Origin of the sequence: Corynebacterium tuberculostearicum, assembly GCF_016894265.1 — a bacterium.
Classification (GTDB): domain Bacteria; phylum Actinomycetota; class Actinomycetes; order Mycobacteriales; family Mycobacteriaceae; genus Corynebacterium; species Corynebacterium tuberculostearicum_D.
The window spans coordinates 111,759-165,412 of record NZ_CP069791.1 but is presented as its reverse complement, the minus strand read 5'-3'; the positions used below and the strand labels follow the sequence as shown (position 1 = coordinate 165,412).

Genomic DNA, 53,654 nt, shown 5'->3' with positions numbered 1-53,654 from the left:
GACGCCCGCGGCGAGCAGTAGGAGCCCAAGGATTACGGCCCAAGTACGCGCCGCCGGAGACGCCTTCGGCTGCAGCCCGAAGTGTTCAGGCATGTGCTGATCAGCCATTATTGCCTCCTTGTGGGCGATACGGGTTAATGGAAATGGCGCGCAAGGGCTCGGGTCGTGGCGCATCGACGTGCGACGGCCGAGGATTTGCTGGCGTGACCTCAATGCTCTTGAGCGGTTGTGGCCGCGGGGCCTTTACCGTGCGCGCAGGGGCAGACTTGGGGGCCTCGACCCGGCGCGGAGTCCACTCGTGCCGAATTTCAATCTCGCGCAGCGGCTGCGGCCGAGGGACTGCTACCTGAACTTTCCGTGCCAGTGGACGAACCTGCCCACTCGGGATCAACCTGGCTGGGCGAGGTGCAGCCACGCTGTGCACGCGAACCGGCTTGGGTTCCCTAATCGGCCGTACCGTGTGGTCGCTTGGGGACGAAATCTCACGCAGCTGGTGGTCTGGGAGGTCAGTGGAAATGTTGCGTACCTCGGTCTCGCGCGGGGTGTCCACGGACTGCACTGCGACGCCATTAGCCGGCGCGGCGATGGTGCGCACCGGTGCCTCCTGCGGTGTGGCAATGCTGCGTACATTCACCGACTTTGCAGTGACCGGCTGCCATACCGGCGAGGGCGTGATGCGTGGCGCGACGGCAGCAGCGACCTGGCGCTGCTCCACCTCTGCGGAAGTTACTCGATTGCCCGGAACGGAACCGCCGACGGTGACATTGACGCGAGTTGTGGAATAACCGGTGTGTGCCGCGATGGCCTCCGAGATGGCGGCACGAGTATGTTCCGCCACCGTGGTGACCGGCGAAGGCCACACTACGCCAATGGTGGCGTTGACGGCCGCTACCTCGCGCTCCGAGTCCATTTGGACCGAGACCCGTGGAAAACCGCGGCCGCCGATGCCCGCTAGCTTGGCCTCTATAGCCTTGGTGCCGGGCACGCTAGCAATCGCGGCGGTAACGATGCGTTCCATGGTCCGCAGCGAGATACGCGTGTGGCCCTGAGTGGAACTATCTGTCATTAACCTTGGCCTTTCTCCTTACCAATGAGGCCATTCCACACAGAAGTGAGATCGATACGGCCATCAAAGTGTGCTCCCACAATGCCGCCGATTGCGGCAAGGAGTACGGCGAGCAAAGTAGGACCCCAGCCTAGGTGCAAGAAGAAGGCAAGAATAAGGCCGGAAATGATGCCCAAAGTGGTGTAATTCTTCATATCTATTCCTTCGATGGAGCAGCGGATAAGCCATCTACGGCGTCAGAAAACTCAACGTCAATGCGCTGCAGTTCGGGACAAGCCCCACGGGCGGCGGACCGAATATCTTCTGCCAAGGCATAAAGGTCCGGCGCGGCGCTTATATCAACGCGAATGTTGATCTGCAGGTGGCGATCATCGCGCGGGTCGGGCCGACGCATGCCGACGATGCGTTCGCCCGGTAGGTACAAACTCACCGAACCGAACGAACCGCCGTCGAGCGCGGCGACGCCGCGTACCTTCTGGACTGCCTCTGCAATAGCGCGGGCGTGGCTTACCTCGAGCTCAAAACGTGCTCGGGGCTCAGGCATTGGGCTTAAGCCTGACCCTGGTTCAAAGCAGCCTGGTCTTCCGCCTCGGACTCATCCTTCGGCAGCTTTACGTCGTGAACAACAACGTTGACGCGCTCGACGCTCAGGCCGGTCATGCGCTCTACCGCATTCATGATGTTGCGGCGGATGGCCTCGGCAAGCTCGTGGATAGCTACGCCGTACTCTGCGGTGATGGCAATCTCGATGCGAGCGGTGCCGTCTTCAACCTCAACGTCGACGCCCTGGCGGACGTCCTCAGAAGCGCCGAAGGACTCGCGGATATTGCCGATCATGCGGGCTCCGCCGCCACCCAGGGAATCCACGCCGGAGACCTCGCGGGCAGCGATACCGGCAATCTTGGACACCACGACATCATCGATGGTGGTGGTGCCGTACTGGGTCTCCAGGTTGTTATTGACCTCGCGCTCCTCGGAAGCAGGAACCTGGTTGTCGGTGTTGTGTGCAGGAGTCTTGTTTTCAGACATGGGCGATTGCGCCTTTCTTTGTAGGGTGATGCATGAACGCGATATTTAGATATCTAGGCAGGACAAAAAGTCCTTAGCCAGTGCCTCCGAGCTTAGATACTTCTCAAGCGAGTGTGGGGTGTGGGCCAACAAAATTTTCCAAAACGTGATTTTTGGCACGGTTTAATGCGCGGCTTGAAAAACCGCAGCCCAACATGCTTAAATACAAAGGTTGCTTTAACAGGGCAGCGAGAACCGAGATTCGGTGATGGCGGCGGACGTCGCCAAGCGTGAGTCTCGGGGAGACGCTGAGCTGGTAAAGCGAACATGACACCTTCGTTGTCGCCATGGTTCAGGGAAACCTGAAGCATTGACTGGAAGGTCATCCAATCGGGCTAGGTCCGCGTTAGAGCAGTGACACCCCGAGAAGATGGACCGGAGAAGGGGCATGGCAAATAAACAGCGGCAGTAGACGAATTGGACACTCTCCACGTGTAATGCGTGAAAACCGTCCTCTTCACAATACTTTGATTACGGGTCTTGTACCCCGTCGAGAGCACTGCGTTCTGGCCCTTGCCATGTACCGCAACTCTTGGTCGTCATGACAGTCAGACCACTGGCGTTGTGTCAGGCCCCAAGCCCGGACAACGTTATAGAGAAATCGAGAAGCAATTTCCCACCGCTTCACGCCCCGGAAACGCCGGGAATGTGAAAGTGGGGAAGCGAGGAAGAGGATAAGCGTGGCGGGACAAAAAATCCGCATTCGGCTGAAGGCCTATGACCACGAGGCTATCGACGCTTCTGCAAAGAAGATCGTCGAGACCGTTACCCGTACCGGTGCTCGTGTAGTTGGCCCAGTGCCGCTCCCAACCGAGAAGAACGTATACGCAGTTATTCGTTCTCCGCACAAGTACAAGGACTCTCGCGAGCACTTCGAGATGCGCACTCACAAGCGCCTGATCGACATTCTCGACCCAACCCCGAAGACCGTTGATGCTCTTATGCGCATCGATCTTCCGGCAAGCGTCGACGTGAACATCCAGTAAGCGACTTTGGTGGAGAACAAATAATGAGTGAAAACGAGATCAAGGGCATTCTGGGCAAGAAGCTCGGCATGACCCAGGTCTTCGACGAGGACAACCGCGTTGTGCCGGTTACCGTCGTCGAGGCAGGGCCATGCGTTGTCACCCAGATTCGCACCCCCGAAACCGATGGCTACAGCGCCATCCAGATCGCCTTTGGCGAAATCGACCCACGCAAGGCAAACAAGCCGGTTGGTGGTCACTTCAAGAAGGCTGGCGTAACCCCGCGCCGTCACGTTGCGGAAATCCGCATGGACGACACCTCTGCCTACGAGGTTGGCCAAGAGGTCAAGGTTGACATCTTCGAGGGTATCTCCTTCGTTGACGTCACCGGCAAGACCAAGGGCCACGGTTACGCTGGTGGCATGAAGCGCCACGGCTTTGCAGGCCAGGGCGCAGCTCACGGTAACCAGGCCGCTCACCGCCGCGTTGGCGGCATCGGCGGAGCTGCTACCCCGGGCCGCGTCTTCAAGGGCAAGCGCATGGCTGGCCGTATGGGCCACGACCGCGTGACCACCCAGAACCTGAAGATTCAGAAAATCGATGCCGAGTCCAACCTGCTGCTCATCAAGGGTGCTATCCCCGGTGCGCGCGGCGGCCTCGTCACCGTTAAGACCGCAGTGAAGGGCGGTGCACACGCATGAGCAACCTCAAGCTAGACGTCCACACTTCCGAGGGTAAGACCAACGGCTCTGTAGACCTGCCAGCTGAAATCTTTGACACCGAGGCATCCATTGCTTTGATGCACCAGGTTGTTAACGCTCAGCTTGCTGCTGCACGCCAGGGCACCCACGCAACCAAGACCCGCGGCGACGTCCGCGGTGGTGGTCGCAAGCCTTTCCGTCAGAAGGGCACCGGCCGTGCACGCCAGGGCTCTATCCGCGCACCGCACTACACCGGTGGCGGCACCGTCCATGGCCCACAGCCACGCGACTACGCACAGCGCACCCCTAAGAAGATGATCAAGGCTGCTCTCTTCGGTGCACTGTCTGACCGTGCTCGCAACGAGCGCATCCACGTCATCGAAGAGCTCGTACCGGGCCAGAAGCCGTCCACCAAGTCGGCCAAGGCCTTCCTCGAGTCCCTGACCGAGCGCAAGAATGTGCTGCTGGTCATCGGCCGCGAGGACATCAATGCTCGTCGTAGCGCTAATAACCTGCCTAACGTCCAGATCCTGGACGCTGGCCAGCTCAACACCTACGACGTTCTCTACTCCGATGACGTTGTGTTCTCCGTTGAGGCGCTACACACCTTCATCAACCGCGCAACCGGCGCGGATAAGGAGGAGAACTAATGGCTAAGATTTCTAACCCACGCGATGTCATCATCGCCCCGGTTGTATCCGAGAAGTCCTACGGTCTGATGGAGCAGAACGTATATACGTTCTACGTCTCCACGGACTCCAACAAGTCCCAGATTAAAGATGCCGTAGAGCAGATCTTTGACGTAAAGGTCGACTCCGTGAACACCGTGAACCGTGCAGGTAAGCGTAAGCGCACCCGCACCGGTTACGGCCAGCGTAAGTCCACCAAGCGTGCATACGTGACGCTCCGTGAAGGCAGCGACTCCATCGACGTCTTCGGCGGCGGCGCTTAAGCGCCACCGGAGAGCCGAAAGGAAAAGGAAGAATTATGGCTATTCGTAAATACAAGCCGACAACTCCGGGTCGCCGCGCATCCTCCGTTTCTGAGTTTGACGAGATCACTCGTTCTACTCCGGAGAAGTCCCTGCTGCGCCCGCTGAGCAAGACTGGTGGCCGTAACAACTACGGCCGCATCACCACCCGCCACATCGGCGGTGGCCACAAGCGCCGTTACCGTCTGATCGACTTCCGTCGTAACGACAAGGACGGCATTCCGGCAAAGGTCGCTCACATCGAGTACGACCCGAACCGCACCGCAAACATTGCACTGCTTCACTACGTTGATGGCGAGAAGCGCTATATCATCGCCCCGAAGGGCCTGAAGCAGGGCACTATCGTAGAGTCCGGCCCGAATGCAGATATCAAGGTTGGCAACAACCTGCCTCTGCGTAACATCCCGACCGGTTCCATCATCCACGCTGTTGAGCTTAAGCCGGGCGCTGGCGCTAAGCTGGCTCGCTCCGCTGGTGCTTCCATTCAGCTGCTGGGTAAGGAAGGCAAGTACGCAGTCCTGCGTATGCCGTCTTCCGAAATCCGCCGCGTGGATATCCGCTGCCGCGCCACCGTAGGTGAGGTTGGCAATGCCGAGCAGATGAACATCCGCTGGGGCAAGGCCGGCCGTATGCGCTGGAAGGGCGTACGCCCGACCGTCCGCGGTGTCGTTATGAACCCGGTTGACCACCCACACGGTGGTGGTGAGGGTAAGACCTCGGGTGGTCGCCACCCTGTGTCCCCATGGGGCCACAAGGAGGGTCGTACCCGCAACCCGAACCGTTACTCCAACAACATGATCGTGCGCCGTCGTCGCCCGAACAAGAAGCGCTAAGAGGAGGTAAACAATGCCACGCAGCCTTAAGAAGGGCCCGTTCGTCGATGAGCACCTCCTCAACAAGGTGGATGCTCAGAACGATGCAGGCACCAAGCAGGTCATCAAGACCTGGTCTCGCCGCTCGACCATTCTCCCCGATTTCATCGGTCACACCTTCGCCGTCCATGACGGCCGCAAGCACGTGCCGGTTTTCATCGAGGATTCCATGGTCGGCCACAAGCTGGGCGAGTTTGCACCAACCAAGACCTTTAAGGGTCACGTCAAGGATGACAAGAAGGGACGTCGATAAGCGATGAGTGAGACCATCACCTCCGCATCCGCCACGGCCCGCTACGTCCGCGTCACCCCGATGAAGGCACGTCGCGTGCTCGATCTGGTCCGCGGCAAGTCCGTAAGCGAAGCCCTGGCTATCCTGAAGTACGCACCGCAGGGTGCCTCCAAGCCAGTTGCTAAGGTCGTTGCTTCTGCAGCCGCTAACGCTGAGAACAACTTCGGCCTCGACCCACGCACCCTGGTCATCTCCGAGGCTTATGCCAACGAGGGTCCGACCATGCGTCGTTTCCAGCCGCGTGCACAGGGTCGTGCATTCATGATTCGTAAGCGCACCAGCCACATCACCGTGGTGGTCGAAAGCCAGCAGGAAGGGGCCAAGTAATGGGCCAGAAGATCCATCCTCACGGCCTACGTTTGGGCATCACTTCCGACTGGAAGACCCACTGGTTCGCCGATAAGGACTACGCGAACTACGTAGCCGAAGACATCAAGATTCGTAACTACCTCAACAAGGGCCTCGAGCGCGCCGGCATTGCCGACGTCGTCATCGAGCGCACCCGCGACCGCGTCCGCGTCGACATTCACACCGCCCGCCCGGGCATCGTGATTGGCCGCCGCGGTACTGAGGCTGACCGCATCCGTCGCGAGCTGGAAAAGCTCACCGGCAAGATGGTTGCCCTCAACATCCTCGAGGTTAAGCAGGTAGACGCAAACGCAACCCTGGTTGCTCACTCCATCGCGGAGCAGCTGGTTAACCGTGTCGCATTCCGTCGTGCAATGCGCAAGGCTATCCAGTCCGCTATGCGCCAGCCACAGGTTAAGGGCATCAAGATCCTGCTGTCCGGCCGCCTGGGCGGTGCAGAAATGTCCCGCGTTGAGCGCTACCACGAGGGTCGCGTTCCGCTGCACACTCTTCGCGCCGAAATCGATTACGGCACCGCAGAGGCCCACACCACCTTCGGCCGCATTGGCATCAAGGTGTGGATCTACAAGGGTGACGTCGTCGGTGGCGTACGCGAGTCCGAACTGAACGCTCCGGCACAGGGCCGTGGCCGTGACCGCAATGGTCGCTCCCGCCGCGGTGGCCAGCGCCGCCAGCGTGCACAGCAGAAGCAGGAGGGCTAATCCATGCTGATTCCTAAGCGTGTTAAGTACCGCCGTCAGCACCGCCCGAACCGTCGCGGCGTGTCCAAGGGCGGTAACCGCATCAACTTCGGCGATTACGCAATCCAGGCTCTCGAGCCGGCGTACATCACCAACCGTCAGATTGAGGCCGCACGTATTGCCATCAACCGCCACGTCAAGCGTGGTGGCAAGGTGTGGATCAACATCTTCCCGGACCGTCCGTTGACCCAGAAGCCGCTCGGCGTTCGTATGGGTTCAGGTAAGGGCCCGGTTGAGAAGTGGGTGGCTAACGTTAAGCCAGGCCGCGTACTTTTCGAGATGAGCTACCCAACCGAGGCCGTTGCTATTGAGGCTCTGCGCCGTGCAGGCCAGAAGCTTCCTTGCAAGGTCCGCATCATCAAGAAGGAGGACCAGTTCTAATGGCAACCGGTACCCCCGCCCACGAGTTCCGTGAGCTCGACAACGCTGAGCTGCAGTCCCGCCTGAAGGATGCGAAGGAAGAGCTGTTCAACCTCCGCTTCCAGAAGGCCACTGGCCAGCTGACCAACAACCGCCGCATCGGCACGGTTAAGCGCGACATTGCCCGCATCTACACCGTTCTGCGCGAGCGCGAGCTGGGCCTGTCCGTTGCTCCGGGAGCTGAGGCTTAATCATGAGTGAGGCTAACGTGACTGATTCCAAGAAGGCACCTACTCCGAAGAAGGAGAAGGTCAAGGGCGCTCCTAAGGTTCGCACCGGCTACGTAGTATCCGACAAGATGACCAAGACCATCGTTGTCGAGCTGGAAGACCGCAAGCAGCACGCCCTGTACGGCAAGATCATGCGCTCTAACAAGAAGGTTAAGGCGCACGACGAGGAAGAAACCGCAGGCATCGGCGATCTCGTACGCATCGCTGAGACCCGCCCGCTGTCCAAGGACAAGCACTTCCGTCTCGTTGAGATCATCGAGAAGGCTAAGTAAAAATTAGCCAGCGCAGCCCCTGCTCCGAATCTTATGGTTCGGGGCGGGGCCTTTGCCGTTTTAGGACTTCTTTACGGCCGGGCCCTTCCATAAAACCAGTAGGGTACCCACGTGACGTCGGTGGTATCTAGGCCCCATTCATTCACCGCGAGGCCTCGCACGCTTTTTGCTAGCCTCCCCTCGCCGGAAGCCCATACGTACCCTGGCCCCAGCGCACCGGCATAGTCCGCTCTCAGGGCGGCAACGACAGCCTCCGCCTCCTCGTGCGCTTGGGTATGAATAATTCGCAGGCTGCGTACGCTCGCCTCCCATCTAGCTGCGAGGCCTGGTTCTACCTCGTCGTTGCTGGTAACCACGGCTATAACGTCGGTGGCCCGAAGCATTTCCGGGTTATGGTCTTCTTGGTAGGCCAAAATGTGCCGCAGCGCGGGCAAGGAGGATGCGTCGGCGACTAGAAGTTGTGGCTTCTCGGTTGGCCGCCACAGGGCGTTGCAGGTGAAGAATCCCGCTGTATCTCCGGCTTGTGCGCGGCGAATCCACCGCGAGCCAGGTCCTGAATCACCGTGTGTCACCACGTCGACATCGACTGTGGCCTCCTCCGAGTGGAGCGCGCGGATGGTGTACCAGCGCAGGTCCGGCCGCCTCTCCTCGTCGATCGCGCTCACAGCCGAGCGGAGGTTTATGCCGTCGACGGGGAAGGGTGTAAATTCCTGTTCATCTCGGGGCATGACGAGTCCAAAGAATTCATCGGGACCGGAGAGGGTGTATGTCCGGAAAGCCTCGGCGTAGAACGTGAGCCGGTGCAAGCGCGGACGTATCCGTTTATTGGCGGTCAAAGTAACGGGGATGAGTTCGTGCGCAGACATTGGGGCCGATCGTAAGGAAGGGTTCATGTGTCTAAAAAATTACTAGTTTAGTTTAGCCTTGCCTAATCGGGGCTATGCGTTATAGGGTAAGCAAGGTTATTTTCCTCCTTTATTGAAAGGCTTAACCTCATGAAGATTTTCGGCCGTCGCACCATGGGCGCAGTCGCAATGCTTTCCGCCGGAGCCGTAGCTTTAGGCGGTTGCTCGCGTGGTGAGGGAGATGAAACAACTCAGGCGACCGACGCTGCCAGCAAGCAGCGCGTGGCTAGCCTGGGTCTAGGTGATGCGGACACGCTGCTTGCCCTGGGGATCGCTCCCGTAACGGTGGCGCCGTGGGGTGCTAAGGGCGATGGCGACCCTTCTGGCGTCGGCCCCTGGGCAGAGGAACTTTTGGGTGAGGCAAAGCCTGAGGTGATTTATAATACCGCAACCGGATTTACCGCGGATACCTTTGAGCAGGTCACCGCGGCCGACCCCACCCAGATCATTGCGGTGAACCAGGCGGTGGATTCACGCACGAAGGGATCCCTGGAAGAAATCGCGCCTACCACCGTCAAGCCGAACGGCTATGAAGACTGGCAGGTACCCTGGGAAAAGCAGGTAGAGACCATCGCGGATGCGGTGGACAAAGAAGACGAAGGCGATAAGCTTATCGATGACACCGAAAAGGCCTTCGAGGAGTTCCGCCACGAGCACGCGGAATTGAAGGATAAGTCTGCGGCCATCGTCATGCCTTATGACGGCAAAATTGGCCTATACACCGAGGAGGATGGGCGTGGACAATTTATCGAGGACCTTGGCATGGAGATCCCCGATGCATTGCAGGGCGATGGCGGCAGCTTCTTCGTCGACATTGCCCCAGAAAACTACGCGAAGCTTAACCAGGTTGATTACCTCTTTGTCCTGGACTACAACGGCTCCTCCGATGCCTTGAAGAAGGATAAGACCTTCCAAGGCCTCGACATTGTCAAGGAGGGTCGCGTGCGCTACTTGGATACCGATACCGGCAATGCCATGAGTATGCCCAATCCGGTGACCATCCCCTGGGCAGTAGATAAATTTGAAGAGAAGCTGTAATTGTCAGCAACCACGATGGACGGCCAACAAATCCAGGCGGATTCCGCAGCAGATAGTCCTACGACCACCGGCACCCCCGCAACGGTAGTGGCGCGGGCACAGAGTCATAAAGTGCTCCTTGTCGCCTTCATTCTCGCCAGCCTGGTGTTGGCGGTGGCGTCTTTGGCGGTGGGATCCCGCTCGATTCCGCCCGGGGAGGTTATCGCTGCCCTGCACGGGGCAGGGGAGCAGGATATCCGCGATATCGTGTGGAACCTGCGCATGCCGCGCACCTTCTTGGCTTATTTCGCCGGCGCGGCCCTTGCTGTGGCAGGTGTGCTGGCGCAATCGTGGACCAGAAACCCGTTAGCGGATCCAGGATTTATTGGTGTTACCGCGGGCGCGTCCTTCTTCGTTGCCTTAGGCACGGCCATTGGTATTGCTACCTCCACCAGTATGCGGACTACCCTCGCGCTCGTTGGCGCGGGTATTACTACGCTGCTGGTCTTAGCCGTATCGCGGCGGTTTGAGGATCCCCTGACGCTCATTCTGGTGGGCGCCGGCGTCTCCGCAGCTTTGGGATCGGGCGCGACGATCATCGGTCTATATTCCACGGACGTCCTCGATAGCATGCGGCGGTGGACTATCGGCTCGACCTTTGGCCGCGGCCCAGAAGATGTCGCGATCGCGGGCATAGGGCTAGTTATTGGCGTAGCGTGCGCGGCGATGGTGGCTAGACCCCTCGACCTTCTGGCAATGGGGGAGGAGTCCTCCCTCACCTTGGGTGGGTCCCCCACTACCGCGCGGGTGGGCGCGGCGCTCAGCGTCGTGGTGTTGGCTGGCAGCGCAACGGCAGCAACGGGTCCTATTGCCTTCGTCGGTTTTGCCATTCCCCACATCGTGCGGCGGGTGGTGGGCCCTAGCGTTGCCACCTTGCTTTTGCCCTCCGCGCTCTTGGGCGGTTGTGCCGTGCTTGCCGCTGATATCACCGGCCGCCTCATTGCGGGTAACTCGGAGCTGGAGATGTCGATCGTCCTCGCGATAGTGGGCGCACCTTTCCTCATTTGGGGTGCTCACCGCGGCGTGGGCAGAGCATGGGGGCAATAAAGCATGACCGCAATCAGCAATATTTTAAAAGCTCAACAACGCCGCCGGCACGTGCGCGTGCTCGCTTCCACGCTGGCTTTCATCCTCATCGCCCTTAGCGCGTACCTAGTGCTACTGGGGCAAGGTCCCATGGCATTGAGTCCGCGGCAGGTTATCGATGTCCTCACCGGAGGCGGCAGCAAGAACCACATCAGGGTGGTGTGGGACTTGCGCCTGCCGGTTGCCATCGCCACCGTTATCGTGGGGGCAGCCCTCGGCCTGGCCGGTTCTTGGACGCAAACCATGGCTCGCAACCCGCTGGCCTCCCCGGATATTTTAGGCGTTACCGGCGGGGCGTCGGTGCTGGTGGTCTTGGGCACCGTGCATTCGCGCCCCAGTTTCGCCGAGGGTATCCCGGAGTTTTGGTGGCGGGCATGCCTGGCGATGATCGGCGCCCTCCTCGTTGTCATCCTCCTCGCTGTTCTGGGTGGCATCGGTACGAGCAACCGCATCGTCATCATCGGTATTGCGTTATCGCTGATGTTTAACGCCCTCGTCGCGTATTTTATGCGCAGCGCCCAGATCCTGCGCGCTGCGGAGGCGCAGACTTGGCTCGCGGGATCGACTGGATTTGTGCACATGGAGGTCATCCTCCCCCTCCTGGTGGCATTAGCGCCGTTTCTCGCCATCGGCATCTGGTGCGCGCGGGAGCTGCCGCTGCTTGCCCATGATGATTCCTCCGCAACCACCCTGGGCGTGAACATCGCCCGCCAGCGCGCACTCCTGCTTATTGCGGCAACAGGCATCAGCGCCGTGGTGGTCTCGGTGGTGGGGCCCATTGGGTTTATCGCGCTGTTGGCGCCGCACCTGGCGCGGATGGTGGCGCGCACCCCCACGCCATCGCCGCTGGCATCGGCAGCCGCGGGTGCCGCATTGCTGACCGTGTGTGCTGTGATCGCTGGTGCTATCCCGGTAAATGCACCGGTGGGTGCGGTTTCCTCGGTCATTGGTGGCTGCGCCTTGGTGATATTGGTGTGGAATGCGGCCGGGCGCAGCTAAACGTTGTGCCGCGGCACAGCAGGGGAACGGATAAGCACGGCGCCAGATGGTGCTAGACAGTCAGACGTGGATGAAGGAAAAGAAATGAAGGATAATCGGCCTAATCAGCCAAAACAGACCACGAGCCCGAAGCCTCGGTGCAGCCTCCACGCCACCGGCATTCATGCGGGATATAAGGATGGCGAGGATATCCTTGCCGGCGTTGATCTGCACGCCCGCGCCGGCGAAGTTACCACGCTCATTGGGCCGAATGGCTGCGGCAAGTCCACGCTGCTGAAAACTCTCTCGAAAATCCTGGCCCCGCGGCAGGGCAGCGTCATGGTTGGGGAAGTTGACCTACACGCCATGTCCGCGAAGGCTGCCGCGCAGCAGGTGGCGCTACTGCCACAGCACCCCGTGGCCCCCGATGGGCTGCGGGTGGGGGAGTTGGTCGCGCGCGGGCGTCATCCCTATCAGGGGAGGATGCGCGGCCTTTCCGCGACGGACCGGGAGATTATTGCGCAGGCTTGCGAGGCTACCGAAATTGTAGACTTCCTCGATCGTGATATTGCTTCGCTATCGGGCGGGCAGCGCCAGCGCGTTTGGCTGGCATTGGCCCTGGCACAAGACACGCCCGTGCTGCTTCTCGATGAACCCACGACCTTCCTCGACCCTGCCCATGCCATGCGCATGCTGGAGTTGGCCCGCGCACAGGCGCAGGCGGGAAAGACAGTGGTTGTAGTCCTACACGATCTCATGCTGGCGGGCCACTATTCTGATTCCATGGTGGTGATGAAATCCGGCGATATCATCGCTCGTGGGGCACCGAAACAAGCGCTGTCGCCGAAGGTATTGGCGCAGGCCTATGGCATCGAGGCTGAGGCCTGGGAGGATCCGCTTGGCGATGCCCCCATCATCGTTCCCCGCCGCGTCGTAGCGGCGCATTAGTGGAGAGCTGCCAATAGTGGCTGTGTGCTAGACGCTTTACTTGACCTTTCGTTGTACATCTAGAAAAGAAATTGCCACTACAAAAAGATTGAGCACGCTTCCCGCGCCGAGCAAAAAGGTGCCGATTCGATAGGAGCCTGTGCCTACGGCGGCCATATTGCCGTAGATATAGACCCAGATTCCCCAGCCAATAAGGAGTACGAGCCCGGCGAGACCGGAGAGCAGTCGCAGGCTGCGTGGGGAGGAGGGGGCGAAGAACTTATAGGCGGCGTCGACAAGCGCGCAGGCAGCAATGCCCAAGCTCAAACCGCCAGTGAGCCAAACAGGCAGCAGTGCGGCGGTGCCAAAGACTACAGGCAGAATGAATGCGAGAAATGCGAGGACAAAGAGCGCGGCGTGGAGCCACAGCGTGCGCTTGGTATAGGTCATAGCGAAGACTCTACTTCCTCGCGGCGCGGGGGATTGGCACCCTTGCGGGAAACGGTGATGCCAGCGGCAGTTACGGCGAAGGACAAGATGTCCTTCCACTGCGCCGGGTCTAGGGTGGCAAGGGCAGCGGCGTCGAGCCCGCGTTCATCAATCTGGGTCAGCAGGGCGGCCATGACGGTGTCGCCGGCACCGATGGTATCGGAGACGGTTACTTGCGCGGCCGGCACCGTAAGAGTGGTATCGCCCGCGCGAACGCTAAGGCCCTCCCCGCCGCGGGTGACCACTACGATGGGCACCTGCGAAATGAGGTCATCGCCCAGGAACTCGATCTCTTCGTCGGAAAGCTTCAACAAAGTCACATAGGGGAGTAGTTCCGCCAAGAATTCGCGGTGCTCCGCCGTAGCGTAGAAGGGGCGGATATTCGGGTCGAGGGCGACCAGGGTTCCCTGCGCGGCAAAATCCTTAAGCAGTTGCGCATAGCGAGAGGCTCCTGGTTCGAGAGCGAGGGAGACCGTGCCGAAGCATGCGATATCGGCCGGCACCAGCTGTGGCTCAACCAGGCGATCGGCCGTGCCCTCGATATAGAAGTTATAGGAGGCCGAGCCGTCCTCATGGATAGTGGTAACAGCCAAGGTTGTGGGCTCGTCACCGCGCTGGAGGTGAGTGGTGGTTACCCCCTCTGCCTCAAGGCGACCAACGAGTTCCTGCCCGAAACCATCGGTAGAAAGGCGCGACTGGAACTCTACGTCTGCTCCCAGTCTGGCGGCCGCGATGGCCACGTTAAACGGCCCGCCGCCCAGCGCCGGCGTGTGGTCGTTCAAGCTGCCAGGGGCCACCGGAACGAGGTCCACGAGGCCTTCACCGCACACATGAATAGTCATGTTTCCATAGTATCGGTGATATGAACTACCGTCCCAATTTTCACCTCGCCCCGCCGCAAGGCCGCCTCAATGATCCCAATGGCGTCTTTGTGGATGGCGATACCCTGCACGTGTACTACCAGCACGACCCGGCCTTTCCCCGCAAGCCCAAGCGCACGGGCTGGGGGCATGCGACGGCGAGCGTATCGGCCCCCACGCCGTGGCAGCACCACCCCGATGCCTTGTATCCGGACCTGCCCTATGACAAGGATGGTTGCTACTCGGGCGGTGCGGTGGTCGATGGCACCGACGTCTGGCTGTTCTACACAGGCAACCTGAAAGAGGATGGCCGCCGCATCCCGTCCCAGAATCGCGTGCGCGCCATAGACCCTTCGGGCCCGGAGGGTGGCATCTACCTCCGCGACGAGAATAATCCCCTCATTCCGGACTCCCCGGAGGGCTATACGGGGCACTTCCGGGATCCACAGATCACCCGCGATGGCGATGGCTGGCGGATGGTCATCGGCGCCCAGACCGAAGACGAGCGCGGCACCATTGTGCTGTACCGCTCGCGGGACCTGGCCCAATGGGAATTCCAGGGCGAGATTTCCTTCGACGATCCTTCGCAACTGCCTGGGGGCTACATGTGGGAGTGCCCCAACCTGCTTACCTTGGGCGATAAGCAGGTCCTCATCTTCTGCCCCCAGGCAGAAACGGACCGGTGCGGATATATCGTGGGCACGCTCGATGGCCTGAATTTCCATATTGAGCGCGGTTTTACCCTCCTTGACCATGGCACCCAGTTCTATGCGCCCCAGGCCACCGAGGACGGCATCCTACTGGGGTGGATGGGCATGCCCGCCCAGGATGACACCCCAACGGAAGGCTGGGTCCATACCTTGACGCTGCCGCGCCGCATCTGGCTGGAGGATAACTACCTGCATCAAGAGCCGCTGTGGTCCGCCCTGCCGGAGACCCAAGGGCGCGAAGGCTTTGGCTCCACCATCGATATCAAGGGCGAAGGCTCCTTTGCTCTTATCGACGCCGCCGGGGACGAAGCCTTCCGCGTCACCCAACGTGACGGCACCATCGCCTTTAACGGCGGCGATCCCATCGACTGCCCGGATGGCGAGATGCGCTTGATTGCTGATGGCTGCGCCGTCGAGGTATACGCCGGTGGCGGTCGCATCGCCGCGTCCTTCGCTGTGTTTGGCGAGTCCCCCTGGCAGGGCTGGGAGCCGCGCGGGTAGGTGTACCCGAAACCGGTGAAGTTGCCAACACTCCGCCCGAATGTGTGGACTTAGGCCCGAATTCCGGCTGTAATGGAAATAAGCAGTCACGTCCGGTATTCGGATGTGAGCCATTACACTGAAGGGCTCTTCTATGGACCACAAGGAAGTAGCCGCCCGCACGCTAAAAGCACTGGGCGGCGAAGACAACATCATCGCACTCGCGCACTGCGCCACGCGCCTGCGCATGGTGCTGCAAGATTCTGACAAGGTAGACACCGCCGCACTGGATAATGACCCCGACCTCAAGGGCACCTTTGAGGCCGGCGGCATGTTCCAGGTCATCGTCGGCCCCGGCGACGTCAATATCGTCTTCCAGGAAATGACCAGCGTCATTTCCAAGGACGTGGCAGTATCCACCGACCGCTTGAAAGACATCGCCGCTGAATCCGGCAATTGGTTCAGCCGTGCCGTCAAAGTTCTGGCTGATATCTTCGTCCCTCTCATCCCCATCCTGTTGGGTGGAGGTTTGCTCATGGCGCTCAATAACGTCTTGACGGCCGAGGGTCTGTTTGGCGATAAATCCGTCATCGAGATGTTCCCAGCGTGGGAAGGCTTTGCCGGGCTAGTTAATTTGCTAGCCGCCGCGCCATTCGCCTTCCTGCCCATCCTCGTCGGCTTTACGGCAACGAAGCGCTTCGGCGGCAACGAGTTCCTCGGTGCCGGTATGGCCATGGCGATGGTCATGCCCGATTTGGTCAGCGGCTACAGCGTGGCCGAGGCGATCGAAAACGGTGAGATGTCCTACTGGAACATCTTCGGCTTCGACGTCGCCCAGGCCGGCTACCAGGGCTCCATCCTGCCCATCCTGGTGATTTCGTGGATTCTCGCCACCTTAGAGAAATTCCTGCACAAGCACCTCAAGGGCACGGTGGACTTCATGCTCACCCCGCTGCTCACGCTCCTCATTACCGGCTTCCTTACTTTTATGGGCTTGGGCCCCATCCTGCGCACGGCCGGCGAGTGGCTGGGCATGGGCCTGGCCAACCTCTATGACTTTGCCGGTCCCGTCGCCGGCTTCCTCTTCGGCCTCGTCTACTCGCCGATTGTGATTACCGGCCTGCACCAATCCTTCCCGCCGATTGAGACGATGCTGTGGAACGAGGGCGGCTCCTTCGTCTTCCCGATTGCCTCCATGGCCAATATCGCCCAGGGCGGCGTCGCACTCGCCGTGTACTTCCTGGCCCGCTCCGAAAAGCTCAAGGGCCTGGCCGGTGCTTCCGGTATTTCTGCCCTCTTCGGTATTACCGAGCCCGCCATCTTCGGCGTGAACCTCCGCCTGCGCTGGCCGTTCTATATCGGCATGGCGGCATCTGCTATTTCTTCTGCCTTCATCGCCATCTTTGGCGTGCTTGCCGACGCCCTCGGTGCCGCCGGCTTCATCGGCTTCGTCTCCGTCCCCCGCTTCGTCCCGACTTTCCTGTTGTGCGGCGTTATCTCCTTCGTAGTCGCCTTTGTGGGCGCTTACCTCTACGGACGGGTGCTCATTCGCAAGAATGGCTCCATCGACCCGGATGAGGTCAACCCTCCCGCAGCCGAGGCGCAGGCCGCCGCAGGCACCCCGGCTGCGGTAGCTGCCGACGATGCGTGCACCATCTTCTCCCCGCTGGAGGGCACCGCCGTACCACTGTCTCAGGTCAGTGACCCCATGTTTGCTGGCGGCAAGCTGGGCCAAGGTGTAGCAATCGAGCCGACCGTGGGCAAGCTGGTTGCGCCTGCCGACGGCAAAATCACCGTCACCTTCCCCTCCCACCACGCCTACGCCATCCGCGCCAAGGACCCAGCGGTGGGAAATATCGATATCCTCATGCACATTGGTTTCGATACGGTAAACCTCAAGGGCGAACACTTCACCTCCCACGTCACCAAGGGCGATGAAGTCAAGCGAGGCGATGTCCTTGCCGAATTCGATATCGACGCCATCAAGGCCGCCGGCCTTCCGGTAACCACCCCGGTGGTGGTCTCCAATTCCAAGAAGACCGGCCCTGTTATTCCTACCGAGGCCTTCCGTCCCGGCGAGCTCATTGGTTCTGGAACGGATCTATTTACCGTTGACCCAAAGGCTCAGCAGGAGGTTCCGGAGTCTTCTGCGAAGAAAGCAACGTCTTAAAACTAGACTTTCTAATAGACGAACAAGGCTAGGAGAGGATGGACCCCAGCCCTTTCGTGCTGGTTAACATTGATTAAGCACCGCTACGGGCCCGGCGGGCGAGCGCATTGCCTAAACCTTGGATTGCTTGTACTACCACGATGAGGATAATCACGGTGAGGATAATGGCTACGGTATCGAATTGCTGATAACCATAAGAAACAGCCAAGTCACCGACGCCGCCACCACCGATGGTTCCGGCCATCGCGGTGGCAGAAATCAAGGTAATGGTGGAGGTAGTCAGCGCCAAGATGATTGAGGCCTTAGCCTCTGGCAGCAAGAAGTAGCGGATGGTTTGCCACAAGGAAGCGCCCATGGATTCTGCGGCTTCTAGGATGCCATCGCCAACTTCCAACACCGATTGCTCGATGAGGCGGGCCATAAAAGGTGCGATGAAGATGGTCAGTGGTACCAGTGCGGCGGTCATGCCAATGGAAGTGCCGACGATAAGGCGTGTGAACGGGACGATCGCTACCATCAAAATGATGAACGGCAAAGAGCGCACCGTATTGACTAAGAAGTCCGTGATCCGAAACAGTACGCGGTTGGGGTACATGCCATGTGGGTTAGCAAGCACCAAGATGATTCCTAGGGCGACACCACCAATCGTTCCTAAGAAGAGGGAAATACCTACCATATAGAGGGTTTGCCAGCCGGCCTCTAGGTATTGATCGATAGAAACCTTGGTATCGAAAATCTCGGTTAAGTCCATTAGTTCACTACCTCTGCATTGAGTTGACCCTGGTCCTGTATCCACCGCACGGCGTCAGCAAGGGCAGCTTCATCCTTATTGACGAGCCCGAGCACTAACGAGCCAACCGAGCCATCGCGCAAGGCTACGTCGGAGGCGTGGATAATATCGGTGGCGATGCCTCGTTGCACGAGGCTGTTGACAAGGCCTTTCGCCGCGCCGCTGTGGTGCGTAACGCGCAGGACACGGTCATATTGGGAATCATCGAGCGCGCCTTGTACCGGCGCCGGAAGGTGCTGCGGTAGTACGGTCTCCACCAGCTGCTGCGTCAAGGGCTGCTGTGGGGCAGAAAAGACGCTGCTCACGGGGCCGTTTTCGATGACGCGGCCGTCTTCCATGACTACAACGGTGTCTGCAAGTCGGGAGATAACACCCATCTCATGTGTGATGATGACGACCGTGATATCCAGTTCCTGGTTTACTCGGGCGATGAGATCCAGAATCTGGGTTGTCGTTAAGGGATCGAGGGCTGACGTAGGTTCATCGCATAGCAGGATCTTGGGGTTGGTAATCAAGGCGCGGGCGATGCCTACGCGTTGACGTTGACCACCAGAAAGCTGCTTAGGCAGCGATTTCGCGCGCCCTTCAAGGCCCACCATCTGTAGTACTTCGGTAACGCGCTGCTGGATTTCTTTCTTCGGGGTCTTTGCCAAGATGAGCGGCATTGCCACGTTCTGGGCCACCGTCTGCGTATCGAGCAGGTTGAAGTGTTGGAATACCATGGACACTTCTCCGCGCAGCTCGCGCAGTTGTTTCTTGGACAGCGCGTTAAGATCCCGGCCCAGAACATTGACCGACCCAGCGGTGGGCTTCTCCAGCCCGTTAATGGTGCGCAGCAAGGTGGATTTGCCGGCACCACTTGTGCCGACCACCCCGAAAATGGAGCCCTTTTCGATGTCTAAGTTGATACCTTCCAGGGCTGTCACCGAGGCCGACTTCGTGCGAAAGGTCTTGCCTAGGTCGCGAATTTCAACATCAAGCATGGAGAAAATTTCCGGATTAGTTCTTGAGCGAGTCTGGTACGAACCAATAGTTTTCCTCGTTCACGCTATCGACGTGATCGACGAACTCCTGGGACTTATAGGCATCAATAACTGCCTTAGCCCAGTCAGTGTCTTTCTTGTCTTGCGTGGTCACTGCCTGGAGAATGAGATCATCGCTAAGATCTTCTTCACCTAGAGCCAGGGATGGATCGACCTTGGAGGAATAAGCGATGGAACCCGGAATAACGCCCCAGTCAACATCGTCCATGGAGCGGGGAATGGTGGCAGAATCCATCGGCTGAATCTTGAGGTCGTGCGGATTGTCCTTAATGTCATTGACTGTCAAGAGGTTCTGGTCAGCATCGTCCTTCATCGTGAGCCAGCCGAGCTTGACCAGGAGGCGGAATGCGCGGGTTTGGTTAGAACCATCTTGAGGGATGGCAACGGTGTGGCCTTTATCCGCATCGTCAATGGATTTATGGGACTTAGAGTAAATCTTGGTCTTGACGGTAGGGATGTCAGTGAGGCTAGTTAGTTCAGATCCAGTCTCTTCGTTGTAGACGTTCATGTACGCCGTGTGCTGATCTACGTTGAGATCGACCTGGCCTTCAGATAAAGCGACGTTTGCTTGCCGTAGTTCAGAGAAGTCGGTGTAATCGACCTTAAAGCCTTCATCCTCGAGGATCGGTTCAATACCGTCCTTGAAAAGTTCGGAATACGGTCCTGGAGAAGTACCAACCTGAATCGTATCTGCATCGGCTGTATTCTCACTATCGCTAGCGCAAGCGCTCAGGGAGAGTGCGGTTGCGGTAGCTGTTACCGATGCGGCGATTTTTGTAAATAGAGAGCGTGTCATGAGGAACCTTTAAGTAGTAGTCGTAAAAGTGGGCATTCTACAGACTACCCGGTTCAACTATTTAGACCAACCGGTACGGAATTGAAGCTTGCGTGTTTCGTGGTTAGCTCGGGCGGTGGAAAATACATTTCCGCAAGTTGGCGGCAATCGATACGGCACTTGCGTTTTCAATTGGGCTAGATTAATAGGATTCTATTTGTGTATTCGTACAAACAGGCCTAGTTGTGTGACAGGGTATAAGTAACTTTGGGTGGCGGCTTTTTGGGGGGTAGGGGATATGGACGGGGTAGATCGGGGCAGGGCTATTGAGCTGTAGGGGTCGATCTCGTCCGCTGTGAAGAGTTCATCTACCTGGCCCTGTAAGTGTCAGTACGCACAGAAAAGGCTGTGCCGACCAGGAAATACTCCCGGACGACACAGCCAATCCCTTTTACGTTATTGCCGTGTGTGTGTTTCGCTTAAGCGAAGAACTTGCGGCGTGCGGCGAAAGCACCGGCAGCGACCATTGCAGCTACGGCCAGAGCGGCCAGGGCCTGTGCAACGGAGTTGGAGCCGGTCTCAGCGGACATACCACGTGCGGAGTCTGCGGACTCGCCAGCAGCTGGTGCAGATGGTGCGGAAGGAGCGTCGGCCTGGGCTGCGTCACCCTCAGCCAGCTGACCGCCCTGGGCGATAACTTCGTCCTTGTTAGCGTTCAGCATCTGCTCGGAAGCAGCCTTTTCCTCAGCAGTCGGTTCCTGGTTCTTGCGTGCCTCGTCCTTGACGTAGGTCTTGCCATCCTGGGACAGGTACCAGGTGATGCCACCGATTACCAAGGCTGCTGGCAGTGCCAGCCAAGCCAGGTTCTTCTTGTCGAATTCAGGCTTCGGATCCTCAGACGGGGCAGACGGGAATGCCTTTGCGTAAGCTTCGCGCATTTCGTCAGTGATCTCTTCGTTTACCAGAGCCGGGTCGTTGACGTATACGGACGGATCCTTCAGGCTCTGGTACCACTCGTTGCCCTCAGCGTCCTTCTTGGTAGCCGGATCGGGGATGTCTTTATCCTGAGAGCCTTCGGAGCCCTCGGAATTTCCTCCCTCAGAATCATTTTCTTCAGCGTCGTTTGCGCCCTCGGAGTCATTCGAACCGTCAGTGTCGGCTTCACCGTCGGTGGTGCCAGCATTGTCGTTTCCGAGCTCTGCGTCGCGAATCTGTCGTGCCTCTTCTACGGAAATTGCTTTACGCTCAACGAGGTTTCCGTCTTCGTCTCGCTTATCGTAAATGTACGTGGAGCCACCATTATCGTCTTGGCGAACGTATTCCTCGCCGCCTTTGGTAACGGACATTGGGTCGCCGATTTGAGCCTGAGCAACAGCTGCGCCGCCAAAGGCGAGCGCGCCGGTCAGAACAGCAGCGGTCAGGGTCTGTGGCAAACGCTTCATGTGTTTCTCCTTCGGGAAATATAGGTACGCGCCAAAAAATAGATGTCTTTCTTGACGCAAACCACATTAGTCACATCGCCCCCAACTGTCACCTCAAAAACGTGAATTAACTGGAATTTTCATGTGTTACACGTGTGAAAGTTGGGCAATTTGGAACATGTGTGCCCGGAAAGTTGCACCGCCAGGCTTGGGAGTGCGAACTAAAGTCCCAGATAGAGCGATTAAATGCGACGGGCGAGGGGGATTGACCTATTCGAAACAAGGCTTTATGGGGGTGTCCGGGGGTAATGCAGGGAAAATTTTGGCGTTGGAGGGGTGTCGGCAAGCAAAAGACAGTGTTTTGGTAATGGTGCGCGCGTGTGGTTGAATGTATAGGTTGCGAAAGCTGGTCGGCCCGTAGCGGTGCGTTTCCGAACCGCCGGTCCGAGACCCTTCGGCACAGTCCGTTGTAAAGGCTTGAGCATCGCAAGTTTGTAGACCGCGTGTGGCAAGGACGGAAATCTTACCGCACATCAATCCAGGTCAGGAGACCCATAGTGATTCAGCAAGAATCGCGTCTGCGCGTCGCCGACAACTCTGGTGCACGTGAACTGCTGTGCATCCGCGTTCTTGGCGGCTCTGTCCGACGCTCCGCTGGCATCGGCGACGTCATCGTCGCGACTGTCAAGGACGCCGTTCCAGGCGGCAACGTCAAGGAAGGCGACGTAGTAAAGGCCGTTATCGTCCGCGCTAAGAAGGAAACCCGTCGTCCGGACGGCTCCTACATTCGCTTCGACGAGAACGCTGCAGTTGTTCTCAAGGGCGATAGCGAGCCCCGTGGTACCCGTATCTTCGGACCGGTTGCTCGCGAACTTCGTGACAAGCGTTTCATGAAGATCGTTTCTCTCGCACCGGAGGTGATCTAGTCTTATGAAGATCCATAAGGGAGATATGGTGATCGTCATTTCGGGCCCAGATAAGGGCGCGAAGGGCAAGGTCATCGAGGCATACCCAAAGCGTGACAAGGTCCTCGTTGAGGGCGTTAACCGCATCAAGAAGCACGTCGCAAACTCTGCTGCCGAGCGTGGCGCCGAGTCCGGCGGAATCGTTACCCAGGAAGCTCCGATCCACGTGTCCAACGTTGCGATCGTTGACTCCGAAGGCAACCCGACCCGCGTGGGCTACCGTTTCGACGAGAACGGCAAGAAGGTCCGTATCGCGCGTAGCAACGGGAAGGACATCTAAAAATGAGCGAGAACTACACCCCGCGTCTGAAGACTCGCTACCGCGAGGAAATCCGCAAGTCCCTGAATGACGAGTTCAAGTACGACAACGTCATGCAGATCCCTGGTGTTACCAAGGTTGTTGTCAACATGGGTGTTGGCGAAGCCGCACGTGACTCCAAGGTCATCAACGGCGCACTCGAGGACCTGACCGCTATTACCGGTCAGAAGCCGCAGCTGCGTCGCGCTAAGAAGTCCATCGCGAACTTCAAGCTTCGTGAGGGCATGCCCATCGGCGCACGCGTTACCCTGCGCGGCGACCGTATGTGGGAGTTCCTGGACCGCCTGCTGACCATCGCGCTGCCACGTATTCGTGACTTCCGCGGTCTGTCTGATCAGCAGTTCGACGGCCACGGCAACTACACCTTCGGCCTGTCCGAGCAGTCCATGTTCTACGAGATCGACATCGACAAGATCGATCGCCCTCGTGGTATGGACATCACCGTCGTTACCACCGCTACTAACGACGACGAGGGCCGCAAGCTCCTGCGCGAGCTCGGCTTCCCGTTCAAGTAAATAGAGCGCTAAAAATCCCAACTCCCCGGAAGGGGCGTTGGGATTTTCTAGTTTTACCGAGCACCTTGAATTCAAAGGTGCGTAGGCGCTGGCGTGCGCGGGCCTGGCTTAAGCGCTTTCGGCCTCTGTGTGAGTGGTGCCCTCATACTGCCAGCCGACGACCGCGTTGCGTACCGCTGGCTCCAACGGATTCGCAGGTTGGATACAACTAATGGTGAGCAGGCGGCCGGGCATGGGCCCATCGCCCCAGATAGAGGTGTCATCAGAAAGGCCTTGCTTATCAGGGTCGTGCAGATCGGTTGCAGTATAGATGAGCCAGTTCTGCCCGGAGTCTTGGGTGCGCACGTAGAGCTTGTCTCCCAGATGGACCTTGTGCTCGTTGGCGGAGCCATCGTAGAGATTGTTGAATACGGCCGGCACGCCCGCCCCGGTATGTCCCGCGATGACGACGATGTCTTGTGCCGTGGTGCCTGGCAGCGAGTAAGGGCGATCATCGGCGGTATAGGTGCAGGCCTTATTCATGGTGTCTGGATTGATAGCGCCATTGACCACGCGGCAGGAACCATCCTCGAACTCCGCGTGTACCTCGATGGCGGGGATGAAGAGCTCTACCGCGGGGGAAGGTTCAATAGCAGGCGCCTCTTGGGCGGTGACCTCGTTGGTCTCCAAACCTTCGGGCGGATTGACCACGCGATTAATGGTGCTGGCGATCGCTACCGTGGCGATGATGCCCACGACGACGCGCAGGATGCCGGAGGACCTCCATGCTTCTTTGATGCGGTGCCACAGGGTGGGCTTACGGCGCTGGCGAGGGAGGGAAGTGTCCTCAATGCGGCGCGGTGGCCGTCGGCGTTGTTGTTGGCGGGTGCGCGACTCGGTCTGGCGCCATTGGCGATCTGCATCTGTGTGCTGGGAACGCGATGGAACGTGCCGGCGCCCGTTAGTGGGAAGCCGATTCGGTTCCCTCCGCGGCCGGTAGTGGGAATCCATGCGACCTCCGAAGAGAAATTAAGGGTTATAGGAAAGCTCTAGCTTACAACGCAGGGGTATGCATTCCCGGAATTGGCTCGGAAACAGGTGGTCAGGATAGGATTAGAAGGATTTAATTCGCTCTAATTAATGAGGTAAAAGATGTCTCTCAATGATGCTGCCAAGGCGGCAGCTGTCAAAAAGGTCACCTTGTTGGATGAATCCTTCTCTCGCTTCGCGGTGCGCTCCACCTTGGCCGGCGTGTACCTGTGCATCGGTACCGCATTTGCTGGTGTGGTTGGCCAAGCCGTCAATGGGGTAGCACCAGGCTTGGGTGCGGTGACCTTTGCTCTATTCTTCGGCCTCGGGCTCTTCGCCATTTTGATTCTGGGCGCGGATCTGGCCACGGGAAACATGATGTATATGGTCTATGCCGCAAGCAATAAGCAGGTCTCGTGGGGCAAAGCCTTCTACCTTTTGCTCATCACGACTCTCTTCAATCTGGTGGGCGCAGTCATCTTTGCGGCCATCATGGGTATGTCCGCAAAATTCGCTGACATGGATCCTTCGCATCTGTTGGTCACCCTTTCTGAGGGGAAGCTGACCAAGTCCCCGCAGGGAATGCTGGTAGAGGGAATCGCGGCGAACTTTGTGGTCAATATGGGCATTGTCGGCGCCATCTTTGCTAAGGACATTGTCTCTAAGTTCTTCGTCATCATTCCGATCATTGGCGCCTTTGTTGGCCTGGGCCTGGAGCACGTAATTGCGAACTTCTGCCTGTTTAGTTTCACCCTCTTTGGATCCGATCCGTTGCCTGCAACCCTGACTGTGGGCAATGTGGCGCTCAATTGGATCCTGGTGTGGATCGGCAATTTGATTGGCGGCGGTCTGCTGATTGGCGGCGTATACGCTTGGCTCAACCGTGGGCCGGAGGCTTATCGCGATTAGGCGAGCTCGCCGGAATACAGATTAAAGCGGTCGCCGCGGGCGAAGCCGACGAGCGCCATGCCGGTTTCGCGGGCCGTTTCCACCGCTAGGGAGGAGGCGGCGCTCACGGCAACCAGCATGCCAAAGCCGGCCATCGCAGCCTTTTGAACGAGCTCGAAGCTGGCGCGCGAGCTCATCACCAAAATAAGGTCATCTGCGGGGAGTTTGTCCTCTAATAGAAGGTGGCCGATGACCTTATCCGCAGCATTGTGGCGGCCGATATCCTCGCGAATGACTACCGGTTCACCGTCCAAGGTGAAGGCACCGGCGGCGTGAATGCCGCCGGTCTTTTTAAATTGTTTCTGCTCGGCTCGGAGCTTATCTGGCAGCTTGGCGACGACATAGGGATCCACCGGCACTCGGGGAATCGGGTAGCGGGTCTGCTTAGTCAAAGCCTCGATAGAAGAGGTGCCGCATACGCCGCAGGCGGAAGTGGTGGTGGTCAACCGCAGATCGCTCAGATCCAGTACATTCTTCTTCGCCAGATCGATGTCCAGCAGGTTGTAGGTATTCATGCCGTTGACGGTGGCGCCGGCGCAGTAGCGGGCCTCGGTGACGTCGCTAAGCGAAGCAATATGGCCCTCTGAATGCAAGAATCCATGCGCCAGCTCAATGTCATGGCCAGGGGTGCGCATTGTGGTGGTGATGGTCTGGCCACCTGCGCGGATTTCCAAGGGTTCTTCGCCGGCGACGGTATCGGCGCGGGTATCGACCTGCAGGCTATCTCCCAGGCGGACCTTGGTGACGGCAAAGGTGGAGTTCTTGCGGCCGGCCATTACTGCAGCACCTGCTTCAGGACATCGATATTGCTGCGGGCTTCCTCTACGTTGCTGGAGGCTAGACCCACGAGGAAGGCGGTAAGTGGGGCCGCGGGGCGGGAGCGATTGTGCGCGACGTCCTTGGTGAGGTCCAGGATTTCGCGGGTGAGTGCGGTTGCCTCCTGAGGATCGAGGCCGAGATGACGGGCGGCTTCTTCGAGCCACTCGTGTGCGGATTGGATGGGGTCCTCGTGTGTTTGGCTCATCACCATCTCCTTATATACGTTCGTGCTGGTCTCGACTCTAATGAAGGCGCTAGATTATTTGGAAAACCGCAGGTTATGGCGTAGCATAGTACCTCGTGCTTGCGCCGAGGCGTCAGCGTGCCCCAATCATTGCGGATTTTGGCTCGCTGAGCTGCAGAAAGCGCTGAGCCGATGCAAGAACTGAACATCAACTTTGTTGTAGGCCCCTCGCCGTAGATAGCGGACCGTTGTCTGAATCAAAGGGTGGCGAGCGCCTTACGGTATTGACCGTAGGGAGCGTGAGTAGCCCGAAATCACACGGAGAACGCTTTGGTGAGCACGGGAACCGCAACGAGAAAGGTACACGGTCACTCATATGACTATGACTGATCCTATTGCCGACATGCTGTCGCGCGTGCGCAACGCAAGTAATGCGCACCATGACACCGTGTCGATGCCTACCTCCAAGCTGAAGGCAAACATTGCCGACATCTTGAAGCAGGAAGGCTACATCGCTGACTACACCGTCGAGGGCCACACCCTGTCCCTCGAGCTGAAGTACAACAACCGCGAGCGCTCCCTGTCTGGCCTGCGTCGCGTGTCTAAGCCGGGTCTGCGTGTGTACGCAAAGTCCACCGAACTGCCACAGGTCTTGGGCGGCCTGGGCGTGGCTATCATTTCCACGTCCCACGGCGTGCTGACTGACCGTCAGGCTGAGGAGAAGGGCGTAGGCGGAGAAGTTCTCGCCTACGTCTGGTAAAGGGAGGTTTGACACATGTCTCGAGTCGGTCTAGCACCAATCGCCGTACCGAACGGCGTCGAAATCAAGATCAACGGCCAAGACGTTGAGGTTAAGGGCCCAAAGGGCACCCAGAGCGTTAACGTTCCAGAGCCTATCGCCATCAACCTGGAAGACGGTGTACTGTCCGTCTCCCGCCCTGATGACCACCGCAAGCACCGTGCGCTGCACGGTCTGTCCCGCTCCCTGCTGAACAACGCCGTTGTTGGCGTGACCGAGGGCTACACCATCAAGATGGAAATCTTCGGTGTCGGCTACCGTGTCCAGCAGAAGGGTAAGGACCTGGAATTCAGCCTGGGCTACTCCCACCCGATCCTCATCGAGGCTCCGGAGGGAATTACCTTCGCAGTGGACGGCGCAACCAAGCTGTCCATTACCGGTATTGACAAGCAACTAGTCGGACAGATCGCCGCTAATATCCGTCGTCTGCGTAAGGACGATCCTTACAAGGGCAAGGGTATTCGCTACGAGGGCGAGCAGATCCGTCGCAAGGTCGGAAAGACGGGTAAGTAAGCAATGGCAAACACTGAAAACACCAAGCGCACTCCAGTCGGCAAGGACATTTCCTCTCGTCGTCGCGAAGCACGCGCACGCCGTCACTTCCGTATCCGTAAGACCCTGCGTGGCACCCCTGAGGCACCGCGTCTGGTTCTTCACCGCTCCTCCCGTCACATGCACGTGCAGGTCATCGATGACCTGGCAGGCCACACCCTGGTCTCCGCATCCTCCATGGAGGCGGACGTTCGTGCACTCGAGGGCGATAAGAAGGCCAAGGCTGCCAAGGTAGGCGAGCTGGTTGCCGAGCGCGCTAAGGCCGCTGGCATCGAGCACGTCGTATTTGACCGCGCAGGCTACAAGTACCACGGCCGCGTCGCTGCGCTGGCTGACGCCGCACGTGAAGGTGGTCTGAAGTTCTAATGATCATCGTCAACGGAAACATCAACGGAAGGAACGCCTAATGTCGGACCGTGAACAGCGTGACGGCGGACGCTCCGCCGAGAACAACAAGAACAACCGCGGTGGCAACGGCCGCCGCAACGATCGTCGTAACCAGCAGGACAACGAGCGCGATAAGTACATCGAGCGCGTTGTGACCATCAACCGCGTCTCCAAGACCGTTAAGGGTGGCCGCAACATGTCCTTCACCGCCCTCGTCGTCGTCGGTGACGGCCAGGGTCAGGTTGGCGTTGGCTACGGCAAGGCCAAGGAAGTCCCGGCCGCAATCCAGAAGGGCGCTGAAGAGGCTCGCAAGAACTTCTTCCGCGTTCCGATGATTGCCGGCACCATCACCCACCCGGTTGAGGGTCGCGACGCAGCTGGCATCGTCATGATGAAGCCTGCCGCACCTGGTACCGGTGTTATCGCTGGTGGTGCTGCTCGTCCAGTGCTCGAATGCGCTGGCGTGCAGGACATCCTGTCGAAGTCCCTGGGCTCCGACAATGCACTCAACGTCGTCCGCGCTACCGTGGACGGCCTCAAGCAGCTGGTCCGCCCTGAAGAGGTCGCCGCACGTCGTGGCAAGTCCCTCGAAGAGGTCACCCCGGCCCGTATGCTGCGCAAGCGCGCAGGTCAGGAGGCATAAACAATGGCTCTGAAGATTACACAGGTAAAGGGCCTGGTGGGCACCAATCCGAACCACCGCAAGAACATTGAGGCTCTTGGTCTCAAGCGCATCGGTCAGTCTGTAGTGAAGCAGGACACCCCGATCGTTCGCGGTATGGTTCACAAGGTTCGCCACCTGGTCACCGTCGAAGAAGTGGCAGGGGAGTAAACCATGGCTGATATCATCAAGCTGCACGACCTGCGCCCAACCGCAGGAGCAAATAAGCCTAAGACCCGCGTCGGCCGCGGTGAGGCATCTAAGGGTAAGACCGCTGGTCGCGGTACCAAGGGCACCGGTGCTCGTAAGCAGGTACCCGCTGCTTTCGAGGGTGGCCAGATGCCGATCCACATGCGTCTGCCTAAGTTGAAGGGCTTTAAGAACCCGAACCAGGTTGAGTACCAGGTAGTTAACGTTGCTGACCTGGCTGAGAAGTTCGCAGATGGTGGCGACATTACTGTTGCTGACATCGCAGCTGCCGGCCTGGTCCGCGCTAATAAGCCGGTCAAGGTTCTGGGCAACGGCGACATCAACGTTAAGTTGAACGTCACCGCTGACAAGTTCTCCAAGTCTGCTGTTGAGAAGATTGAGGCTGCTGGCGGTTCCGCCAACACCAAGTAATCTCTACTAGGTAGATTTCATCCCCCTCTCCGCACACGCGGGGCAGGGGGATGTTTCCGTTTTGCGGGCATCTCAGTGCCGTTATTTAACGCGGCGCCTGAGCTATGCATGCCATTAGTGCTGGAAATAGTTGACAGTAGACCTTTATAAATAAATAAGGTTGATGGTATAGCGATTTATATTCACGAGTGCTAGAGTCTCCCTTAGTTAAAGATCATCAAACGTTAAGGATACTCTTATGTCGTCTATTTCTTCCCTGCTCGCCACCGCAATTGCTGCCCTCATGCCGTTTGCCGGCTCTACCGGCCCAGTCGATGCTCAGGACCAGCTTTCCCAGCCGGATCCTGCGGAAACCGCCCGGACCGCACCGGCCGAGGCTGGCGAGCAGCCCGCTCAGGACCAGCAGCCGGGTGCGCACGCTGAAAAGGGCGGCATCACCGGCGATAAGGAAGACGTCATCAACGGCGCGGGGGAAGGTGTCGACGAGGTCGATTCTGGATCCAACGGCGGCAACCTGCAGAGCGGCAAGCTGGCCGTGCAGCGTGAGCTTGCACTTGCTACCCAGGAGGCGGGTCACGAGTTCATGAACATTGAGCTCAAGGGCGACCACTCCGCCCACTTGACCTTTCCAGAGATATATAACCCGGACAAGGATGAGGCTGCTGTGCAGCGCGTCCTGGATGCGCTGAAGGTGAACGGCTACGAGAACATCACCGCTGCCTACTAACGCGCGAGCGTCCTAGATAAGGGCAAAGGAAGAGGGTGGAACGCCTGGGAAGGGCGTTCCACCCTCTGTGTATAACAGGCCGCTTGGGGTGGTGGGTGAGGGGTTAGGCCTCGTCCACGGTCTTTTCGTATAGGCCAGGGAAGCGGCCATCCGGGTCGGTAACCGCCTTAATGGTGGCGGGAAGGTCGCCGCCGTAGAGCTCTTCGAACTTTTGCCGGGAATAAAAGGCTTCGGAGTAGAGGGACTTGTGTCCGCCAAGCTCGTTGACCTTGGATTCAATGACGCGGTTGAAAGCACCATTATTCGGGGCAGAAGGGTCGACGTGGTCGCCTTCTACGCCGGACCAAAAGCCAACGTTGACCCAGGTCTTCCCGGGGCGAAGCGGGTAGAGCGGCCAGGGGTCGCTCGAGTTAGAGGCGATGTCGCCGGTGCCTACTAGCTCGTCCACGCCATCGCGAAGTCGGATTGGACAGAGCCACACCGGCTGGATATCGGAAGCATTAAAGAACCAATGGAGGAATTCCGGCAGGTTCTCCGGTGTGACCTCAATATCCTGCACCACGCGCTCGGCGCGCGGCTTGCCGTGCGGCTTTTTGATGAAGTTATATTCCAGCTCGTATTTGCGGTCGAGGCGGACCAGCTTCCAATAGAAGGAGCTGCGGCGAAGCTCGCGTGGCCACACCTTGCGTACCTTCGGGTTCTGCGCACCAAAAGCGCGCGAGCACCAGAACCAGTCGGTATCCCAGCGCCAGATGTAATCGCGGATGGTGAGACGATCGCGGCGGATGCCAGAGGCGTGCTGAAGGCTGCGGTAGTAAATCTTGTCCCGCGTGTAATCGGAGGTTGGACCCTCCTCATCAGTAAAGCGGGCGAAGACAAGGTAGGCCTCGTCTTCGGAAAAGACCACGCCGTCGAGGCCATGGACGGGCTCGCCGCGGTGGGTGTGGGAAGAGGCGACGTCGGCAAGCACGCGGCTGGCTTCCTCCACGGTGTGGAAACGCTCTTCGCGCAGCTCTACATAGGCGGGCACGGGTTCCAGCTCAATCTTGAGGCGCACCGCATAGCCCAGCGAGCCATAGGAGTTGGGGAACAGGCGGAAGAGATCAACGTTGGACTCGCGGGAGCAGGTGAGAATTTCGCCGGTGCCGGTAAGGACATCCATCTCCAGCACGGACTCGTGTGGGAGGCCATTGCGGAAGCTGGTGGATTCCACGCCCATGCCAGTAACCGCACCGCCCAAAGTAATGGTCTTAAGCTGCGGGACGACGAAGGGCATCAGGCCATGAGGCAGGGTGGCATCCACGAGGTCTTCGTAGGTGCACATGCCTTGTACATCGGCCGTGCGCGCAACTGGATCGACCTCAATGACGCCGCTAAGGCCGGACACATCGAGGCCCTCCTGCTCCTCGCTGCGGCTACGGAAGAGATTGGAGGTCTTCTTGGCTAGGCGTACGCGCTTTCCGGCCGGGACGGCACGGAAGCTCGCCAGCAGCTTATCGACGCCCTCCTGGTGCGCCTCCCATCCCACCGGCTCAATGGGCATGGCATCCACCGGTCGCGGCTGGGCGGCGGCGAGGCGTTCGCGCAGGTTATCAATGAGAGTCATGGCACCCCTCCTTAAAAGCGGCTATCTTCCCACCAGCGGCGCTCGGGCACGCCGGCGCGGGAGCCGGCCTCGCCCAGCTTGACGCCGAGGAAGTGGTACAGGTTGATGATATTGCGCTCAAAGCCCCATTCGGATCCGGCCATATAAATGCCGTAGAGGCGAGCGGTGGGCAGTCCCACGGTTGCGCAGGCCTCGTCCCAATTGTCCTTCAGGTTCTCGCACCAGTCATGCAGCGTGCGCATGTAGTCAAAGCGAAGGGACTCGGTGTGGATGACTTCGAAGCCATTGTCTTGCATCGCCTTGGTGACATTGCCGGAGCCGGTGAGCTCGCCGTCCGGGAAGATATAGCGGTCAATGAAACCGCCCTTAGGGGTCTTGTGATTATCCGGGTAGGTGATGTTGTGGTTGAGCATCAGGCCGCCGACCTTCAACTTGCCGTGCAGGAACTTGAAGAAGTCGTTGTAGTTCTTAACACCAATGTGCTCGATAATGCCGATGGCGGAGATGGCATCGAAGCCCTCTTCGGTGATATCGCGGTAGTCCATGAAGCGGACCTCCGCCAGATCTTGGAGGCCTTCCTCCTCAATCTTGCGCTGGCCCCACTCGGCCTGTTCCTTGGATAGGGTGACGCCGATGGACTTCACGCCGCGGCGCGCCGCGTAGCGCACCATACCGCCCCAGCCGCAGCCCACATCCAAGTGGCGGTCGCCCTCCTTGAGGCGGAGTTTGTCAAAGATGAGGCGGTACTTATTCTCCTGTGCTTCCTCCAGGGTGGCATCCGGGGAGGGGTAGTAGGCACAGGTATAGGTCATCGAATCGCCCAAGAAGAGCTCGTAGAAATCATTGCCAACGTCATAGTGATCAGAAATGACATCGGCATCGCGCTGCTTCGAGTGCTTGGATAGGCCGTCGTGTAGCTTGCGGCGCAACCAAGAAGCGCGCTCCACCTCAGGGACCGGCTGGATCTGGAAAGCGCCCATGGACGCTAGGGAACGAACAACGCGGGCAAGGGTCTTGGCATCCGGCTTCTGGAATTTGTCATACATGGCATGCAGCGCGTCAAAAATGCCATAGGGGTGGGCCGGGTGATCGCCATGCACCGTGATGCCGTCCGTGACATAAGCTCGCGCAAATCCCACGTCACCGGGATGGGTAGCGATAAAGGAGAGGCCCTCGAGGCTATTAATAGTCACCTTGTACTGGGCGTCTTCTGGTCCGGTCGCGGACCCGTCAAAGGCTTCCCAGCGGAAGGGATTCGGGCTAGGGACAAATACGTCGATGATCTCAGCAACGGTCATCGGCGTGAATTTCTTGCTCATGAGTACTTCTTTCAAAACATTAGGTTCACACCAATAACGGCCTCGAAGCGCATAGTGCTGTGAGGTCGGAGATATTTCAGGAGAATTGCGTGTGTGCAATACCCCTTCATGGTAAACCCCGGATACAAAACGCGCGAGAGGACAAGCAATCATGGTCACACTATTGGGTCTTAATGTGGCTATGCGGGGCGAGGCTGGTAGGGTAATGGGGTCATAAGTGTTCAACCGTCCCTGAAGGAAACCTGAATTTCCCCTAAGCTTTCCGGCTCAGGGGGTGCGGTTTCCTAGGGGTAGATGAGTTTCCACCTCCGTGTATGAACGCGAAACCCTCCCTAGATTTCGCGTTCGGCAGCGGTAGGCCAGGAGGATTTTGTAGTGTCCGCCATTGTCCAGGCTTTTAAGGATGCCGACCTACGTAAGAAGATCATCTTCACCATCGTGATGATCATCGCGTACCGCGTCGGTGCACAGATCCCGTCCCCGGGTGTTGACTATGCGTCTATTGCTGGCCGTTTGCGCCAGTTGACCGAGCAGTCCGGAGACCTTTACTCCGTCATCAACCTCTTCTCGGGTGGTGCGCTGCTGCAGCTGTCGATCTTCGCTATCGGCATCATGCCGTACATTACGGCGTCGATTATCGTGCAGCTGCTGACCGTGGTCATTCCCCGCTTTGAGGAATTGAAGAAGGAAGGCCAGTCCGGTCAGGCCAAGATGACCCAGTACACCCGCTACCTGACCCTCGCGTTGGCGTTGCTGCAATCCTCCGGCATCGTCGCGCTGGCAGACCGCGAGCAGCTGTTGGGCCAGGGCGTACCGGTCTTGGCAGAAGACCGTAACTTCTTCACCCTCATCGTCTTGGTCATCACCATGACCTCCGGCGCTGTGCTGGTGATGTGGATGGGTGAGCTCATCACCGAAAAGGGCATCGGTAACGGCATGTCCCTGCTCATCTTCGCTGGTATCGCAACCCGCCTGCCAACCGATGGTGTAAGCATCCTGCAGAACAATGGTGGACTCGTCTTCGCCATGGTGGTAGCCGGCTTGGTCATCCTAGTTGTTGGCATTACCTTCATCGAACAGGGCCAGCGCCGCATTCCGGTTCAGTACGCAAAGCGCATGGTCGGCCGCCGCCAGTACGGTGGTTCCTCTACCTACCTGCCGCTGAAGGTTAACCAGGCCGGCGTTATCCCGGTCATCTTCGCTTCCTCCCTTATTTACATGCCGGTTCTGATTACCCAGATTGTGAACTCTGGTTCCGCCGGCACCCCGGATAACTGGTGGCAGCGCAATGTCATCGCGCACCTGCAGGCACCTTCTTCCTGGCAGTACATCGTGCTGTACTTCGTCCTGACCATTTTCTTCGCTTACTTCTATGTTTCGGTTCAGTACGATCCGGCAGAGCAGGCGGATAATATGAAGAAGTACGGCGGCTTTATCCCGGGTATTCGCCCGGGCCGTCCGACCGCGGAGTACCTTGGTTATGTGATGAACCGTCTGCTGTGCGTGGGCGCCCTGTACCTGGCACTTATCGCCATCCTGCCGAATATCCTCTTGGACCTCGGCGTAGGCAGCTCCTCCGCCAGCGGCACGTCCGCCTTTGGTGGTACGGCCATCCTGATTATGGTCTCCGTCGCCTTGACCACGGTCAAGCAGATCGAGTCCCAGCTACTGCAATCCAACTACGAAGGACTACTTAAGTAATGCGTCTTGTACTTCTAGGACCTCCCGGTGCCGGCAAGGGCACCCAGGCAGCTATCCTCAGCGAGAAGCTGAACGTTCCGCACATCTCCACCGGCGACCTGTTCCGCGCCAATATCGGCGAGGGCACCCCGCTGGGTGTAGAGGCAAAGTCCTACATCGATGCAGGCAAGCTGGTACCTACCGACGTCACCGCTCGTATGGTCGAGGACCGCCTTAACCAGGATGACGCCAAGAATGGCTTCCTGCTGGACGGCTTCCCACGTACCACCGAGCAAGCAGACATCCTGGAGGAGCTGCTGGCTAAGAAGGGCGAGAAGCTCGACGGAGTTCTCAACTTCGAGGTCTCTGAGGATGTTGTGGTTGAGCGCATGATGGCCCGTGGCCGCGCCGACGATAACGAGGAAACCATCCGCACCCGCCTCGGTGTCTACCGCGAGGAAACCTTCCCGCTTATCGAGCACTACGGCGATGCCATCATCTCCATTAAGGCCGAAGGCACCGTGGAGGAAATCAACGCCCGTGCGATGGAAGCCCTGGGTAAGTAAGCATGGCTTTTCGACGCCGCAGTAAGCGCATCCCCGCTCGCACCCCGGGCGAGCTAGACGCCATGCAGGCCGCCGGCGAAATTGTTGGCAAGGCACTGCAGGAAGTCCGCGCTGCTGCGGCGTCTGGCGTATCTACCCTCGAGTTGGACGCGGTGGCTGAGCAGACTATTCGCGATGCCGGCGCCTATCCCACCTTCAAGGGGTACGAAGGATTTCCAGGCTCCATCTGTGTATCCGTTAATGACGTCATCGTGCACGGCATTCCGGATAAGGAAACCGTCCTCGCGGAAGGCGACTTGGTGTCCATCGATTGCGGTGCCACGCTCGATGGCTGGGTAGGCGATAGCGCTTGGTCCTTCGCAGTGGGCGAGCTCGATGCAGATGTCGCGGCCCTCAACAAGGCCACCGAGTATGTCCTTATGGAGGGCATGCAGGCTATGGTTCCGGGCAATATGCTTACCGACGTCTCCCATGCCCTAGAGCAAGCCACCCGCCGGGCCGAGCAGAAGTTCGGCGTGGATCTTTTCATCGTGGATGGCTACGGCGGTCACGGCATTGGGCGCACCATGCACGAGGATCCTTACCTGGCCAATGAAGGCCGCCCGGGCCGCGGCCCACTGATCCAAGAAGGTTCCGTCCTAGCTATTGAACCCATGCTAACTTTGGGCACAGAGGATTCTGCCGTGCTAGAAGATGACTGGACGGTCGTTACCCTCGATGGCTCCTTTGCCGCCCACTGGGAGCATACGGTGGCCGCGACCGCCGATGGTCCCCGTATTCTCACCCGCCGCTACTGACACATATTCCCCAATATTGCCTGTTGTACTAGGCATACGCCCCTGAAAGGTTTATACTCACAGCCATGTCTAAATTTAGCTTCCGCAAAATCCGTGCCACGGTTGCAGCGCCCGCAGTCGCTAGCGTGATGGCCTTGAGTGCCACCGTTGCGGCTCCTGCCGCTACCGCCCAGGAGATTCCGAACCTGGATCAGCTCAGCTCCAAGGCAAACTCCGACCTCGCTCAGCTCTCTTCTCAGTCCGGCCTGGACCAGCTCACCGCTGAGGCCAAGAAGCAGCTGGATAACTTCCATGGCCAGACCCGCGAGCAGGCCTGGAATACCCGCAACCAGATCCTGGACCAGGCAGAGAAGTTCTCTCCGGAACTGGCACCTAGCGTTCAAACCGCTGTGGACGGCGCCGTAGAATTCCTCTTCCCAGGCTTGATTGCTCAGAAGAATGAGGAAGCACGCAAGGCCCGCGAGGCCGCTGCTCGCGCCAACGCTGAGCGCGTTGCTGCGGAGAAGGCTCGTTCTGAGGCTGCCGCACGCAAGGCGGAAGCACAGCGCCGCGCCAACCAGTTTGACCGTGGCCCGTGCCCGGCCGATGCGAAGGTTTGTGTCGACCTCAATGGTCGACGCACCTGGCTGCAGGATGGCGGCAAGGTGTCCTACGTGTCCCCGGCAATGTCCGCCGGCATGCGCGGTCAGGAAACCCCACGCGGCACTTTCCATGTGACCCGCAAGGTAGAGCATGAGATTTCCCGCGAGTTCAATAACGCGCCGATGCCGTACTCCATCTACTTCACCAATAACGGTCACGCCTTCCACCTGGATGACCCGGCCGTTGATTCCAATGGCTGCGTTCACCTGCCGCCAGACGCTGCCAAGCGCTACTGGGATAATGTGCAGGTAGGCGATAAGGTCTTCATCTACTAAGACCTTCGTTTTAAGCGATAGCCTCATCCCCCGAACTAATCTTCCGAAAGGGAGAATCGGTTCGGGGGATTTTGCTGGCTTAGGGTGAGGGGCGGGCGAGTGAGCGGGGCGTCGGAAAGCGCAGCGGTTTGGAAAACGTGTCGCTGCAGCGTATGCTGTTAAGTCGGTGTATAGCGTCAGCGAGGCTGGCGCAGATACGCCACCGCAGTAGACAACAAACATGCAGGTGACGGCGCACTTGTCCGTCGCCAGAAAAGTAGAGGTTATGGCTAAGGAAGGCGCAATCGAGGTAGAAGGCCGCATTATCGAGCCTTTGCCCAACGCAATGTTCCGTGTCGAGCTCGACAATGGACACAAGGTTCTTGCACACATTTCTGGCAAGATGCGTCAGCACTACATTCGCATCCTCCCAGAGGATCGCGTAGTTGTAGAGCTGTCTCCTTATGACCTTACCCGCGGACGCATCGTCTACCGCTACAAGTAAAGACAGTAAGCCTCCTCACCCAAGGGCGAACCCTAGGTTCGCCCTGTCCACCTCAGGCGACGGTGGCCTGAGCCCGCACTGATAAGCAACCCAAGGATCCCGGCACGGCCCGGGCGAAGCGTTGCATGGGGCGGGACGGATGGGGAGAAAACCGCCGTAACAACCCGAAAGGACACGCCATATGGCACGTCTAGCTGGTGTTGACCTCCCCCGCAATAAGCGCATGGAGGTCGCTCTCACCTACATCTACGGCATCGGTCCAACCCGTGCCAAGGAACTGCTAGAAAAGACTGGCATTTCTCCTGACCTGCGCACTGACAACCTGGATGATGACCAGCTGTCGGCGCTCCGTGACGCAATTGAGGCTACCTGGAAGGTTGAGGGTGACCTCCGCCGTCAGGTTCAGGCTGATATCCGCCGCAAGATTGAAATCGGTAGCTACAAGGGCCTGCGCCACCGCCGTGGCCTGCCTGTACGTGGCCAGCGCACCAAGACCAATGCGCGCACTCGTAAGGGTCCGAAGAAGACGATCGCAGGAAAGAAGAAGTAATTCATGCCTCCAAAGACTCGTTCCGGCGCGCGCCGTTCCGGCCGTCGCGTCGTAAAGAAGAATGTGGCCCTCGGCCACGCATACATCAAGTCCACCTTCAATAACACCATCGTCTCGATCACCGATCAGACCGGTGCTGTTATCTCTTGGGCATCCTCCGGCCACGTTGGCTTCAAGGGTTCCCGTAAGTCCACTCCGTTCGCCGCTCAGATGGCAGCCGAGAACGCTGCTCGCAAGGCAATGGATCATGGCATGAAGAAGGTTGACGTATTCGTCAAGGGTCCGGGCTCCGGCCGCGAGACCGCCATCCGTTCCCTGCAGGCTGCAGGCCTCGAGGTTTCCTCGATCACGGATGCAACCCCACAGCCGCACAACGGCTGCCGTCCGACCAAGCGCCGCAAGGTTTAAGGGAAAGGAAGAGGTAAGAAAATGGCTCGTTACACTGGCCCCGCTACCCGCGTATCCCGCCGTCTTCGCGTCGACTTGATCGGCGGAGATATGGCGTTCGAGCGCCGCCCGTACCCACCGGGACAGGCTGGCCGCAACCGCATCAAGGAATCTGAGTACCTGCTGCAGCTCCAGGAGAAGCAGAAGGCAAAGTACACCTACGGTGTGCTGGAGCGTCAGTTCCGTCGTTATTACGCAGAGGCTAACCGCCTCCCAGGCAAGACCGGCGATAATCTGGTTATCCTGCTCGAGTCCCGCCTGGACAACGTAATCTACCGTGCAGGTCTGGCACGCACCCGCCGCCAGGCTCGCCAGCTTGTCTCCCACGGTCACTTCACCGTGAACGGCAAGAACATCAACGTTCCTTCCTACAAGGTCAGCCAGTACGACATCATCGATGTCCGTGACCGCTCCAAGAAGATGGAATGGTTCGAAGATGCTCAGGACGCCCTCATCGATGCCAACGTACCGGCATGGCTGCAGGTTGTTCCTGATACCCTGCGCATCCTCGTGCACCAGCTGCCCGAGCGCGCTCAGATCGACATTCCGCTGCAGGAGCAGCTCATCGTCGAGCTTTACTCGAAGTAAACTGTTATACCGCACGGCCTGTAATGGCCTGGCGGATAACCAGGAATCTTCAATCCCGAAGATTTTTACCCCTCTACCGGCGTCAAATAGCGGTCGCCGAAAAGGAGAATTTCAATGCTCATTTCCCAGCGTCCTCAGCTCACCGAGGAATTCATCGACTCGTCTCGTTCCAAGTTCGTCATCGAACCGCTCGAGCCGGGCTTTGGCTACACCCTCGGTAACTCGCTGCGTCGTACCCTGCTGTCCTCCATTCCGGGTGCAGCGGTAACCTCCATCAAGATTGATGGTGTTCTCCACGAGTTCACCACCATCAACGGTGTGAAGGAAGACGTTTCCGAGATCATCTTGAACATCAAGAGCATGGTGCTTTCTTCCGACTCCGATGAGCCGGTTGTTATGTACCTGAGCAAGGAAGGCCCGGGCGATGTCACCGCGGGCGATATCCAGCCGCCGGCTGGCGTGGAGATCCACAACCCGGATCTGCATATCGCTTCCCTGAATGACACCGCCAAGCTGGACATTGAGCTCGTCGTCGAGCGCGGCCGTGGCTATGTCCCAGCCGCTCCTACCTCCGGTGAGATCGGCCGTATCCCGGTCGACCAGATTTACTCCCCGGTCCTCAAGGTCTCCTACAAGGTCGAGGCAACTCGTGTTGAGCAGCGCACCGACTTTGACAAGCTGACCATCGACGTCGAAACCAAGAACTCGATTTCTGCCCGCGATGCCCTGGCTTCCGCCGGCGGCACCCTGGTCGAGCTCTTCGGCCTGGCTCGCGAGCTGAACAACGCTGCCGAAGGCATCGAGATCGGACCCTCCCCGCAGGAGACCGAGTACATCGCTGCTTACGGCATGCCGATCGAGGACCTGAACTTCTCCGTCCGCTCTTATAACTGCCTGAAGCGTCAGGAGATCCACACCGTGGGCGAGCTCGCTGAATGCACCGAGTCCGACCTGCTGGATATCCGCAACTTCGGCCAGAAGTCGATCAATGAGGTAAAGATCAAGCTGGCTAACCTGGGCCTGGCTCTCAAGGACACCCCTGAGGACTTCGACCCAACCCAGCTCGAGGGCTACGACGCAGAAACCGGTGACTTCAAGGATCCGGCTGCTGAGGATTCCGAGTAAAGAACCCCGCTGACTTGCGGCAATGACCTAATTGCCGCGCGCTCAACTTTTACCGCATACGAGGAGTACACAATGCCAACCCCTAAGAAGGGTGCCCGTCTCGGCGGCTCCGCCAAGCAGCAGGCTCACATGCTGAGCAACTTGGCAGCCAGCCTGATCGAGCACGGCGCTATCAAGACCACCGATGCCAAGGCGAAGGTTCTTCGCCCGTACATCGAGAAGATCATCACCAAGGCTAAGTCCGGCACCGTTGCTGACCGCCGCGCAGTTCTGAAGCTCATCCCGCGCAAGGATGTTGTTTCTTACCTGTTCGACGAGGTAGCACCGAAGTTTGAGAACCGTGAGGGTGGCTACACCCGCACCATCAAGCTGGACAACCGCACCGGTGACAATGCCCCGATGTCCCAGATCTCCCTCGTTCTTGAGGAGACCGTGACCTCTGAGGCTAACCGCGCTACCCGCGCTGCCGCTTCCAAGGCCGCTGAGGCTGAGGAAGCTAAGGCAGACGAGGCTGCAGAGACTGAGGCACCTGCCGAGGAGACCGCAGCTGAGGAGTCCGAGGAGAAGTAATTTCCCTTGGCCCTAGCGCTTCGCCGCCGCCTTTCCCATCTGTGGGAGGGCGGCGGCTTTTTCATGTCCACCCAACCAGGGCTCAGCGTACGAATGACCCAGACCCAGCGCCGGCGGGCAGTAAATACTCCGGTAGCATGAAGCCCACTATGACAGATGCAGCATCGACTTCCCCCGAAGGGCCGGCGGACGGGTTCGTTCGCCTGCGCTTGGACTTGGCTTATGACGGCACGGACTTTCATGGCTGGGCCAAGCAGAAGGGCGGTCTGCGCACGGTGCAAGGCGTGTTGGAAGAGAAGCTCGCGATGATTGCGCGCACGGAGGTGCCGCTTACGGTCGCTGGGCGCACGGATGCCGGCGTCCATGCCCGTGGCCAGGTGGCGCATGTGGACGTTCCCACGGAGATGCTGGCGCAGCGCTCGGTGGCGGGGGAGCCGGGGAAGCTGGTGCGTCGGCTAGCAAAGCTTCTGCCAGAAGACGTTCGGGTACATGGGTGCGAGTTCGCACCCGCGGGTTTTGATGCGCGATTTTCGGCGCTGCGGCGCCACTACGTGTACCGGATTACCACCAATCCGCGCGGCGCGCTGCCGACCCGTGCGCGGGATACGGCCGAGTGGATTAAGCCGGTGGATATCGATGCCATGCAAGAAGCCGCGACCGCCCTGGTGGGCCTGCATGATTTTGCGGCTTTTTGTAAGGCCAAGCCGAACGCCACGACCATCCGTGAATTGCAGGAATTTTCCTGGCGCGACGTTTCCACGCCCGAAGAACCCGAGCTTTTTGAGGCCCGCGTGAGCGCCGATGCTTTTTGCTGGTCGATGGTGCGCTCGTTGGTGGGATGTTGCCTGCGCGTGGGGGAGGGGCGGCGCGATGCCGACTTCGCCGCGGCACTGCTGCAGGAGACGAAGCGCTCTTCCAGCATTCCCGTGGCCCCGGCAAAGGGACTTTCGCTCGTCGCCGTTGATTACCCGGCGGCGGATCAGCTGGCCGCGCGCGCCGAGGTCACCCGCGAAAGGCGCAGCGCCGATTAGCGCCCGGGTGGCAGCGGTCGCCTACCTGGGTTAGCCTGTGTGCTGGGTGTACACAGACTTTTCGGGGGAAAATCATGGCACGTCCGCTGCCTACTACCAAGGCCCAGGTATCGGGCCATAAATTCTTGCGCCGTCGTGTCGAGCATGGGCTTGTCTTAGGCGATATCCGCATGATTCACGATCCATTGGCTAGGCGCCGCAAAGCGCTTCTTTTCGGCGGGGTCGGCGTCGCCTTCCTTGCGGTGGGCTCAGGCATGTTGGCATGGCTGCAGCCGAGCCCGCAGCCGGGTGATGCGCCGATTGTGCGCTCGGAGCAGGGCCAGCTCTTTGTGGATGTCAACGACACCTACCACCCGGTATTCAACCTGGCTTCGGCACGCATTATCGCCGGGCAGGCAGCCGAGGCGCAGGCCATTGGGGATGAGCACCTGCAAGAAGCGCTACTGGGCTCACCGGTGGGTATCTCGGATGCTCCTGGGTACCTCGCGGCAGCAGGCGAGACTCCCCAGCAGCGTTGGGCAGCGTGTTTGGCCGGCAAGGATGAGGCGCCGACTACAGAAAACCCAACCAGCATCGGCGGCCACCAGGTAGCGTCGCAGGAGGTTATTGTCCTCGCCGAGCCCGAGCAGAAAAGCCTCGGTGAGGAGCGCGCCGCACTGGTGGAATCCGAGGGCAGGCAGTGGATTATCACAGAGGAGGGCCGCGTGGCGTTGCCAGATTCCTCCAGCACCGAAGGGCGCATCGTGCGCCGGGCGCTGGGCGTGGACGATAGTACCCACACCTGGCCCGTGCCGCCCGAGCTGCTCAATGCCTTTGCGGAGCTGCCACCGCTGAATTTTCCGGCCAATCCGCCGGAGGTTGTCGATACTGGGCAGAGCCTGTGGGCGCGTACGCCCGAGGGCGTAGCGGAGCTCACGCCTACGCAGGCGGAGATGCTCACAGGCGTCGGTGCCAAGGAGACAACAGCCACGCCGCAGGAAATTGCCGCGCTTGCCGACGCCCCTTTAAACCTCAACCTTCCCTCCACGCCCTTCCGCTTCTTAAGCCCAGACGATGGCTGGATGTGTGCTGCTAACGAGGGCGGCGGGGTAGTGGTACCTGCCCAAGCAGGCACCATCGCCTTGGCAGGTGAGTCGGTGGCCCATCGCTTTGGTGGGCTCGACGCCGGTGGTGTAGGCGTAGACAGCGGCCATGGCTATCACGTGGTTTCACCCACGGGCCAACGGCACGAGGTCAAGGACAAGGAGACTTTGGAAGCCCTTGGTACCGGCGTGGGCGCGCAGGTACCGTGGGAAATCCTGCGGTTGCTGCCGGAAGGCTCCGCGCTCAACCGTGAGCAGGCGCTGCAGGTTAGTTCTTAGGTCGTAGCCCGCGCCATACCGCCCACGCAGCAAGCGCCACCGCTAATCCACCCAGCACCCAGACACTGCGTGTGGGGGCGCGCGAGTCGCTTTCGTCAGCGGGGCGGATGGTCATAGCTCGGGTATCGACGTCCGCGCCCGCTTCCACGTGGGTGAGCACGGTGAGCGGGTCGATGAAACCGTGTCCCGGTTCTGCGGCGTCCTCCAAGCGTTTGCGGAGGACGGCCGGGCTATCATCGGGAAAGCGTTGTGCCAAGAGGGCAGCGGTGCCGCTGACCACCGGCGCGGCAAAGGAGGTGCCATGGAACTGCGCCGTTCCGTCCGTGCCTTCCTTACCATCGGCCCATCCACCCGCGGGGTTGAGCGCTAGCGGAATGAACCCTTGCGCAGCCAGTTGGGGTCCGTCGGCCGAGTTCAGCGAGTAGTCAGCGAGTTCGTGTGAATCCGCTTGGGCGCTTACTGAGAGCACCGTTGGCGAATCCGCCGGAAAGACGTGGTCACCCATCTCGCAGCTGCCAGAGGACGCATTGCCCGAGGCGGCGATCACCACGGCGCCGGAGTCTTCCGCATGCGCCAAAGCGCGATCCAATCGGGAAGTATCGACCTGCGCGGCCACATCTGGCGGAACGCAGGAAACAACCGAAATATTAAGGACGCGGGCACCGGCATCGGCAGCGTTATCGATGGCGCGGGCCAAGGTGTCCAGCGATCCGGTGGTACTGTCTTCCGCTTCCTGGCGGTAGTGCGCGCTGGTCTGGCGCACCGCGTAAATCTCTGCTCGCGGGGCGATACCGATATCGTGTCCGGCAATGACACCGGCCACGACGGTGCCGTGCAGGTCGCAATCGCGATGCGGCTCTGGTTCCTCTGGCGCGACAAGGTCCGCGCCACTGCTGAGATGCCGCAGTTGATCGTGGCGGGCCACGCCAGTATCGATAACGGCTACTTTGACGCCTTCCCCGGTAGCAAAGGAATGTAAACGGGCCCGGTAGTCTAGCTGCTCCTCGCTCGGTTGGGGCGAAAGCGGTGAGGAATGCGCGGTGGCACATTCGCGGTCCGGCTCGCGCGCGGCCGCATAGGGAGCAGCAGTCAGTCCCGCAGCGAATGCAACTACTAAAGCGGCAGGTAGCACGCGCATTACCCAAGCCCCCTAATGAGCACGAAGACACCGGCAAGGTGCGCGGCCAGCGGCAAACTAGCGGCAATGGCCAGGGATTCTATGCGCTCAAACCACGCGATGGTGGTGGGCTCGAGCCCAGCCACCTTGGGTGCCCACAGCGGGGCGCTCAGCATGGCGAGGAGAACCAGGCAGGCAACAAGTATTGGTGCCCAGGCTTCGGCAAGCCCGGAATTCGCCACCGCGTGGGTAGCGCACAAGCATGTAGCGAGACAGGCGGTCATCGCCAGCAGCATCAGGGCCCAACTAGCCAGCGCACGACCGTGCCGGGCGGCATGCAGGACGACGGCACCCGCGGTGGTCACGCAGAGTGCTTGGACGAACCACACACCGGTGTGCTCAGCACCAAAGAGCACCGCAACGTACTCGGCGAGAGATTCGGGCGCGCCGCTCGTCGGCGCCAAGGCCGGACCACTGCCCGTCAGCGAGAGGGCGATCAGGGCCGGAATGAGACAGAGCGCCAGCCCACAGCACATTCCCTCATAAGCGCTGCCGGCGCGCCGGGCACGGATATCGACATCCGGCTGGACGGCATCCGAAACCGCGAGGTCTTGGCCGGCCGTGGGCAGCTGCGGGACTTTGAGCCCAGCGGTGGCAACGGTTAGCGCAGGAGCTGCGGCCAACAGGATAATGCCGGCGATCACCACGCAGGCGGCAGCCGCCGTACCGTGGCTGCCCTGGAGACCCGTCCCTGGTCCGGGCAGCAGGTAGCCCAAAGCCGCGACCAACAACAGCACCGAGACGGTGAGTGCCACGGCAGTAGTGCGAACCGTGCTCAACCCGGTGACGTGGCAGGCAAGCAGCGCGATGAGGAGGGCGACGCAGGCGGTGAGTGCGGCAAAGGGGGCTTCGCCAAGCGAGGGCGAAATCACCACCCAGCCACACGCCATGCCGGCCACCAGGCTAAGGTGCACCAGCGATAGGGCCCGAGTCCACAAGGCGAGCAACAGGGCACCAGCGGTCAACGCCGCCCACGCCGCGAGGGGAAGGGAGCTAACCCACACTAGGGCGAAGGCGGCAAGCATTCCTGCCCATGCCCAGACGGTGGGAAGGGCAGCGGTGGTATCCTCCTCGGCCGCGGCGGCGAGCGATTCCGCCGCATCCCGAATCACCGGTGCAGGCCGGCGCTCGCGCGGACTAATAACCAGGATGGAGCCTTCCGTGAGCGCAGTGGCAGCCAATGGGGCGGTGAGATCGATGGCGCGGCCGGAGGCTGTGCTCGCGCGCCAAGGCTCAGAAATGGTGGGCGCATCCACCAAGTCAGTGATTTCCGCCAAAAGCTCGCCCACGCTGGAGCTTAGCGGTAGCGCCACGTCCGCCTCCTTGTGGAAGGTGCCGGCATGAATGCGAACGGTAAGGCGCAGATGATGCGCCGTTGCAGTAGTCATGATGTCCCCCGAAAAATGTATGGATTGTGGGCGTCCCCCTTGCCCAATGCCACATATTGTGGCTTACTAGTGGCGACGTGTCCACCGCAGCGCGGGGAATCTTGGCAGGGGGCCAAGGGCGCTTGGCGCGTGGCTCGGGGGAGGTTATTTAGGCATGCTTGGGATCGGGGATACCCGCGTCATTGAGCCGTTGACCATGCCACTACGGGATGCTGCGCCGCCGCTGCCCACCGGCAGCATCGAGGCCGAGGAGGTCCCAGAGGCGGTGCGTCCACAACCGGTGCCGCTGGTGCGGCTGCTGCTTCCGGTGGTGATGATTGCGGCGATGCTCGGCATGGTCGCCCTCATGGTGTTAGGCGCTGGGGATTCCCGGCAGATTAGCCCGATGGCCTTGATGTTTCCATTGATGATGCTGGCGAGTATGGCCATGATGTTTGGGCCCAATAACAGTGGGCAGGATCCGGATGAAACCCGGCGTACCTACCTGCGCCACATCAAAGCCTTGCGGGAAAAGGCGCTGCGCAATGCTTCGGCGCAGCGTGCACATGAAAGCTATCGCCACCCGGCACCGGTGGAACTCAGCACTCTAGTCGGCTCGCGCCGCATGTGGGAGCGTGGCCCGGATGACTCGGACGCCCTCGAGGTACGCGTGGGAACTGGACCAACGACGTTGTGCACCCCCATCAACGTGCCGGATTCCGGCGCCACTGAAGACCTGGACCCGGTGTGTGCGGTAAGCATGCGCCAGACCATTAAGGCGGTGGGCACCGTTCCCGATATGCCGGTGGTTATCCAACTGCAGGCCTTTCGCTTCTTGTCCGTGTCTGGAATGGCGTCGACTCGGGGCGAAGAGCCCGCAGATCCCGCCCGAGATATGGTGCGTGCAATGGTGCTGCAGATGGCGTTGGCGCATGGCCCGGAAACCTGCGGTATCGAGGCCATCGGTGGCCAGTGGGAGTGGCTGAAGTGGCTGCCCCATGCGCGCACACCGGAAAAGGCGCGCTTTCGCATCCTCATCGTCGATGGTGTGCTGACCACGGGAACCGAAGACTTCTTCCACGATAATTCCTATACCACCATCATTGAGGTCGGTGGGGCGCCGTCTTCGGCGCTGGGGGTACGCGCCGAGCACGAAGGCCTAAGCCTCGTGGCAGGGGAGCAGCTGCAGGTGGTCACCGCGGCAGGGGTGGAAGACCTGGGGTCTCCCGATGGAATGAGTGCGGCCGGCGCGACATTGCTCGCGCGCAGTATGGCCTCCTACCGCCGCCCCGATAGCACTTCTGGCCGGCGCGGCAGTGACCTTATGGGCCTTCTGGGCTATCGCGATGTGGAAGAGCTAGCGGCCAGTGGCATGTGGCATGGCCGGGAGGGCTCGGCGCGTCTCATGGTGCCCATCGGCATCGATACGGTGGGCCAGCCCGTCACGGTAGATCTCAAGGAATCTGCCCACGGCGGTATGGGCCCGCACGGCCTGTGCATCGGTGCGACCGGCAGCGGCAAGTCGGAGCTGCTGCGCACCCTTGTCACCGCGCTGGCGGCTACCCATAGTCCGGACGAGCTTAACCTCGTGCTCGTGGATTTCAAGGGCGGCGCGACATTCTTAGGATGCGACCGCCTGCCGCATACTTCCGCGGTGATTACCAACCTGGAGGAGGAATCTACGCTGGTAGAGCGCATGTATGATGCCATCTCCGGCGAGATGAACCGCCGCCAAGAGCTGCTGCGTACGGCCGGAAACTTTGCCAATGTCGGCGAGTACAACGCTTCTGCCACCGCCGTGCGTGAGCACGGGCCGCTTCCGGCCTTGGTCATTGTGGTCGATGAGTTCTCGGAGCTTTTGGGCCAGCACCCGGATTTTGCGGAACTCTTCGTCGCCGTCGGCCGCTTGGGGCGCAGTCTCCACGTGCACCTGCTTTTGGCCTCCCAAAGGCTCGAAGAAGGCCGCTTGCGGGGGCTAGATTCCCACTTGTCCTACCGAATCGGCCTGAAAACCTTCTCCTCAGCGGAATCCCGCCAGGTATTGGGCGTGACCGATGCCTACCACCTGCCCGGTCAGCCCGGCGCGGGCTACCTCAAATCCGATGCCGAGGCCTTGACCCGCTTCCAAGCTTCCTACGTGTCCGGGCCCCTGCCGCGCCGGGCGCTTGCCGACGCCTCCGTGGACCACCCCGCAGCCTCCCGCGGCCGCGTGCAGCTCTTTGATGGCTGGTCCCAGGAAGAAGACAATGCTAGCGCTGCAGTGGTTCTCGATGACTCCACCACTGTGCTTACCGAGGTCGTGCGCGCCGCGGCGGAAGAGGCCCACCTGCGCGATCAATCGGCGCACCGCATTTGGTTGCCGCCGCTACCGCCGGTCATTGAGCTTTCCGCGTTGCCAGGGCTTTCCGGTGCAGATGACGCGGGTGCAGTCTCGCCCGCAGTGGACCAAGGGTCGCTGCGCGCGCCCATCGGCATTATCGATAGGCCGTATTACCAACGCCAGGACGAGCTGATTATTGATTTGACCCAGCACGGCGGACACATGGCCCTGTGCGGTGGCCCGCAGTCCGGTAAATCGAGTGCGCTGCGCACGATCGTCTCTGCGTTAGCTCTACGGCATGACCCGCAAGCAGCACGCTTCTACGTCATCGATCTTGGCGGCGGTCAGCTAGCATCCCTGGAGCGACTGCCCCACGTCGCCGGAGTTGCCGGGCGCGAGGAGGGCGAAAAGGTACGGCGCATCGTCGACGAAGTAGCTGGGTTTATCCGCCGTCCAGAACGGTGCGCAACCTTCCTTGTCATTGATGGCTGGCACCACATCGGTACCTCGAATGCGGAGTTTGAAGACATAGCAGAGAAGGTTACCGAGATCGTCGCCGATGGCGCCTCCGCCCACGTGCACGTCATCATTGCCACTTCGCGGTGGACCACGATGCGCCCCGCTATCCGCGATCTCATTGCCAACCGCCTCGAGCTGCGCCTAGGCGAGGCCTTGGATTCGCTCATCGACCGCAAACTGCAGCAAAAGCTCCCTAGCGCGCCGGGCCACGGGCTCACCTTGATGGGTGAGAATATGCTCTTAGCTCGTACCTCCAACCAGGACATCGCCCACATCTGCCGCGTTCATGCGGAGGCTCAGCCGGTTCCTCAGCTCAAGATGCTGCCCGCCGTGCTTACTCCGGCCGCACTCGCAGCTCAAGGGGATGTTCCCGCCCGCGAGATCGCCTGGGGCATCGGCGGGCGCGATCTCGATACGCTGACCTGGAATCCATCGCGCGAGCCGCACCTTGTGGCCATAGGCGCGCAGGGCTGCGGCAAATCCACCTTCTTGGCGCAGATCATGCGCGGCATTAGCGCCTTTGCGCGGGAAGACGCCCGGCTCGTGGTCATCGACCAGCGCCGAGCCCACCTGGGAACCTTGGACCAGAACATGGTTGCTGCCTACGCCGCGACGCAGTCGAGTGCGCAAGAGACCATTGTCGATACAGTCCGGACCCTGGAATCTCGCCTGCCTGGCCCGGACATTACCCCGGCACAGCTCGCCGCACGAGATTGGTGGCAGGGCCCAGATATTTACCTAGTCATCGATGATGCGGACCTGCTGAGCGATATTGCCCTCTCGCCACTGCTGGAATTGCTCCCACATGCCCGCGACATTGGATTGCACCTTGTTATCGCTCGCAAATCCGGCGGCATCGGCCGTGCCCTCTTTGGCCAATTCTTTTCCGCGGTGCGCGATCTGCAGCCGGCGCTGCTGCTTTTCGACGCCGACCGCGACGAAGGAACCATCTTCGGACTCAAGCCCTGCCACCAACCACCCGGCCGCGGTCAGTGGAGCATCCGCGGTGAAAACCTCGGCGTCGCCCAAGCGGTGTACCTAGAAGGAGAGAAGTAAATGACCACCAATCTCAGCGCGCATACGCCAACCGAGACCCCTATCCCCACCGGTGGGGAGACCACCGCCGTCCCCATTACCGTCACCATCCTGGACGCAGCCACCATCTTTGAAGGGCCCGAAACGGTGTACCGCTACGACCTGCCGGGAACCGGCATTGTGGAAGGCTGGGCCTTGGGCCAAGTCATGGATCAGATATCCAAGATGGCGGGACCGTCTTGGCCCGACGTGGAAGCCTGCGTGGTGGCAGACTCTTCCGGCACGGGAATTGCGCAGGAAGCCACCTCCATCATCTGCCGGCAATTGGAAGTCACCGGGGTGCACCTCATCGACCCAGAACCAACCGTCTCCCCGCTAGCGGCCCCGGACCCACTCGGTCCGCCTCCTCACCCGGTTCCTGAAGTCACGGATTCGGCACCTCCCACTACGGTGATGGAGGCACCTGCCTACGACGAGCCGGTAACGCCACGCTGGACCGACCGCCTGCGCGGTTGGCTCGGGGCCATCGATATCTTTCATGTGGCAATTGCCGTGGTCATCATCGCCGTGGCCGGAGCTTCCTGGTGGGCCATCGGTGCCCAAGCGTCAGGTGAAGGCGACGCCGCTTCGGATGCATCGTACCCGCAACCCCGTGCCGCCGCGCCAAGCCGCGAGGAAGCAGCGGAGTCCGCGCCGGCCTCGCCACAATCGGGAATGCCAGGCGCGTCAGATTCCGGCAGTGACGAATTGAACCCAGGTGAAAAGCGCTTAGACGTGGAGGGAATGTCAGTAGTAGTCCCCAGTGGGTTCCACACCAAGGTGGAAGATGGCCTGGTCACCGCCACTGGGGAGGACCCGAACCTACGCATCCTGCTGGCGGCGGATGAGATGTTTAACGTGCCGGCGGATGCCCTGTTCAAAGAAATTCACGCGCAGGTCGACGAAGATCCGACGCTTCGCGATGCCACCGATGAGGCAGGGCGCCTGACCTATACCGAAGACCCCGGGGACGGCTCCTTGGTGGAATGGACCACTTGGGAAGACCGAGGCCACCAGATGTCCGTGGGGTGCCATACCCGGCATAACTCCAACGCCGTTCAAAAGGCAGCCTGCCGCATGGCCACGGAAAGCCTGGTCAAAAAATAGTCTCAAAAACTTTGCCCCAGCCGGGAACCGTTTGGCGGAAAGTTCAGTCCAATAAGAGTGAGAAAGCACAGATGCGAAGCACAGCTGCTTTTTCGGGGGAAATACACACAATCTCATCCGCCCTAAGGAGGGGCGCACTCTTATGTCTCAGACTTTCAAGACACAAGCCGATGTCATGGTTGCCACCGCTGGCAAAGTCGATAACACCAACGATGAAGTCCAAGGCGAGCTCACCCGCCTGCAGGGCGTCGTCGACTCCGTCCGTGGCAGCTGGGTTGGCCAGGCGCAGGTCTCCTTCGATGACCTGATGCAGCGCTACAACACCTCTGCACAGCAGCTGCGCGAGGCCTTGGCCTCTATCTCTGACAATATCCGCAGCAACGCCCACAACTTCGACAACGTGGAAGCAGAAAACACCCAGGCCTTCTCCAACGTGGGCGGCGGCCTCGCCCTCTAAACCGCTCCGCACAGTTCACTACTCCGCAGCCCAAAAGCTATAGATTCACAGAAGGGAATCCACCACCACATGTCCGAGATCAAGTACGAATTCGGTGCCATTTCTTCCGCCGCAGCCGATATCAACGCCACCTCTGGTCGCATCAACAGCACCTTGGCAGACCTGAAGGCGCGCCTACAGCCGATGGTAAGCACATGGGAGGGTGAGTCCGCCGTGGCTTATAACCAAGCGCAGGCGAAGTGGGATAAGGCATCGCAGGAACTCAACACCGTGCTCGCCACCATCTCCAAGACGGTTTCGCAGGGCAACGATGCAATGAGCGACGTCAACCGTCGCGCCGCCGCAAGCTGGGGCTAAATCCACACCCTGATTGCACGGTTCCACGCTGTCGCCGTCGGGGCTGCGGTGCCACTGACCACACCCGCGTGGCAGGAGGCGGACGCAGCCGCAGCCCCGACCAAGGAAACCGGCGTGACTACTCCTGTTTAGTTCTTTTCTCTTGCTATCTCTTCCACTCTTTGAAGTCGTACCTTTCTAGTCCGTACCCACGAGCCGGCACCTCCCGTTTGAGCCGCGGAAGGTGCCGGTTTCGGTGTTTTGGTCTTTGGGCAGGTGAGCAAGTAGGGTAGGAAACCTATGTGTTCGCTCGTCGGCAAGCAGCTGGCGAAGCGCTCCCTGCAGGTCTCCACCGGCCGCTGTACGGGAGTGAATGGATGCTTAGCGCTGGCCGGCAGTTCCGAGACAGACTTTCAAGGAGTCAAATTGTCTACTTTCCACCCAAAGAGCGGTGACATCACCCGCAAGTGGTACGTCATCGACGCTACTGATGTGGTGCTGGGCAAGCTCGCTTCCACCGTTGCAGACCTGCTGCGCGGCAAGCACAAGCCACAGTTCGCACCGAACGTTGATGCTGGTGACCACGTCATCATCATCAACGCTGACAAGATCCACGTTTCTTCCGTCAAGCGCGGCCGCGAGATGCGCTACCGCCACTCCGGTTACCCGGGCGGCCTGAAGTCCATGACCCTGGGTCAGTCTTTGGACGCCAACCCGGTTCGCGTTATCGAAGAATCCGTTGCCGGCATGATGCCGCACAACAAGCTCTCCCGCGCTTCCATCAAGAAGCTGCACGTCTTCGCAGGCGAAGAGCACCCGTACGCCGGCCAGAAGCCGGAAACCTTCGAGTTTAAGCAGGTGGCACAGTAATGTCTGAGCAGAACATCGACAACAACGTAGCCGACGCTGCTGACATCGCTGCAGCAAGCGCCGCTACCGAAGAGTTCACCAACACCATCGGTGATTCCATCGCACCGGCCGAGACCGAAGAGGTCGAGGCTGCCGCTCCGGTACACGAGGGCCCGATCCAGACCGTCGGTCGCCGTAAGCGCGCCGTCGCACGTGTTCGCCTCGTTGCTGGCTCCGGCCAGATTGTGGTTAACGGCCGCGAGTTCGGCGAGTACTTCCCGAACAAGCTGCACCAGCAGGATATCCTCACTCCGCTGACCCTGCTGGAGCGCGAGAACCAGTTCGACCTCAAGGTCACCGTTAACGGCGGTGGCCCAACCGGTCAGGCTGGCGCCCTGCGTCTGGCTATCGCTCGTGCACTGAACATCTACAATCCGGCTGACCGCACCGCCCTCAAGAAGGCTGGTCTGCTCACCCGAGATGCTCGTGCAGTTGAGCGTAAGAAGGCTGGTCTGCACAAGGCACGTCGCGCACCGCAGTACTCCAAGCGTTAATCTCGCTTCTACTGCGCGCGCAAGCGCAACGCAAAGCCGCTGCTTCCTTTGGGAGGCGGCGGCTTTCGTCGTTTTGAGCTCCGGCAGAGGAGAATGACACCTCTGCACGATAGTACTATATGTGGTACTGATTAGTTGTGGGTAGCAGCGTAGAAGAAATCTTGGCCAAAATGAAAAGAAACCCAGTGAACATAGCTTTTTCGGATCTAGTAAGTGTGTGTGACTATTTTTTTGAGCGAAGAAGCAGCAAAGGCACGTCGCACAGAACGTATAAGACGCCATGGCGTGGAGATCCCCGAGTGAATATTCAGAACGCGAAAGGGAAAGCGAAAGCTTACCAAGTTCGCCAAGTTCTTAAAGCGGTACAAAAACTACAAACCGAGCAAGAAAGAAGATAAAAGTGGACGTCAGCAAATACACCTATCAAGTCTTCTGGTCTGAAGAAGATAATGAGTTTGTGGCGACGGTTGCCGAGTTTCCTTCACTATCGTGGCTGGATTCTGATCGTAGCTGTGCAGAGCAGGAACTTCTGAAGTTGGTCGCGGAAGTAGTAGAAGATATGCAGGTTTCAGGGGAAGTCATCCCACAACCGCTGGGGGCTCGTTCATATTCGGGAAAATTCAACGTTCGAACCTCTCCGTCGCTGCATCG

At 59.7% G+C, this 53,654-nt stretch carries 66 protein-coding genes (2 of these 66 cut by a window edge); 47 read left to right on the top strand and 19 right to left on the bottom strand.

Features of this window, described 5'->3' with window-relative positions; genetic code table 11:
* The 5 genes in view from I6J28_RS00895 to I6J28_RS00875 are tightly spaced (at most 5 nt apart) and all read right to left on the bottom strand, a layout consistent with a single transcriptional unit that may run on beyond the window.
* Positions 1 to 108, bottom strand: the beginning of a protein-coding gene (locus tag I6J28_RS00895; protein ID WP_204610259.1) for a DUF6286 domain-containing protein. 459 nt of this gene lie to the left of the window's left edge; only the first 108 of its 567 coding nucleotides appear in the window; it begins with the start codon at positions 106 to 108; its stop codon lies off the left edge, out of view.
* On the bottom strand, positions 101 to 1,066 hold the full coding sequence (locus I6J28_RS00890; RefSeq protein WP_204610258.1) for an Asp23/Gls24 family envelope stress response protein: 966 nt from the start codon (positions 1,064 to 1,066) through the stop codon (positions 101 to 103). Before I6J28_RS00890 ends, I6J28_RS00895 begins: the two co-directional genes overlap by 8 nt.
* Positions 1,066 to 1,260, bottom strand: a complete 195-nt coding sequence (locus I6J28_RS00885; RefSeq protein WP_023020546.1) for a DUF2273 domain-containing protein — start codon at positions 1,258 to 1,260, stop codon at positions 1,066 to 1,068. The genes I6J28_RS00890 and I6J28_RS00885 overlap by 1 nt, the downstream gene beginning before the upstream one ends.
* Before the next feature lie 2 nt (positions 1,261 to 1,262).
* Positions 1,263 to 1,610 (bottom strand): hypothetical protein, encoded by a 348-nt coding sequence (locus I6J28_RS00880; protein ID WP_049378862.1) that lies wholly within the window; start codon positions 1,608 to 1,610, stop codon positions 1,263 to 1,265.
* A gap of 5 nt (positions 1,611 to 1,615) precedes the next feature.
* The gene (locus I6J28_RS00875; RefSeq protein ID WP_204610257.1) at positions 1,616 to 2,095 is read right to left on the bottom strand and encodes an Asp23/Gls24 family envelope stress response protein; all 480 of its coding nucleotides are present in this window, start codon (positions 2,093 to 2,095) and stop codon (positions 1,616 to 1,618) included.
* 719 nt (positions 2,096 to 2,814) lie between these two features.
* Between I6J28_RS00875 and rpsJ the strand changes: the two genes are divergently transcribed.
* From rpsJ to rpsQ, 11 genes are read left to right on the top strand one after another with little or no spacing between them, the layout of a single operon-like run.
* Positions 2,815 to 3,120 (top strand): 30S ribosomal protein S10, encoded by a 306-nt coding sequence (gene rpsJ, locus I6J28_RS00870; RefSeq protein WP_003848085.1) that lies wholly within the window; start codon positions 2,815 to 2,817, stop codon positions 3,118 to 3,120.
* A gap of 23 nt (positions 3,121 to 3,143) precedes the next feature.
* A complete protein-coding gene (rplC, locus tag I6J28_RS00865) occupies positions 3,144 to 3,800 on the top strand; it encodes a 50S ribosomal protein L3 (RefSeq protein WP_204610256.1) in 657 nt (218 codons plus the stop codon).
* Positions 3,797 to 4,450 (top strand): 50S ribosomal protein L4, encoded by a 654-nt coding sequence (gene rplD / locus I6J28_RS00860; protein WP_005322847.1) that lies wholly within the window; start codon positions 3,797 to 3,799, stop codon positions 4,448 to 4,450. Before rplC ends, rplD begins: the two co-directional genes overlap by 4 nt.
* On the top strand, positions 4,450 to 4,752 hold the full coding sequence (rplW, locus tag I6J28_RS00855) for a 50S ribosomal protein L23 (protein ID WP_204610254.1): 303 nt from the start codon (positions 4,450 to 4,452) through the stop codon (positions 4,750 to 4,752). Before rplD ends, rplW begins: the two co-directional genes overlap by 1 nt.
* A gap of 35 nt (positions 4,753 to 4,787) precedes the next feature.
* Positions 4,788 to 5,624, top strand: coding sequence for a 50S ribosomal protein L2 (gene rplB, locus I6J28_RS00850; protein WP_204610252.1), 837 nt, complete (start codon positions 4,788 to 4,790; stop codon positions 5,622 to 5,624).
* Positions 5,625 to 5,637: 13 nt separating this feature from the next.
* Positions 5,638 to 5,916 carry a 30S ribosomal protein S19 gene (rpsS, locus tag I6J28_RS00845; RefSeq protein ID WP_005276936.1) on the top strand — a complete coding sequence of 93 codons (279 nt, stop codon included), beginning with the start codon at positions 5,638 to 5,640 and terminating at the stop codon, positions 5,914 to 5,916.
* A 3-nt stretch (positions 5,917 to 5,919) separates the two neighbouring features.
* Positions 5,920 to 6,282: a 50S ribosomal protein L22 gene (gene rplV, locus I6J28_RS00840; RefSeq protein WP_005276938.1), complete on the top strand. Its 363-nt coding sequence runs from the start codon at positions 5,920 to 5,922 to the stop codon at positions 6,280 to 6,282.
* A complete protein-coding gene (gene rpsC, locus I6J28_RS00835) occupies positions 6,282 to 7,025 on the top strand; it encodes a 30S ribosomal protein S3 (RefSeq protein WP_204610250.1) in 744 nt (247 codons plus the stop codon). The genes rplV and rpsC overlap by 1 nt, the downstream gene beginning before the upstream one ends.
* Before the next feature lie 3 nt (positions 7,026 to 7,028).
* The gene (gene rplP, locus I6J28_RS00830; protein ID WP_005322843.1) at positions 7,029 to 7,445 is read left to right on the top strand and encodes a 50S ribosomal protein L16; all 417 of its coding nucleotides are present in this window, start codon (positions 7,029 to 7,031) and stop codon (positions 7,443 to 7,445) included.
* Positions 7,445 to 7,675, top strand: coding sequence for a 50S ribosomal protein L29 (gene rpmC / locus I6J28_RS00825; protein ID WP_005322842.1), 231 nt, complete (start codon positions 7,445 to 7,447; stop codon positions 7,673 to 7,675). The genes rplP and rpmC overlap by 1 nt, the downstream gene beginning before the upstream one ends.
* A 2-nt stretch (positions 7,676 to 7,677) precedes the next feature.
* Positions 7,678 to 7,986 carry a 30S ribosomal protein S17 gene (rpsQ, locus tag I6J28_RS00820; RefSeq protein ID WP_005322841.1) on the top strand — a complete coding sequence of 103 codons (309 nt, stop codon included), beginning with the start codon at positions 7,678 to 7,680 and terminating at the stop codon, positions 7,984 to 7,986.
* Between the two features lie 71 nt (positions 7,987 to 8,057).
* Here rpsQ and I6J28_RS00815 read toward each other — a convergent pair whose 3' ends face one another.
* Positions 8,058 to 8,852, bottom strand: a complete 795-nt coding sequence (locus tag I6J28_RS00815; protein ID WP_239454636.1) for a siderophore-interacting protein — start codon at positions 8,850 to 8,852, stop codon at positions 8,058 to 8,060.
* 129 nt (positions 8,853 to 8,981) lie between these two features.
* On the opposite strand from I6J28_RS00815, the gene I6J28_RS00810 reads away from it, so the two are divergent.
* From I6J28_RS00810 to I6J28_RS00795, 4 genes are all read left to right on the top strand, one after another.
* Positions 8,982 to 9,929: an ABC transporter substrate-binding protein gene (locus tag I6J28_RS00810; RefSeq protein WP_204610246.1), complete on the top strand. Its 948-nt coding sequence runs from the start codon at positions 8,982 to 8,984 to the stop codon at positions 9,927 to 9,929.
* A complete protein-coding gene (locus I6J28_RS00805; protein ID WP_204610245.1) occupies positions 9,930 to 11,015 on the top strand; it encodes a FecCD family ABC transporter permease in 1,086 nt (361 codons plus the stop codon). It abuts the gene before it with no gap.
* Positions 11,016 to 11,018: 3 nt separating this feature from the next.
* On the top strand, positions 11,019 to 12,053 hold the full coding sequence (locus I6J28_RS00800; protein ID WP_204610244.1) for a FecCD family ABC transporter permease: 1,035 nt from the start codon (positions 11,019 to 11,021) through the stop codon (positions 12,051 to 12,053).
* A gap of 84 nt (positions 12,054 to 12,137) precedes the next feature.
* Positions 12,138 to 12,980 (top strand): ABC transporter ATP-binding protein, encoded by an 843-nt coding sequence (locus I6J28_RS00795; RefSeq protein ID WP_204611373.1) that lies wholly within the window; start codon positions 12,138 to 12,140, stop codon positions 12,978 to 12,980.
* A 36-nt stretch (positions 12,981 to 13,016) separates the two neighbouring features.
* On the opposite strand, the gene I6J28_RS00790 is transcribed toward I6J28_RS00795, so the two are convergent.
* Together I6J28_RS00790 and I6J28_RS00785 are read right to left on the bottom strand one after the other, a co-directional pair.
* Positions 13,017 to 13,409, bottom strand: a complete 393-nt coding sequence (locus I6J28_RS00790; RefSeq protein WP_049378870.1) for a multidrug transporter — start codon at positions 13,407 to 13,409, stop codon at positions 13,017 to 13,019.
* Positions 13,406 to 14,290 carry a carbohydrate kinase family protein gene (locus tag I6J28_RS00785; protein WP_204610243.1) on the bottom strand — a complete coding sequence of 295 codons (885 nt, stop codon included), beginning with the start codon at positions 14,288 to 14,290 and terminating at the stop codon, positions 13,406 to 13,408. The genes I6J28_RS00790 and I6J28_RS00785 overlap by 4 nt, the downstream gene beginning before the upstream one ends.
* A 20-nt stretch (positions 14,291 to 14,310) precedes the next feature.
* Here I6J28_RS00785 and I6J28_RS00780 point away from each other — a divergent pair, with 20 nt between their 5' ends.
* Positions 14,311 to 15,519 (top strand): glycoside hydrolase family 32 protein, encoded by a 1,209-nt coding sequence (locus tag I6J28_RS00780; protein WP_204610242.1) that lies wholly within the window; start codon positions 14,311 to 14,313, stop codon positions 15,517 to 15,519.
* A 133-nt stretch (positions 15,520 to 15,652) separates the two neighbouring features.
* The gene (locus I6J28_RS00775) at positions 15,653 to 17,668 is read left to right on the top strand and encodes a sucrose-specific PTS transporter subunit IIBC (protein WP_204610241.1); all 2,016 of its coding nucleotides are present in this window, start codon (positions 15,653 to 15,655) and stop codon (positions 17,666 to 17,668) included.
* Positions 17,669 to 17,741: 73 nt separating this feature from the next.
* On the opposite strand, the gene I6J28_RS00770 is transcribed toward I6J28_RS00775, so the two are convergent.
* The 4 genes from I6J28_RS00770 to I6J28_RS00755 all read right to left on the bottom strand — a co-directional run bounded on the left by I6J28_RS00770 (position 17,742) and on the right by I6J28_RS00755 (position 21,718).
* Positions 17,742 to 18,419, bottom strand: coding sequence for a methionine ABC transporter permease (locus I6J28_RS00770; protein WP_204610240.1), 678 nt, complete (start codon positions 18,417 to 18,419; stop codon positions 17,742 to 17,744).
* Positions 18,419 to 19,441 (bottom strand): methionine ABC transporter ATP-binding protein, encoded by a 1,023-nt coding sequence (locus tag I6J28_RS00765; protein WP_204610239.1) that lies wholly within the window; start codon positions 19,439 to 19,441, stop codon positions 18,419 to 18,421. The genes I6J28_RS00770 and I6J28_RS00765 overlap by 1 nt, the downstream gene beginning before the upstream one ends.
* A 16-nt stretch (positions 19,442 to 19,457) precedes the next feature.
* Positions 19,458 to 20,297, bottom strand: coding sequence for a MetQ/NlpA family ABC transporter substrate-binding protein (locus I6J28_RS00760; protein ID WP_204610237.1), 840 nt, complete (start codon positions 20,295 to 20,297; stop codon positions 19,458 to 19,460).
* A 458-nt stretch (positions 20,298 to 20,755) separates the two neighbouring features.
* Complete coding sequence (locus I6J28_RS00755) at positions 20,756 to 21,718, bottom strand: hypothetical protein (protein WP_204610236.1); 963 nt, start codon at positions 21,716 to 21,718, stop codon at positions 20,756 to 20,758.
* Positions 21,719 to 22,254: 536 nt separating this feature from the next.
* Between I6J28_RS00755 and rplN the strand changes: the two genes are divergently transcribed.
* From rplN to rplE, 3 genes are read left to right on the top strand one after another with little or no spacing between them, the layout of a single operon-like run.
* Positions 22,255 to 22,623 (top strand): 50S ribosomal protein L14, encoded by a 369-nt coding sequence (rplN, locus tag I6J28_RS00750; protein WP_005322812.1) that lies wholly within the window; start codon positions 22,255 to 22,257, stop codon positions 22,621 to 22,623.
* Between the two features lie 4 nt (positions 22,624 to 22,627).
* Positions 22,628 to 22,942 (top strand): 50S ribosomal protein L24, encoded by a 315-nt coding sequence (gene rplX, locus I6J28_RS00745; protein ID WP_023027809.1) that lies wholly within the window; start codon positions 22,628 to 22,630, stop codon positions 22,940 to 22,942.
* 2 nt (positions 22,943 to 22,944) lie between these two features.
* Positions 22,945 to 23,496 (top strand): 50S ribosomal protein L5, encoded by a 552-nt coding sequence (gene rplE, locus I6J28_RS00740; protein ID WP_005322808.1) that lies wholly within the window; start codon positions 22,945 to 22,947, stop codon positions 23,494 to 23,496.
* A 108-nt stretch (positions 23,497 to 23,604) separates the two neighbouring features.
* Here the strand turns inward: rplE and I6J28_RS00735 are convergent, their stop codons facing one another.
* Positions 23,605 to 24,486 carry a hypothetical protein gene (locus tag I6J28_RS00735; protein ID WP_204610235.1) on the bottom strand — a complete coding sequence of 294 codons (882 nt, stop codon included), beginning with the start codon at positions 24,484 to 24,486 and terminating at the stop codon, positions 23,605 to 23,607.
* Between the two features lie 141 nt (positions 24,487 to 24,627).
* On the opposite strand from I6J28_RS00735, the gene I6J28_RS00730 reads away from it, so the two are divergent.
* Positions 24,628 to 25,413, top strand: a complete 786-nt coding sequence (locus tag I6J28_RS00730; RefSeq protein ID WP_204610234.1) for a formate/nitrite transporter family protein — start codon at positions 24,628 to 24,630, stop codon at positions 25,411 to 25,413.
* Here the strand turns inward: I6J28_RS00730 and fdhD are convergent.
* Positions 25,410 to 26,228 carry a formate dehydrogenase accessory sulfurtransferase FdhD gene (fdhD, locus tag I6J28_RS00725; protein WP_204610233.1) on the bottom strand — a complete coding sequence of 273 codons (819 nt, stop codon included), beginning with the start codon at positions 26,226 to 26,228 and terminating at the stop codon, positions 25,410 to 25,412. The two genes, I6J28_RS00730 and fdhD, sit on opposite strands and share 4 nt — an antisense overlap.
* Positions 26,228 to 26,476 (bottom strand): DUF6457 domain-containing protein, encoded by a 249-nt coding sequence (locus I6J28_RS00720; RefSeq protein ID WP_204610232.1) that lies wholly within the window; start codon positions 26,474 to 26,476, stop codon positions 26,228 to 26,230. Before I6J28_RS00720 ends, fdhD begins: the two co-directional genes overlap by 1 nt.
* Positions 26,477 to 26,831: 355 nt before the next feature.
* Between I6J28_RS00720 and rpsH the strand changes: the two genes are divergently transcribed.
* From rpsH to I6J28_RS00685, 7 genes are all read left to right on the top strand, one after another.
* Positions 26,832 to 27,215 carry a 30S ribosomal protein S8 gene (gene rpsH, locus I6J28_RS00715; protein ID WP_005322799.1) on the top strand — a complete coding sequence of 128 codons (384 nt, stop codon included), beginning with the start codon at positions 26,832 to 26,834 and terminating at the stop codon, positions 27,213 to 27,215.
* 15 nt (positions 27,216 to 27,230) lie between these two features.
* Entirely contained in the window at positions 27,231 to 27,767 is a 537-nt protein-coding gene (rplF, locus tag I6J28_RS00710; RefSeq protein WP_005322792.1) for a 50S ribosomal protein L6, read from the top strand.
* Positions 27,768 to 27,770: 3 nt separating this feature from the next.
* Entirely contained in the window at positions 27,771 to 28,172 is a 402-nt protein-coding gene (rplR, locus tag I6J28_RS00705; protein WP_005322788.1) for a 50S ribosomal protein L18, read from the top strand.
* A gap of 40 nt (positions 28,173 to 28,212) precedes the next feature.
* Positions 28,213 to 28,836, top strand: coding sequence for a 30S ribosomal protein S5 (gene rpsE, locus I6J28_RS00700; RefSeq protein WP_204610231.1), 624 nt, complete (start codon positions 28,213 to 28,215; stop codon positions 28,834 to 28,836).
* 3 nt (positions 28,837 to 28,839) lie between these two features.
* A complete protein-coding gene (rpmD, locus tag I6J28_RS00695; RefSeq protein ID WP_204610229.1) occupies positions 28,840 to 29,025 on the top strand; it encodes a 50S ribosomal protein L30 in 186 nt (61 codons plus the stop codon).
* A gap of 3 nt (positions 29,026 to 29,028) precedes the next feature.
* On the top strand, positions 29,029 to 29,475 hold the full coding sequence (rplO, locus tag I6J28_RS00690; protein WP_204610227.1) for a 50S ribosomal protein L15: 447 nt from the start codon (positions 29,029 to 29,031) through the stop codon (positions 29,473 to 29,475).
* A 238-nt stretch (positions 29,476 to 29,713) separates the two neighbouring features.
* A complete protein-coding gene (locus tag I6J28_RS00685; RefSeq protein WP_204610224.1) occupies positions 29,714 to 30,202 on the top strand; it encodes a hypothetical protein in 489 nt (162 codons plus the stop codon).
* A 103-nt stretch (positions 30,203 to 30,305) separates the two neighbouring features.
* Here I6J28_RS00685 and I6J28_RS00680 read toward each other — a convergent pair whose 3' ends face one another.
* Entirely contained in the window at positions 30,306 to 31,808 is a 1,503-nt protein-coding gene (locus I6J28_RS00680; protein ID WP_204610222.1) for an FAD-binding oxidoreductase, read from the bottom strand.
* An 11-nt stretch (positions 31,809 to 31,819) separates the two neighbouring features.
* Entirely contained in the window at positions 31,820 to 33,127 is a 1,308-nt protein-coding gene (locus tag I6J28_RS00675; protein ID WP_204610220.1) for a class I SAM-dependent methyltransferase, read from the bottom strand.
* Between the two features lie 375 nt (positions 33,128 to 33,502).
* Between I6J28_RS00675 and secY the strand changes: the two genes are divergently transcribed.
* From secY to eccB, 12 genes are all read left to right on the top strand, one after another.
* Entirely contained in the window at positions 33,503 to 34,828 is a 1,326-nt protein-coding gene (secY, locus tag I6J28_RS00670; protein ID WP_204610218.1) for a preprotein translocase subunit SecY, read from the top strand.
* Positions 34,828 to 35,373, top strand: coding sequence for an adenylate kinase (locus I6J28_RS00665; protein WP_005322769.1), 546 nt, complete (start codon positions 34,828 to 34,830; stop codon positions 35,371 to 35,373). Before secY ends, I6J28_RS00665 begins: the two co-directional genes overlap by 1 nt.
* A 2-nt stretch (positions 35,374 to 35,375) precedes the next feature.
* Entirely contained in the window at positions 35,376 to 36,170 is a 795-nt protein-coding gene (gene map, locus I6J28_RS00660; RefSeq protein WP_204610216.1) for a type I methionyl aminopeptidase, read from the top strand.
* A 65-nt stretch (positions 36,171 to 36,235) separates the two neighbouring features.
* Positions 36,236 to 37,087: a L,D-transpeptidase gene (locus I6J28_RS00655; RefSeq protein ID WP_204610213.1), complete on the top strand. Its 852-nt coding sequence runs from the start codon at positions 36,236 to 36,238 to the stop codon at positions 37,085 to 37,087.
* A gap of 265 nt (positions 37,088 to 37,352) precedes the next feature.
* Positions 37,353 to 37,571, top strand: coding sequence for a translation initiation factor IF-1 (gene infA, locus I6J28_RS00650; protein ID WP_004566852.1), 219 nt, complete (start codon positions 37,353 to 37,355; stop codon positions 37,569 to 37,571).
* Between the two features lie 181 nt (positions 37,572 to 37,752).
* Positions 37,753 to 38,121, top strand: coding sequence for a 30S ribosomal protein S13 (gene rpsM / locus I6J28_RS00645; RefSeq protein ID WP_005322765.1), 369 nt, complete (start codon positions 37,753 to 37,755; stop codon positions 38,119 to 38,121).
* A gap of 3 nt (positions 38,122 to 38,124) precedes the next feature.
* Positions 38,125 to 38,529, top strand: coding sequence for a 30S ribosomal protein S11 (gene rpsK, locus I6J28_RS00640; protein WP_005322764.1), 405 nt, complete (start codon positions 38,125 to 38,127; stop codon positions 38,527 to 38,529).
* Positions 38,530 to 38,550: 21 nt separating this feature from the next.
* Positions 38,551 to 39,156, top strand: a complete 606-nt coding sequence (gene rpsD / locus I6J28_RS00635) for a 30S ribosomal protein S4 (protein WP_204610211.1) — start codon at positions 38,551 to 38,553, stop codon at positions 39,154 to 39,156.
* Positions 39,157 to 39,270: 114 nt separating this feature from the next.
* Positions 39,271 to 40,281, top strand: a complete 1,011-nt coding sequence (locus tag I6J28_RS00630; RefSeq protein ID WP_005322760.1) for a DNA-directed RNA polymerase subunit alpha — start codon at positions 39,271 to 39,273, stop codon at positions 40,279 to 40,281.
* Between the two features lie 72 nt (positions 40,282 to 40,353).
* On the top strand, positions 40,354 to 40,851 hold the full coding sequence (rplQ, locus tag I6J28_RS00625; protein ID WP_023020595.1) for a 50S ribosomal protein L17: 498 nt from the start codon (positions 40,354 to 40,356) through the stop codon (positions 40,849 to 40,851).
* Positions 40,852 to 40,988: 137 nt separating this feature from the next.
* Entirely contained in the window at positions 40,989 to 41,882 is an 894-nt protein-coding gene (gene truA / locus I6J28_RS00620) for a tRNA pseudouridine(38-40) synthase TruA (protein ID WP_204610209.1), read from the top strand.
* Positions 41,883 to 41,956: 74 nt separating this feature from the next.
* Entirely contained in the window at positions 41,957 to 43,243 is a 1,287-nt protein-coding gene (gene eccB / locus I6J28_RS00615) for a type VII secretion protein EccB (protein WP_204610207.1), read from the top strand.
* On the opposite strand, the gene I6J28_RS00610 is transcribed toward eccB, so the two are convergent.
* Both I6J28_RS00610 and eccD read right to left on the bottom strand, forming a co-directional pair.
* Positions 43,233 to 44,381 carry a S8 family serine peptidase gene (locus tag I6J28_RS00610; protein ID WP_239454634.1) on the bottom strand — a complete coding sequence of 383 codons (1,149 nt, stop codon included), beginning with the start codon at positions 44,379 to 44,381 and terminating at the stop codon, positions 43,233 to 43,235. The genes eccB and I6J28_RS00610 overlap by 11 nt on opposite strands.
* Entirely contained in the window at positions 44,381 to 45,808 is a 1,428-nt protein-coding gene (eccD, locus tag I6J28_RS00605) for a type VII secretion integral membrane protein EccD (protein ID WP_204610205.1), read from the bottom strand. The genes I6J28_RS00610 and eccD overlap by 1 nt, the downstream gene beginning before the upstream one ends.
* A 154-nt stretch (positions 45,809 to 45,962) precedes the next feature.
* On the opposite strand from eccD, the gene eccCa reads away from it, so the two are divergent.
* The 7 genes from eccCa to I6J28_RS00570 form a co-directional block, all read left to right on the top strand.
* Complete coding sequence (gene eccCa / locus I6J28_RS00600) at positions 45,963 to 49,682, top strand: type VII secretion protein EccCa (protein ID WP_204610203.1); 3,720 nt, start codon at positions 45,963 to 45,965, stop codon at positions 49,680 to 49,682.
* Positions 49,683 to 50,807, top strand: coding sequence for a type VII secretion-associated protein (locus I6J28_RS00595; RefSeq protein WP_204610201.1), 1,125 nt, complete (start codon positions 49,683 to 49,685; stop codon positions 50,805 to 50,807). It begins immediately after the preceding gene.
* A gap of 142 nt (positions 50,808 to 50,949) precedes the next feature.
* Positions 50,950 to 51,264, top strand: a complete 315-nt coding sequence (locus I6J28_RS00590; protein ID WP_005328030.1) for a WXG100 family type VII secretion target — start codon at positions 50,950 to 50,952, stop codon at positions 51,262 to 51,264.
* Between the two features lie 69 nt (positions 51,265 to 51,333).
* The gene (locus I6J28_RS00585) at positions 51,334 to 51,621 is read left to right on the top strand and encodes a WXG100 family type VII secretion target (protein WP_005322746.1); all 288 of its coding nucleotides are present in this window, start codon (positions 51,334 to 51,336) and stop codon (positions 51,619 to 51,621) included.
* 405 nt (positions 51,622 to 52,026) lie between these two features.
* Positions 52,027 to 52,470, top strand: a complete 444-nt coding sequence (rplM, locus tag I6J28_RS00580) for a 50S ribosomal protein L13 (RefSeq protein WP_204610199.1) — start codon at positions 52,027 to 52,029, stop codon at positions 52,468 to 52,470.
* The gene (gene rpsI / locus I6J28_RS00575) at positions 52,470 to 53,003 is read left to right on the top strand and encodes a 30S ribosomal protein S9 (RefSeq protein WP_204610198.1); all 534 of its coding nucleotides are present in this window, start codon (positions 52,470 to 52,472) and stop codon (positions 53,001 to 53,003) included. Before rplM ends, rpsI begins: the two co-directional genes overlap by 1 nt.
* 400 nt (positions 53,004 to 53,403) lie before the next feature.
* On the top strand, positions 53,404 to 53,654 hold the 5' portion of the coding sequence (locus I6J28_RS00570; protein WP_005322743.1) for a type II toxin-antitoxin system HicB family antitoxin. The gene runs 76 nt beyond the window's last position; the window shows 251 of its 327 coding nt (coding positions 1–251); it begins with the start codon at positions 53,404 to 53,406; its stop codon lies off the right edge, out of view.

Bases quoted from the DNA above. Each gene is read 5' to 3' on its own strand.
- I6J28_RS00890 (WP_204610258.1), bottom strand. From the start codon at position 1,066: ATGACAGATAGTTCCACTCAGGGCCACACGCGTATCTCGCTGCGGACC.
- I6J28_RS00885 (WP_023020546.1), bottom strand. From the start codon at position 1,260: ATGAAGAATTACACCACTTTGGGCATCATTTCCGGCCTTATTCTTGCC.
- I6J28_RS00880 (WP_049378862.1), bottom strand. From the start codon at position 1,610: ATGCCTGAGCCCCGAGCACGTTTTGAGCTCGAGGTAAGCCACGCCCGC.
- I6J28_RS00875 (WP_204610257.1), bottom strand. From the start codon at position 2,095: ATGTCTGAAAACAAGACTCCTGCACACAACACCGACAACCAGGTTCCT.
- rplC (WP_204610256.1), top strand. From the start codon at position 3,144: ATGAGTGAAAACGAGATCAAGGGCATTCTGGGCAAGAAGCTCGGCATG.
- rplD (WP_005322847.1), top strand. From the start codon at position 3,797: ATGAGCAACCTCAAGCTAGACGTCCACACTTCCGAGGGTAAGACCAAC.
- rplW (WP_204610254.1), top strand. From the start codon at position 4,450: ATGGCTAAGATTTCTAACCCACGCGATGTCATCATCGCCCCGGTTGTA.
- rplB (WP_204610252.1), top strand. From the start codon at position 4,788: ATGGCTATTCGTAAATACAAGCCGACAACTCCGGGTCGCCGCGCATCC.
- rpsS (WP_005276936.1), top strand. From the start codon at position 5,638: ATGCCACGCAGCCTTAAGAAGGGCCCGTTCGTCGATGAGCACCTCCTC.
- rplV (WP_005276938.1), top strand. From the start codon at position 5,920: ATGAGTGAGACCATCACCTCCGCATCCGCCACGGCCCGCTACGTCCGC.
- rpsC (WP_204610250.1), top strand. From the start codon at position 6,282: ATGGGCCAGAAGATCCATCCTCACGGCCTACGTTTGGGCATCACTTCC.
- rplP (WP_005322843.1), top strand. From the start codon at position 7,029: ATGCTGATTCCTAAGCGTGTTAAGTACCGCCGTCAGCACCGCCCGAAC.
- rpmC (WP_005322842.1), top strand. From the start codon at position 7,445: ATGGCAACCGGTACCCCCGCCCACGAGTTCCGTGAGCTCGACAACGCT.
- rpsQ (WP_005322841.1), top strand. From the start codon at position 7,678: ATGAGTGAGGCTAACGTGACTGATTCCAAGAAGGCACCTACTCCGAAG.
- I6J28_RS00815 (WP_239454636.1), bottom strand. From the start codon at position 8,852: ATGTCTGCGCACGAACTCATCCCCGTTACTTTGACCGCCAATAAACGG.
- I6J28_RS00810 (WP_204610246.1), top strand. From the start codon at position 8,982: ATGAAGATTTTCGGCCGTCGCACCATGGGCGCAGTCGCAATGCTTTCC.
- I6J28_RS00800 (WP_204610244.1), top strand. From the start codon at position 11,019: ATGACCGCAATCAGCAATATTTTAAAAGCTCAACAACGCCGCCGGCAC.
- I6J28_RS00795 (WP_204611373.1), top strand. From the start codon at position 12,138: ATGAAGGATAATCGGCCTAATCAGCCAAAACAGACCACGAGCCCGAAG.
- I6J28_RS00790 (WP_049378870.1), bottom strand. From the start codon at position 13,409: ATGACCTATACCAAGCGCACGCTGTGGCTCCACGCCGCGCTCTTTGTC.
- I6J28_RS00785 (WP_204610243.1), bottom strand. From the start codon at position 14,290: ATGACTATTCATGTGTGCGGTGAAGGCCTCGTGGACCTCGTTCCGGTG.
- I6J28_RS00780 (WP_204610242.1), top strand. From the start codon at position 14,311: ATGAACTACCGTCCCAATTTTCACCTCGCCCCGCCGCAAGGCCGCCTC.
- I6J28_RS00775 (WP_204610241.1), top strand. From the start codon at position 15,653: ATGGACCACAAGGAAGTAGCCGCCCGCACGCTAAAAGCACTGGGCGGC.
- I6J28_RS00770 (WP_204610240.1), bottom strand. From the start codon at position 18,419: ATGGACTTAACCGAGATTTTCGATACCAAGGTTTCTATCGATCAATAC.
- I6J28_RS00765 (WP_204610239.1), bottom strand. From the start codon at position 19,441: ATGCTTGATGTTGAAATTCGCGACCTAGGCAAGACCTTTCGCACGAAG.
- I6J28_RS00760 (WP_204610237.1), bottom strand. From the start codon at position 20,297: ATGACACGCTCTCTATTTACAAAAATCGCCGCATCGGTAACAGCTACC.
- I6J28_RS00755 (WP_204610236.1), bottom strand. From the start codon at position 21,718: ATGAAGCGTTTGCCACAGACCCTGACCGCTGCTGTTCTGACCGGCGCG.
- rplX (WP_023027809.1), top strand. From the start codon at position 22,628: ATGAAGATCCATAAGGGAGATATGGTGATCGTCATTTCGGGCCCAGAT.
- rplE (WP_005322808.1), top strand. From the start codon at position 22,945: ATGAGCGAGAACTACACCCCGCGTCTGAAGACTCGCTACCGCGAGGAA.
- I6J28_RS00735 (WP_204610235.1), bottom strand. From the start codon at position 24,486: ATGGATTCCCACTACCGGCCGCGGAGGGAACCGAATCGGCTTCCCACT.
- I6J28_RS00730 (WP_204610234.1), top strand. From the start codon at position 24,628: ATGTCTCTCAATGATGCTGCCAAGGCGGCAGCTGTCAAAAAGGTCACC.
- fdhD (WP_204610233.1), bottom strand. From the start codon at position 26,228: ATGGCCGGCCGCAAGAACTCCACCTTTGCCGTCACCAAGGTCCGCCTG.
- I6J28_RS00720 (WP_204610232.1), bottom strand. From the start codon at position 26,476: ATGAGCCAAACACACGAGGACCCCATCCAATCCGCACACGAGTGGCTC.
- rpsH (WP_005322799.1), top strand. From the start codon at position 26,832: ATGACTATGACTGATCCTATTGCCGACATGCTGTCGCGCGTGCGCAAC.
- rplF (WP_005322792.1), top strand. From the start codon at position 27,231: ATGTCTCGAGTCGGTCTAGCACCAATCGCCGTACCGAACGGCGTCGAA.
- rplR (WP_005322788.1), top strand. From the start codon at position 27,771: ATGGCAAACACTGAAAACACCAAGCGCACTCCAGTCGGCAAGGACATT.
- rpsE (WP_204610231.1), top strand. From the start codon at position 28,213: ATGTCGGACCGTGAACAGCGTGACGGCGGACGCTCCGCCGAGAACAAC.
- rpmD (WP_204610229.1), top strand. From the start codon at position 28,840: ATGGCTCTGAAGATTACACAGGTAAAGGGCCTGGTGGGCACCAATCCG.
- rplO (WP_204610227.1), top strand. From the start codon at position 29,029: ATGGCTGATATCATCAAGCTGCACGACCTGCGCCCAACCGCAGGAGCA.
- I6J28_RS00685 (WP_204610224.1), top strand. From the start codon at position 29,714: ATGTCGTCTATTTCTTCCCTGCTCGCCACCGCAATTGCTGCCCTCATG.
- I6J28_RS00680 (WP_204610222.1), bottom strand. From the start codon at position 31,808: ATGACTCTCATTGATAACCTGCGCGAACGCCTCGCCGCCGCCCAGCCG.
- I6J28_RS00675 (WP_204610220.1), bottom strand. From the start codon at position 33,127: ATGAGCAAGAAATTCACGCCGATGACCGTTGCTGAGATCATCGACGTA.
- I6J28_RS00665 (WP_005322769.1), top strand. From the start codon at position 34,828: ATGCGTCTTGTACTTCTAGGACCTCCCGGTGCCGGCAAGGGCACCCAG.
- map (WP_204610216.1), top strand. From the start codon at position 35,376: ATGGCTTTTCGACGCCGCAGTAAGCGCATCCCCGCTCGCACCCCGGGC.
- I6J28_RS00655 (WP_204610213.1), top strand. From the start codon at position 36,236: ATGTCTAAATTTAGCTTCCGCAAAATCCGTGCCACGGTTGCAGCGCCC.
- infA (WP_004566852.1), top strand. From the start codon at position 37,353: ATGGCTAAGGAAGGCGCAATCGAGGTAGAAGGCCGCATTATCGAGCCT.
- rpsM (WP_005322765.1), top strand. From the start codon at position 37,753: ATGGCACGTCTAGCTGGTGTTGACCTCCCCCGCAATAAGCGCATGGAG.
- rpsK (WP_005322764.1), top strand. From the start codon at position 38,125: ATGCCTCCAAAGACTCGTTCCGGCGCGCGCCGTTCCGGCCGTCGCGTC.
- rpsD (WP_204610211.1), top strand. From the start codon at position 38,551: ATGGCTCGTTACACTGGCCCCGCTACCCGCGTATCCCGCCGTCTTCGC.
- I6J28_RS00630 (WP_005322760.1), top strand. From the start codon at position 39,271: ATGCTCATTTCCCAGCGTCCTCAGCTCACCGAGGAATTCATCGACTCG.
- rplQ (WP_023020595.1), top strand. From the start codon at position 40,354: ATGCCAACCCCTAAGAAGGGTGCCCGTCTCGGCGGCTCCGCCAAGCAG.
- truA (WP_204610209.1), top strand. From the start codon at position 40,989: ATGAAGCCCACTATGACAGATGCAGCATCGACTTCCCCCGAAGGGCCG.
- eccB (WP_204610207.1), top strand. From the start codon at position 41,957: ATGGCACGTCCGCTGCCTACTACCAAGGCCCAGGTATCGGGCCATAAA.
- I6J28_RS00610 (WP_239454634.1), bottom strand. From the start codon at position 44,381: ATGCGCGTGCTACCTGCCGCTTTAGTAGTTGCATTCGCTGCGGGACTG.
- eccD (WP_204610205.1), bottom strand. From the start codon at position 45,808: ATGACTACTGCAACGGCGCATCATCTGCGCCTTACCGTTCGCATTCAT.
- eccCa (WP_204610203.1), top strand. From the start codon at position 45,963: ATGCTTGGGATCGGGGATACCCGCGTCATTGAGCCGTTGACCATGCCA.
- I6J28_RS00595 (WP_204610201.1), top strand. From the start codon at position 49,683: ATGACCACCAATCTCAGCGCGCATACGCCAACCGAGACCCCTATCCCC.
- I6J28_RS00590 (WP_005328030.1), top strand. From the start codon at position 50,950: ATGTCTCAGACTTTCAAGACACAAGCCGATGTCATGGTTGCCACCGCT.
- I6J28_RS00585 (WP_005322746.1), top strand. From the start codon at position 51,334: ATGTCCGAGATCAAGTACGAATTCGGTGCCATTTCTTCCGCCGCAGCC.
- rpsI (WP_204610198.1), top strand. From the start codon at position 52,470: ATGTCTGAGCAGAACATCGACAACAACGTAGCCGACGCTGCTGACATC.